Raw genomic sequence first — 53,395 nt, forward strand, 5'->3', positions numbered from 1 at the left:
TAGAAGAACTAATTCCAGAAGACGAGCTGATTGCTAAATTAAAAGAAGGTCGTCCTTTACGCATTAAACTGGGTGCCGATCCAACGGCTCCAGATATCCACCTAGGCCATACGGTTATCTTTAACAAGCTTCGTGCTTTCCAAGAGCTTGGTCATGAAGTGACATTCCTGATTGGTGATTTCACTGCAATGGTTGGTGACCCATCAGGTAAAAACTCAACGCGTCCACCACTAAGCCGTGAAGACGTATTGAAGAATGCTGAAACTTACAAAGAGCAAGTATTCAAAATTCTAGATCCTGCGAAAACACAAATTCGCTTTAACTCTGAGTGGCTATCTGACCTTGGTGCAGAAGGCATGATTCGTCTTGCTTCTAACCAAACTGTTGCTCGTATGCTTGAGCGTGATGACTTCAAAAAGCGTTACGCTGGTGGTCAACCGATCGCTATCCACGAGTTCATGTACCCACTTCTACAAGGTCACGACTCTGTTGCACTAGAGAGTGACGTTGAGCTTGGCGGTACTGACCAGAAGTTCAACCTGCTAATGGGGCGTGAATTGCAAAAAGCGGCAGGTCAAAAACCACAAGCGGTACTGATGATGCCACTACTTGTTGGTCTAGACGGCGTTAAGAAGATGTCTAAGTCTGCACACAACTACATCGGTATTAGCGAAGCACCAAGCGAGATGTTTGGTAAGATCATGTCTATCTCTGATGACCTAATGTGGAGCTACTACGAGCTTCTGTCTTTCCGTCCGCTTGAAGAAGTAGCTGAGTTGAAAGCTAGCGTTGAAGCGGGTAAAAACCCACGTGACGTTAAAGTACTTCTGGCTAAAGAGATCATTGCTCGTTTCCACAGTGAAGCAGATGCTGATGCAGCAGAGCAAGAGTTCGTTAACCGCTTTGCTAAAAACCAAGTGCCAGATGATATGCCTGAGTTCGAATTCGAAGCAGGCCTACCAATCGCTAACGTTCTAAAAGAAGCGGGCCTAGTAAACTCGACTTCTGATGCGATGCGTATGATCAAGCAGGGTGCTGCTAAGATCGAAGGCGAGAAAGTTGAAGACAACAAACTGGTACCTGAAGCTGGTACTGCAGTTTACCAAGTTGGTAAGCGTAAGTTTGCTCGTATTACTATTAAGTAATAACGCACATCAATGATTGAATAAAAGGCATCTACGGATGTCTTTTTTATTGACACAAAGTTGACGAAGAATTTTTTACAGGGTTGCTACACTATGCGCGCTGTCGAGCTGACAGTAATTTTGGAGACTTTTATGAACAATACCGACCATCCTCCTAGTTTGAATGGAGAAGAATAACCTGTCTCGGTATTGATCTATTGTCCTGCCGTTCAGGTAGGGTATCTTTGCTTTCCCTCATTCTTTTCCACACTCTAGATTCTAACAAGTAGACACATCAGTACTTTAAGCTCTTGGTGCGCTTAGATATATGCTGAGCTATAGAATTATACGCTCTTGGTATGCACCGTTTTATGCTCTTGAAGTATTCGCTATAGGCTACTTGTTTTGATGGTCGTTACCTTTGCCAATCGGGAGATTCGCCATGACGGTAATGAACAACACTTTTTTATCTATTGAAGCTCTGTACTCAGAGCAAGACATCCAAGCTGTATCGAATGCATTTCAGCAATATGGGCGTGAACAGCAGGTCAGGCTTCTGAACTGTATGCCGCTTGAAGATGCAGTAATTGTATTAGGGCAATGCTCTCTAAGTACTATTCAAGCTCTACTGAGTGAGTTAGAGGAGCAAGGCTTTGAAAAGCGCTCGCGACATCTAGCTCACCAACTAGGGCTAATCTATTCAGAGGTTGAGCCTCAACAGGGTTACCTTTCTACTGGTGTATTAAGCCATGTTAGACAGCGCATTGGTTGGATTATTGCGCTAGCACTGCTAGGTATCGTTTCTGGACTTATCATCGCTCAGTACGAAGATATCCTTAGCCAATTAGTACTTCTGGCTATCTATATGCCAGTCATCGCTGCAGCTGGTGGTAACACGGGAACACAAGCTGCCACTCTGGTGATTAGAGCCTTAGCCACTGGTGAATTGAAGAAGAGCCAGTGGGCCAATGTTCTATGGAAAGAGTTTAGAGTAGCTATTTGCTTAGCACTGGCGATTGCCGCGGTAATGATTGGACGTATTTTGCTGTTCAGTGAAAATCAATCCACCGGTGGTTATGACATCAATATGATTGCCTTTGCTATCGCTGTTGCTCTGTTTATTCAGGTGACAATATCGACGGTTCTTGGTGGCGGGTTGCCTATCGTAGCTCGTTTGTTCAAGTTGGACCCCGCGGTGTTGGTGAGCCCGGTATTAGCGTCAATAGTCGACATCTCAGGGATGTGGATCTATTTCACCGTCGTAAATGCGTTTTTAGGCATAGCCTAGTGCTTGTTAAATAGTAACAGCACTTCGAAAATAAAAATGGCGCTGAAGATTTAAGATCTTCAGCGCCATTTTTTATTGCGTCATAAACCGCTTACAACAAACGGTTCGTTATTTGGACTGGCTCTGTGTTTGACCGTATTCAACCACATCTTTATAAAAAGCACGTTCAAACTGCGTAATCGGTGCTTCCACTGGTTTGTCTGGGTCTTGCTCTTCAGGGAAGTAGTCACGAACAAATTGTACGAACAGAGAACTTGGCTTCCCTGACTCATCTAAACCATATCCCGCCATATTGTAGGTTCCGTACAAAGAACCACTCTTAGCTATGATGTTGCCCTGAATCGGTGCCTTCCTCATGCTTTGTCGGTACTTAAGCGTTCCATTTATACCTGATGTTGGCATGGCATTGATTAGGTTGAGCTGTGAATCGTTTTCCCAGATATAACGAAGCACTTTAGCCATGGTCTGAGATCTCATTCGGTTGTTTCTAGATAAACCAGAACCATCAACGAGCTGCGCTTTGCTGAGGTCGATATTCGCGTTGGTCAGCAGTATCTGTTTTATTGCTTCAGTGCCGTTATTGAAACTGCCCGGCTGCACATAAAACCTTGCTCCCAAGGTTTTGGTTAGGTTGTCTGCGATCAGGTTATCTGATTTCTTGAGCATGGTATTTAGCAGTTCTGGAAGTTTAGCTGAGTGATGACTAGCCACTAATGTCGTTTTGTTTGTGCCTTCTTTAGCCCCAATGATCACATCACCCTTTACTTGCATTTTTAGCTCTTTAAGTAGTGAGTTAACCACTTGAGAGGTGTAAAGTTCAGGATTTTGAATGGCGAACTTTAGTGGCAGTGGCTTTTTGCGTTCTACCAAGCAGCCAGATAGCTTGTAAGCGTTATTTGGCGTGGTAATGAGCTCTAAGTCGCATTGGGTGGCTTTTTGCCCTGAACGCGTCACGGTGGTTGCATTGGTCGTCACGTCTATTGGGTAATGGGCTGGAATATAGACGCGGGTGCTGCCGTTATCCTTTGTATAAATAGAGGCTTGTGCGCAGTTGCTGTCTAAGGTCATTGCACTAGAAGGCGCGCTGTAACAAACGCCTAGAATGTCCCAAGGCCACCCCACCGCTCTTTGATAGCCTGTATAAGCCGTGTTATCCAGGTATAAGTTACCCTTGATGGTTCTGGATTGAGACTTAGCGTACTGAGCTAACAGGCTTTTTAGTTGTTCACGTTGTAGTGTTGGGTCACCGCTAAATGAAACGATCGAATCATTGCCAGAACGGACAATGCTAGTGGTGTAATCAAAGTTGTCTCCCAGCTCTAATTTAGCCGCTAAAGCCGTCACCAGTTTTAACGTGCTGGCTGGTGGATAAAAATCATCGCTATGGGCATTAAGCTCGCTCGAATCATCACTCAACGATTTGAGGAGCACACTCGTACTACTACCATCGGGCAGTGTATCAAGAGGGGCGTATGAGAAAGCGTTAATAGAGAAAGCGCTAATGGAAAAACTACATAGCAGTAGTGTGGATAGAAGGCGCATAGAAGGTTGTCTTGGATGGCTGATGTTTTCAGTATACAGATATAAAAAACGCCCGCTAGGGAGCGGGCGTTTTGATTCTCAATTAACTAATTAATCAATTAGATAATCAGAATTAGAAGTCGTAACGTAGACCGATAGCTAGCTCGTCTTCAGCATCAGCTTTAGATGCAGTACCAGTAACTAGCTTATCTGTATCACCAAACTTGTCGCCTTCAGAGATTAGGTTGAAGTTGTACGAGATGTACGTACGGAAGTTCGGTTTGAAGTAGTAAGTTGCATCGATAGCAACGTTATCAGCAGCTGTCTCGTTGTCGAACTCAGCATTGTTGTACGTTAGCGTGAATGCAGTCTTGTCTAGTGTGTATGCTGTTGCGAATTCGTAACCAGTGTAGTCACCGTTCTTCTTCGCTAGCTCACCGTCTGTGAACGTACCAGCAAAGTATAGAGCGTCAGTGCGGTAAGAAGCTGCTAGCATGTATTCGTTTTGCTCGTCTTGATCAGCGTAACCAGCACCTAGCTTAAAGCCAGAGTCGCCGATTGAGTAGATACCAGATAGAGAGTAGCCATCTTTGTTGTTGTCAGCGTAACCGCCATCAACTGCGTCAGTACGATCTGCGAAGCGGTAGCTTGCTTTTACTGCTAGATCTTGGAACTCACCTTTGTATGAAAGCATGTTGTCAGTACGGTCAGCTGCTTTAATTTTGTATGCCGCTGAGTTACCGTGGTAAGACATGATATCGGTGAAGTCTGTGATTACGCCTAGCGCGCCGTCGTTTTTACCGTAAGTTACTTCACCGAAGTTACCGCCGATACCAGCATAAGTGTAACGGTGATCAATATCAGAACCGTTATCTGTAGCTGTAGCTGCAGAATCAGCTGTAGTGTATTCACCTTCGTAGAAACCAACGCCGTATAGGCCATCTTGGATTTCAACTTTGCCTAAGAAGTTTAGACGTACACGAGAGTTGTCTTGTGCTGCGCCATCTTTTAGAGATAGACGAGCTTCCGCACGACCACCGATCTCTAGAGAAGTGCCGTTTGAGCTGTATACAGAAGTACCGTCGATACCACCAGCTTGTTTACCGTCGGCTGCCACTGCGTTAGTAGCAAGAGCTGCAGCAGATACAGCAAGCGCGATCATAGTCTTGTTCATGTTATTATTTCCTAATTACTGTCCATAGAAGTTTTATTAAGGATTTGAATCCTTTTGTGTATTGCCTGTATTAATCGAGCTTCACAACCGTAATTAGAACGAAGCCTGATAAATGCCAATGCAATCCATGGGTTACTTTTTACCTCCAAAGTTCCATAGCTGGTTAGTAAAATGATATAAAACTAAAAAGTGAACACTGTTTTATTATGTTTATTTTTAAATAAGTAATTGTTTTAATTGTGCTTTTATAAAAGTGTGATCCGTGTTTGTTTTGTTTGTTTTTTTGTTTTTTTAGATGTTTGCTCTTTGACTTATAGGTGGGGAGATTATTATTCATTTTTGTAATGTCTGTAATTTAGACCTAGATATAGCTTTTATAACGTAAAGTCGAATAAAGATGATTTAGCCATAAAGTTTGTTTACACTAAGCTAAATTGTTTTGTTTTTATCACCCAATAAGTACTTTGGGTGGATTTATGTTGGTCAAAGAAAGCTTTGGCATAGAGGTAAAAAATGGAAAAGGTTCCAATGACAGTACGTGGCGCTCAGCAGCTACGTGACGAATTAGATCGCCTACTTAAGCTACGTCCTATTATTTCAGCAGCTATTGGTGAAGCACGTGAACTCGGTGACTTGAAAGAGAATGCAGAGTACCACGCTGCTCGTGAAGAGCAGGGTATCTGTGAAGCACAGATTCGCGATATTGAGTACAAGCTATCGTTAGCTCAGATCATCGATGTAACTCAGATGGATAACACGGGTAAGATTATCTTCGGTACGACAGTGACTTTGATCGATGTAGATACGGATGAAGAATTCCGCTATCAGATCGTTTCTGAAGATGAAGCTGACATCAAAACGGGTCGCATTTCTGTGAAATCACCCATTGCTCGCGGTCTTATAGGTAAGATGGAAGGCGACGAGGTTCTTATCTCTACACCTGGTGGCGATAAAGATTTCGAAATCGACAAAGTAGAATATATCTAATTAAATTTTCTTTGTTTCTGATAAGTAAAAAGGTCGCTTAATGCGACCTTTTTGTTTCTCACGCTACACAAAAAGATAAGTACTTAGGCTTTATCTTAGTCAAGTTAGCTTATATTAAGCTAACTTATTTACGTGGAATCTCGACTTTACGTGCTTCTGACTGACGGAATAGTACTAGAACTTTACCGATAGTCTGTACTTTCTCTGCTTTAGTTTCACGTACAATTGCATCGATAATCAGTTGCTTAGTCTCACGGTCTTCTGATGCCACTTTAATTTTGATCAGTTCGTGGTGGTCTAGAGCTAATTCGATTTCCGCTAGAACAGCTTCAGTAAGTCCATTTGCGCCCATTAGCACAACAGGTTTTAAACTGTGGGCTAGGCCCTTTAGATGCTGCTTTTGTTTGGTACTTAGGTTCATTACGCGGCCAATTTTCTTTACTATTAGGGTTGAAAAAACCTATTTTAACGCCATCTAAAGCTGAAGACTATAATTTATTCAGCAATTTGTACTTTCCTCCAATTTAGGTATCCAATGAGCAAACAGAAACACTCGGCCAGTTCAGGCCGTTGGTTGAAGGAACACTTCGACGACAAGTACGCAAATGAAGCAAGAAAGAAAGGCTATCGTTCGCGTGCTTATTTCAAAATGGAAGAGATTCAAACAAAAGACAAATTGCTGTCTCCAGGGATGACCGTTGTGGATTTAGGTGCAGCGCCTGGTGGTTGGTCTCAATATGCTGCTAAGATTGTTGGAGACAACGGACAAATCATTGCGTGTGACTTGTTACCAATGGATCCGATTGCTGGTGTTAGCTTTTTACAAGGCGATTTTCGTGAAGACGCTGTTCTTGAAGCCTTGTTGGAGCGTATACAACCAGACATGGTTGACGTTGTGATGTCAGATATGGCACCTAATATAGCAGGCAACAATTCTGTGGATCAGCCAAGAGCTATGTATTTAGTTGAATTAGCTTTGGATATGTGTCGACAAGTTCTAGCTACCAATGGTAGTTTTGTTGTAAAAGTATTCCAAGGCGAAGGGTTTGACCAATACGTTAAGGACGTCCGTGAGATGTTTAAAACAGTAAAAGTTAGAAAACCCGACTCTTCACGAGCTCGGTCTCGTGAAGTGTTTATCGTAGCCACTGGTTACAAAGGTTAACGATTCTCTTCCAAGAGTGAGAGTTAACAACATGGCTACAGGTTACAAACTGTAGTACCCTACCTTTAATTACAATTAGTTATCGAGAGGCTTACACCTTGAGTGACATGGCAAAAAATTTAATTCTGTGGCTTGTTATCGCGGTAGTGTTGATGTCGGTTTTCCAGAGCTTTGGCCCTGGGGAAAGTAACGGCAGAGCAGTAGATTACACCACGTTTGTACAGGAAGTTGGCCAAGGCCAGATTCAAGACGCACAGTTCAATAACAGCGAAATCACTTTCACTCGTCGTGGTGGTGGTTCTAAGTATGTAACTTACATGCCTGTTTATGATCAAAAGCTACTTGATGACTTAATTAATCAAAATGTAAAAGTTCAGGGTACACCACCTGAAGAGCAGAGCCTGCTTGGCACTATCTTCATCTCTTGGTTCCCAATGATCTTACTGATTGGTGTATGGATTTTCTTCATGCGTCAAATGCAAGGCGGCGGCGGCGGTAAAGGCGCGATGTCTTTCGGTAAGAGCAAAGCTCGCATGATGAGCGAAGAACAAATCAAAACGATGTTTGCTGATGTTGCTGGTTGTGACGAAGCAAAAGAAGACGTGAAAGAGCTTGTGGATTATCTTCGTGACCCAAGCCGCTTCCAGAAATTAGGTGGTAAGATCCCTACAGGTATCCTGTTGGTTGGTCCTCCTGGTACGGGTAAAACATTGCTTGCAAAAGCGATTGCCGGTGAAGCGAAAGTACCGTTCTTTACTATCTCTGGTTCTGACTTCGTTGAAATGTTTGTTGGTGTTGGTGCATCTCGTGTGCGTGACATGTTCGAACAAGCGAAGAAAGCTGCACCTTGTATCATCTTTATCGATGAGATCGATGCGGTAGGTCGCCAACGTGGCGCCGGTGTTGGTGGTGGTCACGATGAACGTGAACAAACACTTAACCAAATGCTAGTTGAGATGGATGGTTTCGAAGGTAACGAAGGTATTATTGTTATCGCTGCGACTAACCGTCCAGACGTACTAGACCCTGCATTACTTCGTCCTGGTCGTTTTGACCGTCAAGTTGTAGTTGGTTTACCAGATGTACGTGGTCGTGAACAGATTCTTAAAGTGCACATGCGTAAAGTGCCACTATCAGGCGATGTCGAACCATCTCTGATCGCTCGTGGTACACCAGGCTTCTCTGGTGCAGATCTTGCGAACCTTGTGAACGAAGCGGCTCTATTTGCTGCTCGTGGTAACAAGCGCAATGTATCTATGGTTGAGTTTGAACTTGCTAAAGATAAAATCATGATGGGTGCTGAGCGCCGTTCAATGGTGATGTCTGAAGAAGTGAAAGAGTCAACGGCTTACCACGAAGCAGGTCACGCGATTGTTGGTCGCTTGGTACCTGAACACGATCCCGTGTACAAGGTGTCAATCATTCCACGTGGTCGTGCGCTTGGTGTGACGATGTACTTACCTGAGCAAGACCGCGTAAGCATGTCTCGTCAGCATCTAGAATCAATGATCTCTAGTTTGTACGGTGGTCGTCTTGCTGAAGAACTTATCTATGGTAAAGACAAAGTGTCAACTGGTGCGTCTAACGATATTGAACGTGCAACTGATATTGCTCGCAAGATGGTAACGCAGTGGGGCTTCTCTGAGAAACTTGGTCCTCTTCTTTACGCAGAAGAAGAAGGTGAAGTTTTCTTAGGTCGCGGCATGAGCCAAGCGAAACATGTTTCTGACGATACTACTAAGCTGATCGATGAAGAAATTCGTATTCTAATCGACCGCAACTATGCTCGTGCGAAGCAAATTCTTGAAGAGAACATGGATATCATGCACTCGATGAAAGATGCGCTAATGAAGTTTGAAACGATCGATGCGGGTCAGATTGATGACTTGATGGAACGTAAAGACGACATTCGTGAGCCAGCCGGTTGGGGTGACCAGTCGAAAGCAGAACCTGCAAAGGAAGAAGCTAAACCTGAAGCTAAATCAGAAGAAGCTGTCGCTGAACCAAAAGCTGAAGAGTCGAAAGTTGAAGAAGTTAAATCTGAAACAGATGATGCTCAAAACAAAGATTCTTAATCGCTAAGTTATAAATTAAAACCCTGAGCACGCTCAGGGTTTTTCTGTTTATAGCCCAAGATGTTTTTACCTTTTAAGACCTGCCTTTCATGATATTAAAAGCACACAACAAAACACTCGTTTTAGACCGCCCACATGTGATGGGTATTCTCAATGTCACGCCTGACTCTTTCTCTGATGGCGGAAAATTTAACTCATTAGATAATGCCTTACTGCAAGCAGAGCGAATGATTCAAGCTGGTGTTAGCATTATTGATATAGGTGGTGAATCAACTCGCCCGGGAGCACCTGATGTATCTTTAGAAGAAGAACTCGCTCGCGTTATCCCTGCCATTAAAGCGATTCGTGCCAAGTTTGATGTGTGGATCTCTATTGATACCAGTAAAGCTGAAGTGATGCGCCAAGCCGTTGAAGCGGGCGCTGATTTGATCAATGATGTGCGCGCTTTGCAAGAGCCGGGAGCTCTAGAAGCCGCTGCCGATGCTAATGTACCAGTTTGTCTGATGCACATGAAAGGTCAGCCGAGAACCATGCAAACTAACCCAAGTTATGATGATGTTCTTCAGGATGTAGAGGCATTCTTGCAAGAAAGGGTAGAAGCTTGTGAGGCGGTTGGTATTTCAAAAGTGCAGTTGATTCTTGATCCAGGCTTCGGTTTTGGTAAAACCATCGAACACAATTACCACCTATTAGCGCATCTTGAAAAGTTTCATTCGTTAGGCTTACCTGTTTTAGCTGGGATGTCGAGAAAATCGATGATCTTTAAGCTATTAGACAAAGCCCCAGCTGACTGCATGGTCGCTAGCGTCACTTGCGCCACTATCGCAGCAATGAAAGGTGCACAAATTATTCGCGTTCACGATGTGGAAGATACATTGGAAGCGATGAAGATAATTGAAGTGATGAATAACAATCACTAATCATAATTAAGGAAAATCAATATGTCTGATAAAAGACGTTACTTCGGCACAGATGGTGTGCGTGGCAAAGTTGGCCAGTACCCGATTACACCTGATTTTGTTCTGAAGCTTGGTTGGGCTGCGGGGCGTGTTCTTGCGAAACAAGGCACAAAGAAAGTCATCATTGGTAAAGATACTCGTATCTCTGGCTACATGCTTGAGTCTGCGTTAGAGGCTGGCCTCGCTGCTGCGGGTCTTCAGGCTACTTTTACTGGCCCAATGCCAACACCAGCTGTGGCTTATCTTACACAAACATTCCGTGCTGAAGCGGGCATTGTTATCTCTGCATCGCACAACCCATACTACGATAACGGTATCAAGTTCTTCTCTTCTGAGGGAACAAAACTACCGGACGATATCGAGTTGGCGATTGAAGTTGAACTGGATAAAGACATTGAATGTGTTGATTCTTCTGATCTAGGCAAAGCAGTACGTTTAAGCGATGCCGCTGGCCGTTACATCGAGTTCTGTAAAAGTACGTTCCCACATAAAATGACACTAGCTGGCATGAAGATCGTTATCGATTGTGCCCATGGTGCCACTTACCACATTGCGCCTGCTGTATTTAAAGAGCTAGGAGCAGAGGTTGTTGCGATTGGTGTTGAGCCAAACGGTACTAACATCAATCACGAAGTCGGTGCGACGGATGTGCGTGCTCTGCAAGCAAAAGTGCTTGAAGAAAAAGCGGCATTAGGTCTTGGCTTTGATGGTGACGGCGACCGTATCATCATGGTTGACGAGCTAGGCAACAAAGTTGATGGTGACCAAATCGCTTACATCATTGCACGCGATGCACTGCGTCGTGGTGAGTTGAAAGGTGGTGTTGTTGGTACACTAATGACCAACCTTGGTATGGAAAATGGCCTTAAGCAGCTAGGTATTCCGTTTGTTCGTGCTGCAGTTGGTGACCGTTACGTAATGGAGCAACTTCTTGCTAAAGGCTGGAAGATTGGTGCAGAGAACTCGGGTCACGTTATCCTATTAGATAAAGTAACGACGGGTGATGCAATTGTTGCTGCTCTGCAAGTCTTGGCTTCAGTTGTTGATAGCGAAATGACTCTGAATGAGCTGTCTCAAGGCATGACGTTGTACCCTCAAATTCTAGAAAACGTTCGTTTCAGTGGAGACTCAAACCCACTAGAAGCAGAAGCGGTAAAAGCAGCGGTTGTTGAAGTAGAAGCTGAGCTTGGCGAGAAAGGTCGTGTGCTATTACGTAAGTCTGGTACCGAGCCATTGCTGCGTGTGATGGTTGAAGGCGAAGATGCTGAACTTGTTCAAGCGTCTGCACTTAAGATTGCTGATGCAGTAAAAGCAAACTGCTAATTTAACCTTTAACTTAACCGGCGCAATGAATAGCGCCTGTGATTAGAAGTGACTGACCTATATAACGGTCAAGAGATATAATGGTAAAAAGAGACATAAATGAGTTTTGTGTCGCTTTTGACCTTTTTTTGACCATTCACTTGGTAAAGGCTTATTTTTTAGCAAATTCTCCTTGTCAGTCATCGTCGCATTCGCTAGTATTGCTCGGCCTTCAGTTAGGAGGTCGCTAGCCTTGTTCTTAAAAATAGTTTTTTGAACGGCGCTGGCTCAACAATTAGGAACATAGGTGGAAAAATGTTTACAGTTCTACTTGTGATTTACCTGTTGGCAGCGCTTGGTGTAATTGGCCTAGTGTTGATTCAACAAGGTAAAGGCGCAGATATGGGAGCCTCTTTCGGTGCTGGCGCTTCAAACACTGTGTTTGGTGCTGGTGGCTCAGGAAATTTCCTTACCCGAATGACTGCAATTTTTGCAACTACATTTTTTATCCTTAGCTTAGTGCTTGGTAATATGTCTACACATAAAACTGAGTCACAATGGATTGACCCGACTCAAGGTCAGGTAATTCAACAAGCTGACGATGCAGTGAGTGAAGTTCCGGCGCAAGGCGACGAAATTCCGCAATAATCTGTAAAGATTTGATGCCGAGATGGTGAAATTGGTAGACACGCTAGCATGAGGTGCTAGTGCCTTAGGGTGTGAGGGTTCGAGTCCCTCTCTCGGCACCATGTTTACAAACTTGTAAAACATCTTGTTGGGCGTATAATGCTCACAAGTCGGACGCGGGATGGAGCAGTTTGGTAGCTCGTCGGGCTCATAACCCGAAGGTCGTCGGTTCAAATCCGGCTCCCGCAACCAATTCCAATGCTATTATATAGCTTGTATTGGTAGCAAGTTTGCACAGTGTGAACCTCACTGTGAGTTAAGTGCGATATCGAATGTGATGGCACTTAACATATAAGGGTCCAGCAACAAAAACCCCGGCTTATACGGGGTTTTTTGTTATCTAAGCATTTATAAATGCGTTTAGATAATGTTTGCTTGGAATTTAAATTGGGCTTTGAGCCCTTTTTTTGTTTCTGGAGTGGTTAAATGACTGGTTTAGAAAGACAACTTACTGAAATGCTTGACGCTCCAGTAGCAGCATCAGGTTATGAGTTAGTTGGATTAGAATTTATTCGTGCTGGTGAGCACTCAACGCTACGTATTTACATCGATTCACCAAATGGTATCAATGTAGATGATTGCGCTGAAGTTAGTCACCAAGTAAGTGCCGTAATGGACGTTGAAGATCCAATTTCAGTGGCTTATAACCTTGAAGTTTCTTCACCAGGTTTAGAGAGACCACTGTTCAAAGCAGAGCATTACCAACAATTTATTGGTCACGAGGTAAGCATCGTTTTGAAAATGGCTGTCGGCAACCGTCGTAAGTGGAAAGGTGATATCCAATCTATCGAAGGCGAGACAGTGAAAGTATTGGTTGAAGGACAAGAAGAAGAATTCGTCCTGAGCAATATTGCGAAAGCTAACCTGATCCCTAAATTTTAGTTCTCCTAGAGAGAAGAGCTTAAGAGGCTAGATTAATGAACAAAGAAATTTTGGCGGTAGTAGAAGCTGTTTCTAATGAGAAAGCAGTTCCTCGTGAGCGTATTTTTGAAGCGCTTGAAATCGCGCTTGCAACGGCAACAAAAAAGAAAAGCGAACTAGAAATTGAAGTTCGTGTTGAAATCGACCGTAAAACGGGTGATTTCGAAACTTTCCGTCGTTGGGAAGCTGTTGAGGAAGTTGAATTCCCAACAAAAGAAATCTCTATTGAAGCTGCAAAGTACGATGATCCAGAGATCGAACTTGGTGGTTTCATCGAAGATGATATCGAATCAGTGACGTTTGACCGTATTACGACTCAAACGGCTAAGCAAGTTATCGTACAGAAAGTACGTGAAGCAGAACGCGCTCAAATCGTTGAACAGTTTATTGACAACGAAGGCGAGCTAGTAACTGGCGCAGTTAAGAAAGTTAACCGTGACACTATTATCCTAGACCTAGGTAATAACGCTGAAGCAGTAATCCTTCGTGATGACCAACTTCCTCGTGAAAACTTCCGTCCAGGTGACCGTGTTCGTGGTCTTCTTTACGCAGTTAAACCAGAAGCTCGCGGTTTCCAGCTTTTCGTTACTCGTTCGAAGCCAGAAATGCTAGCTGAACTATTCCGTGTAGAAGTACCTGAGATTGGCGAAGAACTAATTGAACTTAAAGGTGCTGCACGTGACGCTGGTTCTCGTGCTAAAATCGCTGTGAAAACAAACGACAAACGTATTGACCCAGTTGGTGCGTGTGTTGGTATGCGTGGTGCACGTGTACAAGCTGTTTCTAACGACCTTGGCGGCGAGCGTATCGATATCGTTCTTTGGGATGATAACCCGGCGCAATTCGTAATCAACGCAATGGCTCCTGCTGATGTTGCTTCAATCATCGTTGATGAAGATGCACACTCTATGGATATCGCTGTTGAAGCGGATAACCTAGCACAAGCGATTGGCCGTAGCGGTCAAAACGTACGTCTAGCTTCTCAACTAACTGGTTGGGAACTGAACGTAATGACTGTTGCTGATCTTGAGAAGAAGCACCAAGAAGAAGCTGTTGCTTCTATTGAAAACTTCATGAAGCACCTAGACATCGAAGAAGACTTTGCTCAAATGCTTGTTGAAGAAGGCTTCTCAACACTTGAAGAAGTAGCTTACGTTCCTGTGAACGAGCTTCTTGAAGTTGATGGTCTAGACGAAGGTATCGTTGAAGAACTACGTAACCGCGCAAAAGACGCACTGACCACTCTAGCGCTAGCGAAAGAAGAGACTTTCGACGGTGTTGAGCCTGCTGAAGACTTACTTGCACTTGAAGGTCTTGAGCGCGAAATGGCTTACAAGCTAGCAGCAAAAGGCGTTGCGACATTGGAAGACCTAGCTGACCAAGGCGTTGATGAACTAGAAGGCATCGAAGACCTAACTGCAGAGCGTGCAGGCGAGCTAATTATGGCTGCGCGTAACATCTGTTGGTTCGGCGACGAAGAATAATTCAGCAAGGAGAGAAAGCGGTATGACACAATTAACAGTTAAAGCACTGAGTGAAGAGATTGGTACGCCAGTTGACCGCTTAATTGAACAACTTGCTGATGCAGGCATGAAGAAATCAGGGTCGGATCAAGTAACTGATTCAGAGAAGCAAACATTGCTAACGCACCTTAAAAAGGAGCACGGTGATACTTCTGGTGAAACAGAGCCGACTCGTTTAACTCTTCAACGCAAGACCCGCAGCACGCTAAGTGTTGCCGCTGGAGGCGGTAAGAGTAAGGATGTTCAAGTAGAGGTACGTAAAAAACGTACTTACGTGAAGCGCAGCACTATTGAAGATGAAGCGAAACGTGAAGCTGAGGAAGCGGCTAATCGTGAAGCGGAAGAGAAAGCACAACGCGATGCTGAAGAGCAAGCGAAACGTGATGCTGCAGAGAAAGCACAGCGCGAAGCCGAAGAAAAAGTAACACGTGAAGCGGATGCAAAACGTGAAGCTGAAGAGAAGGCTCAACGCGCACAAGCTGAAAAGGCTAAAAAAGAAATGAATTCAAAAAATGCAGACGCTAACGCAAAAGCGAAAAAAGAAGCGGATGAACTTAAAGCTCGTCAAGAGCAAGAAGCAACTCGTAAAGCAGAAGCTGAAGCAGCTAAGCTTGTTGAGGAAGCTCGTAAGTTAGCAGAGGAGAACCAAGAACGTTGGTCTGAAGAAGAGAAGAAGAAGAAAGAGCAAGAGAAATCTGCGGATTACCATGTGACTACTTCTACTTACGCTCGTGAAGCTGAAGATGCGGCAGATAAGAAAGATGAGAAAGCACCTCGTCGTCGCAAGAAGAAAGCAGCTCCTGCTAACCAACCTGCAAACAACCGTGGTGGTCGTAACCAACGTGGTCGTGGCGGTAAAGGTAAGCTTGCTAAACCAACTTCAATGCAGCAAGGCTTCGATAAGTCAGCGACTGTTGCTAAATCTGATGTTGCTATCGGCGAGACTATCGTTGTTTCTGAACTGGCTAGCAAAATGTCAGTTAAAGCAACTGAAGTTATCAAAGTAATGATGAAGATGGGCGCTATGGCGACTATCAACCAAGTGATCGACCAAGAAACAGCACAACTTGTTGCTGAAGAAATGGGTCACAAGGTAATCCTACGTAAAGAAAACGAACTCGAAGAAGCAGTACTAGCTGACCGTGATAGCGATGCTATCGCTGAAGGTCGTGCTCCTGTTGTTACTATCATGGGTCACGTTGACCACGGTAAAACTTCAACACTTGACTACATTCGTAAAGCACACGTTGCTTCTGGCGAAGCTGGCGGTATCACGCAGCACATTGGTGCTTACCACGTAGATACTGACAACGGTATGATCACTTTCCTTGATACTCCTGGACACGCGGCATTTACTGCTATGCGTGCTCGTGGTGCTCAAGCGACAGATATCGTTGTACTTGTAGTTGCAGCAGACGATGGCGTAATGCCACAAACAATCGAAGCAATCCAGCACGCGAAAGCGGCAGGCGTTCCTCTGATTGTTGCTGTGAACAAGATCGATAAAGAGGGTGCAAACCCAGACAACGTTAAGAATGAGCTAGCTCAATACGACGTTATCCCTGAAGAATGGGGCGGCGAGAACATCTTCGTTCACATCTCTGCAAAACAGGGTACAAACATCGATGGTCTTCTAGAAGCAATCCTTCTTCAGTCTGAAGTTCTTGAGCTTACAGCGGTTAAACAAGGCATGGCGTCTGGTGTTGTTGTTGAATCTCGTCTTGATAAAGGCCGCGGTCCAGTTGCAACTGTACTAGTACAGTCTGGTACTCTAAACAAAGGCGACATCGTTCTTTGTGGTCAAGAGTACGGCCGTGTTCGTGCTATGCGCGATGAGAACGGCAGAGACATCGAAACTGCAGGTCCATCTATTCCTGTAGAAATTCTAGGTCTTTCTGGTGTACCTGCATCAGGTGACGAAGCGACTGTTGTACGTGATGAGCGTAAAGCACGTGAAGTTGCGAACTACCGTCAAGGTAAATTCCGTGATGTTAAACTAGCTCGCCAACAAAAAGCGAAACTAGAGAACATGTTCGCGAACATGACGGCTGGTGAAGTTGCTGAACTTAACGTTGTACTTAAAGCTGACGTTCAAGGTTCTGTAGAAGCGATTGCTGACTCTCTACTGAAACTGTCAACTGACGAAGTTAAAGTGAACATCGTAGGTTCTGGTGTTGGTGGTATTACTGAAACTGATGCAACTCTTGCAGCAGCTTCTAACGCTATCATCCTTGGTTTCAACGTTCGTGCTGACGCAACTGCGCGTAACACGGTTCAGAACGAAAACCTAGATCTACGTTACTACTCAATCATTTACCAATTGATTGACGAAGTTAAACAGGCGATGGGCGGTATGCTTGCTCCTGAATTCCGTCAAGAGATCATTGGTCTTGCACAAGTTCGTGACGTATTTAAGTCGCCTAAACTTGGTGCAATCGCTGGTTGTATCGTTACTGAAGGTACGATTAAGCGTAGCAACCCAATCCGTGTACTTCGTGAAAACGTTGTTATCTACGAAGGTGAACTAGAGTCACTTCGTCGCTTTAAAGATGACGTTCAAGAAGTTAAGAACGGTTACGAGTGTGGTGTCGGCGTTAAGAACTACAACGACGTTCGCGTTGGTGACCAGATCGAAGTATTCGAAATCGTTGAGGTTAAACGTACTCTAGACTAATCAGTCTGTACGACTCGACATATTGACTAAGGTTACTAACATTACTAGTGAAGGTAATAAGTAATCGGTTGTTGAATACACCATGGGGGGCTGGTAATTACCAAGCCCCCCATCTTTCTAAGTGAGAAAAGAAAATGTCAAAAGAATTTAGCCGCACACAACGTGTGTCTCAGCAGCTTCAAAAAGAGCTTGCTCTTATCCTACAACGTGAGGTTCGTGACTCACGTATTGGTATGGTAACTATCTCAGACGTAGAAGTGTCTCGTGACCTTGCATACGCAAAAGTGTTCGTGACTTTTCTATGTGTTGGTGAGCAAACACCTGAATCATGTCTTAAAGCTCTTAAAGAGCATGAAGTGCCAGTTCGTATGGCTCTTGGTAAGCGTATTCGCCACCGCCTAACGCCTGAAGTTCGTTTTACTTATGACAACACATTAGTAGAAGGCATGCGTATGTCTAACCTAGTAAGTGAAGTTCTGAATGATGACAAGCGTAAGCAAGAAGAAGCTGGCCGCACTGACGAAACTCATTCTAAGGGCGAAGAGTAATGGCTCGCCGTCGTAAAGGTCGCCCTATCAACGGGGTAATTCTATTAGATAAGCCGACTGGCATTTCATCTAATGATGCACTGCAAAAAGTAAAGCGTATTTACTTTGCAGAGAAGGCAGGGCACACCGGTGCTCTGGATCCTCTTGCGACTGGCATGCTGCCAATTTGTCTTGGTGAAGCAACGAAGTTCTCTCAGTTTCTTTTAGATTCTGATAAGCGCTACGTTGTTATTGCTAAGCTTGGTGAGCGTACCAATACTTCTGACTCTGATGGTGAAGTGGTTGAGACACGTGATGTTAACGTGACTCAAGAACAGCTTGAGCGTTGCATTGCGAGCTTCAAGGGTGAAACCGATCAGATACCATCAATGTTTTCGGCATTGAAGTATCAAGGTAAGCCTTTGTACGAATACGCACGTGCCGGTATCGAGGTTCCTCGTGAGTCTCGTAAGATCACTGTGTACTCTATTGAACTGCTTCGCTTTGAAGGCGATGAAGTTGAAATGGAAGTGCATTGTTCGAAAGGCACATACATCCGCACAATTACCGACGATCTTGGTGAAATGCTCGGTTGTGGTGCTCATGTAACCATGCTTCGTCGTACAGGTGTAGCGAAGTACCCATACGAGCGTATGGTGACGTTGGAGCAGTTAAACGAGATCCTAGAGCAAGCACAGGCGCAAGAAATTGCACCGAAAGAGCTGCTTGATCCACTGCTGATGCCAATGGACACTGCCGTTGAAGATTTACCAGAAGTAAACCTGAACGCGGAACTGACTGACCTAGTTCAGCACGGTATGCCAGTTCAGGTTTCTGGTGCGCCAACTGAAGGCACTGTTCGCATGACTAGTGGCGAAGAGAAGCTGTTTGTCGGCGTTGCTCAGATTGCTGAAGATGGCCGAGTTGCACCGAAGCGTTTGGTTGTTTTCAGAGATGAAGAGCCACAAGCGTAGTGCTGAAACCGAATTAGGTATTAGTGTTTAGCCTTGAAAAGCGAATCAATAAAATAGAAAGCGAACGCCTAATATAGGTGGTTCGCTTTTTTCGTTTTCAATGGGTTCGATTGTTATTGCACCAATTGACAAACTTCCCTATAATCCTCGGCTCGCGTAGCGGCTGAATCAGAGATTGGCTGCTACAAATATAAACTTACTCTTATCAGGAGAGAATTATGTCTCTGAATGCAGAAACTAAAGCAGCAATCGTTGCAGAATACGCACAATCTGAAGGCGACACAGGTTCACCAGAAGTACAAGTAGCACTACTTACTGCTTCTATCAACCACCTACAAGGTCACTTCAAAGCGCACAAACACGATCACCACAGCCGTCGTGGTCTACTACGTATGGTTTCTAGCCGTCGTAAGCTTCTTGATTACTTGAAAGGTAAAAACCTTGCTCGTTACCAAGACCTAATCAAGCGTCTAGGCCTACGTCGCTAATAGCGATGTCTGCAAAGACAGTTTGAAGAAAAGGAGCATTTATGCTCCTTTTTTTGTGCCTGTAAGAAAATGCTAGGCCGGATGCTCAGAATATCATCTGGCTTTTTCTGATAGGAAATATCTCTCCTAATAAAAATAGTTTATACTACGCCCGCCTATAGCGTTTTCAACGTTTGGCAATCAACCTCTCAAGAGATTACAGTCACAGATGTCGGCCAATAGGTCGCGACTATTCAAAGGCGGATTTGGTCTTAATTCGGCGTATGAACTCATACAAAGAACATTGTCCTGAGTCCCTTTTCACTAGTCGCGATTGGTAATATCTTGAGTCATTATTCACTTAATCTAAAGTCTGACTTTAGAGCTAAGGATATACAATGTTTGAAAAACCAGTTGTAAAATCGTTCCAGTACGGTAACCACACCGTTACTCTAGAAACGGGCGTAATTGCACGTCAAGCTACTGCTGCTGTAATGGCGACTATGGACGATACATCAGTATTCGTTTCTGTTGTTGCTAAGAAAGAAGCAGTTGCAGGTCAAGACTTCTTCCCTCTAACAGTAAACTACCAAGAGCGTACATACGCTGCGGGTAAAATCCCTGGTGGTTTCTTCAAGCGTGAAGGTCGTCCTTCTGAAGGCGAAACACTAACAGCTCGTCTGATTGACCGTCCAATTCGTCCACTTTTCCCAAGTGCGTTTAAAAACGAAGTTCAAGTTATCGCTACGGTTGTTTCTATCAACCCTGACGTAAACCCAGACATGATCACTATGATCGCAACGTCTGCTGCACTTGCTATCTCTGGTGCTCCATTCAATGGTCCTATCGGTGCTGCACGTGTTGGTCACATCGACGGCGAACTTGTTCTTAACCCATCAAATACTGAGCTTGAAAACTCTAAACTAGACCTAGTTGTGTCTGGTACAGAAGGCGCAGTACTAATGGTTGAATCTGAAGCAGATAACCTGTCTGAAGAAGAAATGCTTTCAGCTGTTGTTTACGGTCACGACCAACAACAAGTTGTAATCAAAGCAATCAACGAGTTTGCTGCTGAAGTAGCAACTCCAGCTTGGAACTGGGAAGCGCCAGCAGTTAACACTGAGCTTAAAGCTCAAGTTGCTGAGCTTGCTGAAACACGTCTATCTGATGCGTACCAGATCACTGAGAAAATGGCTCGTTACGAGCAAGTTGGCGCAATCAAGAACGACGTTGTTGAAGCTCTAATTGCACAAGACGAAAACCTAGATGAGCGCGAAATCCGCGGCATGCTTGGTTCTCTAGAGAAAAACGTAGTACGTAGCCGCATCATCGCTGGCAACCCACGTATCGACGGTCGTGAAAAAGACATGGTTCGTGCGCTAGACGTACGTACTGGTGTTCTTCCACGTACACACGGTTCTTCTCTATTCACTCGTGGTGAAACTCAAGCTCTTGTTACTGCAACGCTTGGTACACAACGTGATGCTCAAATCATCGACAGCCTAATGGGTGAGAAGAAAGACAACTTCCTTCTACACTACAACTTCCCTCCATACTGTGTAGGTGAAACTGGTTTCGTTGGTTCTCCTAAGCGTCGTGAAATTGGTCACGGTAAGCTTGCTAAACGTGGTATCCAAGCAGTAATGCCTTCTGTTGAAGAATTCCCATACACAGTTCGTGTTGTATCGGAAATCACTGAATCTAACGGTTCTTCTTCAATGGCTTCTGTATGTGGTACATCTCTAGCGCTTATGGATGCTGGTGTTCCAATCAAAGCTTCTGTTGCGGGTATCGCAATGGGTCTTGTTAAAGAAGGCGATGATTTCGTTGTTCTTTCTGACATCCTTGGCGACGAAGATCACCTAGGTGACATGGACTTTAAAGTAGCAGGTACTAACGCTGGTATCACTGCACTTCAAATGGACATCAAGATCGAAGGCATCACTAAAGAGATCATGCAAATTGCTCTTAACCAAGCGCAAGGTGCACGTAAGCACATCCTTTCTGTAATGGATGAAGCTATCTCTGGTGCTCGTGAAGATATCTCTGAATTCGCTCCACGTATCCACACAATGAAAATCAGCTCTGATAAGATCAAAGATGTTATCGGTAAAGGCGGCGCAGTTATCCGTGCTCTTTGTGAAGAAACAGGTACTACAATCGAAATCGAAGACGATGGCACAATCAAGATTGCTGCTACTGAAGGCGCAGCTGCTAAAGAAGCTATCCGTCGTATCGAAGAGATCACAGCTGAAGTTGAAGTTGGCCGCATTTACCAAGGTAAAGTTGCTCGTCTAGCTGACTTCGGTGCATTCGTAACTATCCTTCCAGGTAAAGATGGTCTAGTACACATCTCTCAAATCGCTGACAAGCGCGTTGAAAAAGTGTCTGACTACCTAACTGAAGGTCAAGAAGTACCAGTTAAGGTTCTTGAAATTGACCGTCAAGGCCGTGTACGTCTAAGCATAAAAGAAGCAGTTGAAACGCCAGTTGAAGGCGAAGCACCTGCTGCTGAGTAATTCTCTGTGTGTCGATGGTGATATCGCTTTTTAGTGATTTCTAACCTATCGTCAACAAAGCATGTTATAAAGGGGAGCATATCGCTCCCCTTTTTTATTGCGGTCATAACAGGAGTAATTATTTGTGAAATGGTTTCAAACCGCGAGTATGTGTTTACTGCTTGTACTAACAGGTTGTGCGACAACATCAGATAACGCCTCACGTTGGGTTTATCCACCGATGGCTGTGCCACTGCAACCAAGTGTTCAGCAAGAAGTTCAAATTGCACGTCTTAGTCAGTTATTACAGCGCCCAGATTTGAACGATGAAGTTCGAGCTAAGATGCTGTTTGAACGCGGTAACTACTACGACAGTGTTGGCCTGCGTGATTTAGCACGTCTTGATTTCAACCAATCTCTTTCATTGAACCCTGCTCAGCCTGATATCTTCAATCTTTTGGGTGTTTATTTTACGCAGGTAGGGGAGTTTGATGCGGCTTATGAATCTTTTGATTCTACGTTAGAGCTTGATCCTGCAAACTCTTACGCAGAAAGAAACCGCTCTATCGCGCTTTACTATGGCGAACGTTACGACTTAGCCAATGAAGAGATGATGAAGCACTATGCCGATGATCCTAGCGATCCGTTTCGTGCTCTGTGGTTGTACATCATTCAACATGAATTAACGCCAGAACAAGCCAAGCTTGATTTGCAAAAGCGTTACGAGAGCCGTGATGAGCAGTGGGGCTGGGTATTAGTCGCGATTATGCTTGATGACATTACTGAAGAGCAGGCTTTCAAGGCGATCTTAACCGGTACTCGTGATAACACGTTACTTGCGCAGCGCCTAACAGAGACGTACTTCTATCTTGCTAAGCGTTACCACATGAATGGTGACTACGCGAATGCGATCTCTTTGTACAAGTTGTCAGTGTCTTTCAATGTGTATGAATATGTAGAACACCGCTACTCTTTCCTAGAGCTAAGTCGCATCTTTAGCACGCTTAAAGCCGAACATCTGGCACAGTCTAAATTAGCATCCGCTAAACTGGCAGAAGCTGAAGAAGAAGCCAAAGCTAAGTAAACGACATATTATAAACTTAAGAAACCGCTGCCTGTCAGCGGTTTTTTTATGGCCTTTTTTATGCTTCTTTTTTATAAACTGTCCCGTTTTTGATTGCTTTTTATTTAAATAATACTAAAATAGTTAGCTTTGCTAACTAAATATTAATTCTGTGGTTGGAAATCTATGCTGGACCAAAATCTAGAAAAAATTGAACGCTTTGCCTCTAAGATATGGCGAACTCAGGTAAATGAAGAGCCTATTTGTCAATTGAGCTTCAATGAGTATGACTATTTGAAGGTTATTCAAGCATCTCCTGAACCGATACGATTAACTGATCTTGCGATTGAGATGCAAGTCACCAAGCCTTCAGCGACCACTATGGTTCAGAGGCTTGAGAGAAAGGGCCTTGTTGAACGTAAAGCTTCGCTCGAAGATGCGAGGTCTAAGCTAGTAGTACTGACTAATAAAGCAGAAGTGGGGTTGGAAGAAGAAAGTAAGATCTATCAAGTGATGGCACAGATACTGGAAAGTCGTTTGTCTGAGCAAGAGTCTCAACAACTAAACCTATTATTAAGTAAGGCTTTGAAGTAATTAATTTAGATGTTTAGTTAGCTTTGTTAACTAATTTTCGAGTCATATCGTGTTGATATGCGACTCACAAATGAAAGTAGAGTAAGAAATGAGTAACTCAATTAGTCGTCAATTTTGGCGCTACACAATCCCAACCGTGGCGGCGATGCTGGTTAATGGCCTGTACCAAGTAGTGGATGGCATTTTCATTGGCCGGTATGTTGGTGCTGATGGACTCGCGGGGATTAACGTCGCGTGGCCTGTGATTGGTTCGATTCTCGGTATTGGTATGCTAGTGGGCGTAGGTACGGGTGCGCTTGTCTCGATTCGACAGGGTGAAAAAGACACTCAGGGTGCTAAACAGATCCTAGCAACCGGTCTAACCTTGCTACTGGCGATAACGCCGATTGTTTCGGCGTTACTGTATCTGTTTGCCGACAACTTTTTGCTTTGGCAGGGTGCAGAAGGGCGAGTGTATGAGCTTGGTCTGCAATACTTATACATTCTGATTGGTGCCGGTGTCTTCACGCTAGGTTCGATCGCGATGCCGTTTTTACTGCGCAATGATGACAGCCCTAATCTCGCCACCATACTGATGATCGTTGGTGCGGTGATTAATATCGTACTCGATTACCTGTTTATCGCCCTCTATGGTTGGGAGTTGATGGGCGCGGCCTTAGCAACAGCGCTTGCTCAGTTTGTGGTAACGGGTCTTGGCTTGGCTTACTTCTTCTCACATCGAGCAAACCTGCGTTTACGTTGGAGTGAGTTGAGACTGAAGCTCGATGTGATTCCACAAATTTTCGCCATTGGTACATCAAGCTTCTTTATGTACGCTTATGGTTCGATGATGGTGGCGCTGCACAATGCGTTGTTCTCCCAATATGGCGACCAGTTGATGATTGGCTCTTACGCGATTTTGGGCTACATCGTGACGGTTTATTACCTGACTGCGGAAGGTATCGCTAATGGTATGCAACCATTGGTGAGCTACAACCATGGCGCGCGCAACCAAGCGAATATTCGCAAGTTGCTTAAGATTGCGATGTCGAGTTCTGTCTTAATTGGTGTCGCGTTTGTGTTGCTATTGAACGCGTTCCCACGTGAGTTTGTATCAGTATTTAACTCAGACGAACCTCAGCTAGTCGAGTACACAGTGTTGGGTATTCGACTTCACATGTTTGCATTGGCGCTGGATGGCTTCTTGGTAGTAGCAGGAGCTTACTATCAAGCAGTGAACAAGGGCAGCAAGGCGATGTTTGTGACGATAGGTAATATGCTGATCCAACTGCCTTTCTTGTACATTATGCCGAAGTTGTACGGTGTGCCGGGGATCTGGATTGCGTACCCACTGTCTAACATCGCGCTAAGTGTGGTGGTGATGGTAATGCTCTACAAAGATCTAAAGAAGATCGATGCCTCACCGATGGAAACAGCGACAGTATAGGCAGTGTTTCTGAAGGCGAATTAAAAAGGTCTAGCGAATGCTAGACCTTTTTCGTATTTGTGGCTGATTGGCTGAATTCGAAGAACTAGATGTTCTTTACGTCTAAACCTGAAAGTTGATGCCAGTAACCATTACATTGACGGCTTTCAATCTTCATCGGGTGTTGACCTTGCTCGTTAGCTCTGAAGTTATTCATTTCAGAGAAGGTATCGATGCCGAGTGGGCTTAAACGAACCACATCAACCAAGTCGTGCATGTTGGGTAAATCATTCACTAGATTGTAGCAGTAGCCAGATTGGGTCTGGATACCATTAAGGTTGAATACTGATTGGCCTTCTTGGCTTTCTACTTGCAGCCCTGTTGGGTACTTGATACAGCAAGTTTCACAATCGTCTTTAGCTTTGTTCTCTGCGCGAGCGGTAAAGCAGCGTGCTGAGTACGCTAGCGGTAAATAGCCGTGGCTGAACACTTCGACTTCAAACTTGTTACGAATATTGAACTCTTCGCACTGTGTCATTACGTTGCTTAGCCATTCACGAGAAAGCTCAACCGGCATACACCAACGTGTCATACCTTGTTTTAAGAACAGGTTCAGCGTGCGCGCGTTGTAGGTGTTTACTGCAGGGCCAACAACGAATGGTACTTTGCTTTCGCTGGCCAGTTGAATGGCAGACACATCGTTCGCTTCAATGGCAAAGTCACCGTTATCGATGTACTTTTTCATGATGTTGACTTCGCTTGGTGCTTCGAGCAATGCCATAGTCGAGAGTACAACTTGCTTACCGGAAGCAGACAGCTCTTTGGCAATGTCCATCCAGTGTTTCGCTTTCATCTCACGACGCTTTGAACATACGGCTTCACCTAGGTAGATGATGTCGGCAGAGCTTGATTTCGCTTGCTCATAGAAGCTTTCAACGTCTTGTTTTGGCCAAAAATAAAGTAGAGGGCCTAATGCGTATTTCATTGAGTTCTCCATTTGGCTCTATTGCCATTTACGGTGATAAGCGCCAAGCGTGGTTTGTGTTCCTTCAGATACATTCGCCAGTGTCGCATTCCAAGCTTGTTCCACTTGGTATTGTTCAGGGTTCGCTAAATAGCGATCGATAGCAGCGCGCCACGTACGAGTCACTTGTTCTACATAAGCAGGGCTGCGTTGGCGACCTTCAATCTTCACTGAGGCAACATTCGCCGCGAAAAGATCAGGTAACATGGATAGCGTGTTTAGACTGGTTGGCTCTTCAAGTGCGTGGTAGCGCTTACGGTCACCATTGATTTCTGCTTCAAAGCGCCCTTTACACAGCGTTGGGTAACCAGCGTTTTCACCTGCTTCATATTTATCGATAAGGATCTCGTTCAAGCGAGACTCTAGGCCGGTTTCTGTCTCTTGCCAGCGAACGTATTTCGCAGGAGAACAAGCGCCAACGGTATTTGGTGATTCGCCAGTCATGTATGAAGAGAGATAGCAACGACCTTCTGCCATGATACATAAGCTACCAAAAGCGAATACTTCAAGGTCAACGTCAGAAGTGATATTGCGAGAAAGCTGTTTGACCTGATGAATTGACAACACACGCGGCAGTACGACACGCTTAACGTTGAAGTTTTTATGGTAGAAGTCGATCGCAGCGGCATTGGTCGCAGACGCTTGTACTGAAAGATGCAGTTCTAGATCTGGATACTTATTTGCTGCGTACTCAAGCACCGCGATGTCTGCGATGATCAGTGCATCCACACCCAGTGCAGCAGCGTTGTCTACGGCATTAGTCCAACGGTCGAAGCCATTTGGGTGAGCAAATGTGTTTAGGGCAACATGAATTTTCTTGTTGTGGTCATGCACATACTGCACAGCACGATCGAGCTTTTTACCCGCAAAGTTAAGGCCTGCAAAGTGTCGGGCATTGGTATCGTCTTTGAATCCGATATAGACAGCATCCGCACCGCAATCAATGGCGGTTTTCAAAGCAGGTAAGTTACCCGCTGGGCATAAGAGTTCCATTTGCTCACTACCAGTAGAATGTAAGTTGAAGCGAGCATTTTATGAAGAATTGTGAATGACGGAATTGATGTAAGGCAGGTTTAGATGGATAAATCTGCTTTTACTCCGTTTGAGGTACTGACGAGTGGTGGTTTTGTGTATTGCTCTGGCTTTGAAGGAGGCGCGTATTCGAATCGTCTGATCAGTTCTTATGACGACGATTTTGTGCGAACAGCTCTTCAACATCTTGTTTTGGTTGTGGGCGATAGAAGTGGAAGCCTTGAATCGAGCTGCAGTTGAGGTTAGACAGCAGAGTCGCTTGTTCACTGGTTTCGACCCCTTCCGCAACTACGGTTAAATCGAGAGACTTACCAAGATTGATGATGTTTTCAATTACGGTAATTTGCTTTGGTAGGGTATCGATATCAGAGATGAAAGCACGGTCTATCTTAAGCTCATCAATTGGGAATCGAGCAAGGTAGGACAGTGAAGAGTAACCCGTACCGAAATCATCAATCGAGAGGGCAAAACCGAGCTTCTTGATGGCGTTCAGCATTTGAAGTGTGTGTTCACTATCACTCATCACCGCGCTTTCTGTTAGCTCAAACGTAATCGTACTTGGGTCAAGCTCTGTCGAACGCAGCAGCTTTTCCATGTAATCAATCAGTTTTGGATTACCAAATTGTTCTGGAGATAGGTTGATCGCGACGCGGCCAGGGAGAATTCCCTGCATTTTCCAGCGTTTAACCGTAGCAAATACTTCACGCATGACCACTCGGCCAAGTTGCTCAATAAGGCCAGCTCGTTCCGCTACAGGGATAAATGCTGCAGGGCTAATATAACCTTCTACAGGATGTTTCCAACGAACCAGAGCTTCAGCACCGTTGATGGTGAAATCTCGTGCATTCACCTTAGGTTGATACCAAACCTCAAGTCCATTCTGTTGTAGCGCTTTTTGTAGCTCTATTTCAAGCCACAGTCGCATACGCGCTTCTTTGTTCATCTGTTCGTTGAATTTGATCAGCCGGTTGCGACCACGATTTTTGGCTTCATACATAGCGGTATCAGCATTTTGCAGCAAGATACAAGCATCAGTCCCATCTTGAGGAAAGCTTACGCTACCAATAGAGCAGGCTAAACGCTTGCTAAAATGGTGAAGATCGAAGGGTTGATTGATCAGAGATATGATCTGTTCAGCGATTATTTCAGGTGTTTGTTGATGCTCTGGTTCTGGCAGGGTAATACCAAACTCATCCCCGCCTAAATGCCCAATGACGGCTTTACGAGGCAGTAAGCGTTTAAGGCGTGAAGCGACCTCTTTAATCACCTTGTCACCGATGTGATGACCAAGTGAGTCATTGATATTCTTAAAGTTATCAATGTCTAAGTATAGCATCATAACCGGCGTATCGTTGTGAATGAATTGCTCAAGACGCTTAGTAAACCCAACTCGGTTGTAGAGCTTGGTCAGTGCATCAATGTAGGCATCTTCACTGTTTGCTGGTGTATATTGTTTTTCGGTTTCTTGTGCGTCTTGGATAAGCACAAGCTGAGTGTTACTTCCAAGAACGGTCGTGGAGTCGATGTTGAGTTGAACCTTACGTTCAAAGCCGCATCGTGCACCCGTTAAGCAAACCAAACCAGACTCAGAAATAATAGAGCTGAGATTATTATTGAAGACTGTTTTGGTTTGTTCATCGATAAATAGGCGTCCCAACTCTTCACCAATTAACTCTGTGGTTGAGTTAAAGCCAAGCAAGCGTGCTGCTGCTGGGTTGGATGACAGGATGTAGTCACTTTCAACTAGCAGTAATCCGTCTGGGAGTAGATGAGATAGCTTGTGGAATTTGGCTTCGGACTCTTCCAAAGAACGGACAAGTACTTGGTTTTCTGATGTGTCGAAGGCGTGAAAGACTATGTAGTCGGTTTTGTTGCCATTGGTAAGCGGAGATAGGCTGAAATGAAGGCTGGTATCGAGGGCAGTTTCGTTGAGGGTGACTTCAGCCTCAATCGTTTCGCCATTGAATGTACGCTCATAGTAAGGCTTAAGGTGCTGGTAGAATTTCTCGCCCAATGTTTGACGGTCATTCATGCCTACAAGCTCTGTTTGACTCAAACCAGCAATGTCACAGTAACGCTCATTAACCATAAAATAGTTATGGTGAGCATCAAGTATTGCAAAAAAGAACGGACTGTTTGCAGTTAGCTGGGTAAACCAATGTTGTAGTTGCTGGGGAGGCATCAAAGTACTACCAATTCTCCAAGAGCTTGAATATTCACTATCGATAAATATTTATTTATTACGTTTTGTGGCTATCGATATTTACCTGTGAGTGCAGCGATCCGCTGTAATTCTCATTACCTGAGTTACTATAACTGTGATTTTCAGGATATTAAAGGTCGAGCATCAAACAGAAGTTAATTTGATACATAACAGTAACTGAGGCCTTAACATCATCTATGATGCATTCCATATTATTGACAAAGTTACGGATAAGTCACGTGATAAACAAGATTCGCACTCAACTAGTTCAAAATGCCGCATCAATTTTGCGATCTCCAGTCCAGTTATTGCCTAAAACAGTACAAAAAAGAGCCTTGTTGGAGGCGCTTAAGAATGTCTTCAAGGAAGCTTTAGAGGACGGTGACTTTGAGTTTTTAGAAGACAAATGGCTGAAAGTCTCAATAAAAGACATGGGGTTAAGTTGGTGTATTAGCTACAAAAATGAGCAACTGGTTGTAGCTGATAAAGAGGTGGCTGAAGATGTAAGCTTTAGCGGGAATCTTAACGATCTTGTGTTGATTGCGGGGCGTAAAGAAGACCCAGATACGCTTTTCTTCCAACGTAGACTGTCTATTGAAGGCGATACCGAGCTCGGTTTAGAAGTCAAAAACTTGATGGATAGCGTAGATTTGGACTTATTGCCGACTCCTATGAAAACTTTGTTAAATCAATTAGCTGATTTTGTGCAGAAGGGAGTACAATCCCCAGATACACAAAGTGAGGTAATGAATGCTTATTCGAACTGAAGCACCGGCAGATATACTTGTCATTGATCGTTTATTGAAATCTGTTTTTGAAACAGATGCAGAAGCTAACTTGGTTATGAGCTTGCGTGAGAATAGCCATTTAACGCTATCGCTGGTGGCTTGTTCTGATGAAGGCGAGGTGGTTGGTCACCTGATGTTTAGCCCTATTACTCTTGGTGGTGACGATCATAACTGGCAAGGGCTTGCTCCGCTTGCAGTAAAAGAAGAGTTTCGCAATCAAGGCATTGCTAAATCTCTAGTTGAAGATGCATTTTCCACTTTGGTTGATTTTGGTTACCCAGCGTGTGTCGTGCTTGGTGATCCTGCTTATTACAGTCGCTTTGGTTTCAAGGCTGCGAGTGAATTTGGCCTGAGTTGTGTTTGGGATGTACCTGAAGGTGCTTTCCAAGCGATTGAGTTGGTAGACGGTGCGCTTGCTGGTCATTATGGTGAGATTGCTTACAGCCCTGAGTTCAACAACTTATAAGCTGATTCACTACGCAAAAACCGATTTAGTCTAAATAAAGGAGCTTGATGCTCCTTTATTTTTTGTTAGTATCAGCCCAGTACTAATAAGCTTAGACTCTAATTAACTTTGGCTCTAATAAACTTAAGGTTACTACCGCTAGATATGTCACAAATACACGCGCAATACCTACAAGAGATGGGCATTAGCCAATGGGAGCTTAGCCACCCAGAGCGTTTAGCAGGTTATGAATCTGAATGGACTCCGCTCTCGAACGATTGCAAGTTACTATTGGTTTCGCCTGAAAAACCTCAGGAAGATCTCGCCGTGATGTTTGAGCGAGTGCTCAAAAGTATCAAGCTCGACTTATCTCAGGCATTACACATTCAGCCTCAGCACCTATCTTCTGTGGATTTAGAGGCGGTTGAGTGGGTGTGGTTTGCTGGGTGTGAGTCGGTTAAAGAACTGAAGGTTAAAACACTTCAATCCCCTTTATTATCTCAGATTGATGGCAACAATCATCAACGCCGCGCTCTGTGGCAGCAAATTTGTTCTTATGAATAGTCAATTTATTAGCATGTCAGATACGCACCTCGATGCGATCTGGCAGATTGAGCAGCAAGCTCATACTCACCCTTGGTCACAAAACATGATTCGCGACCTCGGCAGCCGAGGTGGTTGCCATCATGTGATGTTAGTCGATGACGATGTGGTTGGGTATTTCTATGCGCAAAACATTGTTGGTGAAGTAACACTCCTGAATATCGCTGTTACCCCTAATCATCAAAGCAAGGGATACGGCAAGGCGTTGATTGAACATTTTCTAGTGGTGTGCGAACAAGAAAAAGCCGAAAGCGCATGGCTTGAAGTGCGTGAAAGTAATACTAACGCATTTGGCCTGTATGAGTGGGTTGGCTTCAACGAGGTGGATCGTCGCCGTAACTATTACCCAACGGCCACAGGCAAAGAAGATGCCATTATCATGAGTTACATCTTCTTTTAACTTTCCCTCGCTCACATCGATATTGGTAAAGCTCAACTTAGGTTGGACTTTTTTAAAAAAAACCGAAGCTCAGGCAGCGACGGGGCTTTTATGTATCTGCCGATCTATCTAAGTCGATAAAGCCTTACGCCTCTTGGTCACCAAGAAGCACAGAGTCTAAGGCAATTACCATCATGTCATTGAAGGTCGTTTGACGCTCGTCTGATGTAGTTTGCTCACCGGTTTTGATATGGTCTGAGACAGTACAAATCGTTAGTGCTTTCGCGCCGTACTCAGCACAAACGCCGTAGATACCAGCCGCTTCCATCTCTACACCAACAATGCCGTATTTATCCATCACTTCAAACATTTCAGGATCTGGCGTGTAGAAAAGCTCTGCTGAGAACAAGTTACCTACTTTCACGTCTACACCGCGTGCTTTAGCTGCGTCTTCTGCCGCGCGCACCATTTTGTAGTCTGCAATTGCAGCAAAGTCATGGCCCTTGAAGCGAATACGGTTCACTTTAGAGTCGGTACATGCACCCATGCCGATCACGACATCACGTACTTTGATATCTTCGCTCACTGCACCACAGCTGCCGACACGAATGATTTTTTTCACACCAAAGTCTTTAATAAGCTCAGTCGCGTAAATAGAACATGATGGAATGCCCATACCGTGCCCCATTACCGAAACCTTACGACCTTTATAAGTACCTGTGTAACCAAACATATTGCGCACGTCACACACCTGGACCACCTCTTCTAAGAAGGTTTCAGCGATGTATTTAGCACGTAGCGGATCGCCTGGCATTAATACAACATCAGCGAACGCACCCATTTCAGCATTAATATGTGGAGTAGCCATTGAAAATATCCTTAATCTCAAAACAAAAAAAGAAAAGAGAGGTTTCCCTCTCTTTTATTCATTACCAATTATAGAAAGCTTGCACCGTATTCCATTGGCGATGTGCCAAAGTAAGACGCTAAGCTTTGACCGATGTCAGCGAACGTATCGCGACGGCCTAAAGAACCTGCTGGAACATTTTTACCGTAAACAATCACTGGGATATGCTCTCGAGTATGGTCTGTACCTGGCCATGTTGGATCACAACCATGGTCAGCAGTAAGGATAAGTACATCATCCTCTTTCATCATATCGATGATTTCATTGATACGACCATCGAAGTACTCAAGCGCTGCAGCGTAGCCCGCAACATCACGGCGGTGGCCGTAAGCTGAGTCAAAATCAACGAAGTTAGTGAATACGATGGTATTGTCACCGGCTTCATTGATCGCTTCTTTGGTTGCTTCAAATAGCGCAGGGATACCCGTTGCTTTTGTTTTCTGAGTAATACCACAACCAGCGTAAATATCAGAGATCTTACCGATTGAGTGAACGTTACCGCCCTTCTCATCAACAAGCTTCTGAAGAATCGTTGCCGCTGGTGGCTCAACTGAAAGATCACGACGGTTACCCGTACGTTCGAATTGACCTTTACCTGGGCCAATGAACGGACGCGCGATGACACGACCGATGTTGTACTCTTCAAGCTCTTCACGAGCAATCTGACAAAGATCTAGCAAGTTTTGTAGGCCGAATGTCTCTTCATGACAAGCGATCTGGAAAACAGAGTCAGCAGAAGTGTAGAAGATTGGCAGGCCAGTCTTCATGTGTTCTTCACCTAGATTGTCTAGGATTTCTGTACCCGATGAGTGACAGTTACCTAAGAAGTCAGATAAACCAGCACGCTCAAGGATTCGGTCAGTCAGTTCTTTTGGGAAGCTGTTCTCTTTGTCGGTGAAGTAGCCCCAGTCAAACAGTACAGGAACACCTGCGATTTCCCAGTGACCTGATGGCGTGTCTTTACCAGAAGACAGCTCAGCAGCGTGGCCGTAAGCGCCAATGATCTCAGCGTCTGCATCCATACCAGGAGCAAAGCGACCTGTAGACTCTTTGTGAGCCATCGCTAAACCTAGCTTAGACAGGTTTGGCAGCGTTAGTGGACCTTTACGATCCGCGTTATCTGCAAGACCTTGATCACAATGGTCAGCAATGTGACCCATAGTATCCGAACCTACATCGCCGAATGTGTCAGCATCCGCTGTTTCACCGATACCGAATGAATCTAAAACTAAAATAAATGCTCTTTTCATTTTCTTCACCAACTTATTGCTCTTTGCACCAGAACTCTGTTTATCGGTATACACGAGGTATACCGATACCTGTTATTTACACGTCTTCAGAACGAATCTGACAGTAAACGTCTGGCGTTGCTGTATATTCTCCGCCCACAGTGATTGCATTTTGCAATGCTGTTGCAGCTTCTTGCCACTGTTGTTCATTGCGAGCATGAATCATTGCTAATGGTTTATCGTCACTTGCTACTTCGCCAAGGCGAATGAAGCTATCGAAACCGACTGCGTAATCAATGCTGTCCGTTGCTACGCGGCGACCACCGCCCATACCAACCACAGCCATACCAATTGCACGAGTATCCATTGCTGATACCACACCGCTTTCTAGCGCGTACACTGGTTTAACAATTTCTGCTTTTTCTAGGTAGTTATCGTAGTTCGTTACGAAATCTGCTGGACCACCAAGGCCCGCTACCATCTTACCGAAGCACTCTGCTGCTTTACCGTTATCCAGTACTGCCATCAGTTTTTCGCGCGCTTCGTCTGAATCTTTAGCCAGGTTACCCAACACTAACATTTCAGCACACGATGCTAGAGTGATCTCTAACAAACGTGGGTTACGGTATTCACCCGTTAGGAACTGAACCGCTTCACGAACTTCTACTGCGTTACCCGCTGAAGAAGCTAGAACTTGGTTCATGTCCGTTAGGATTGCTGTTGCCTTAGTACCGGCACCGTTTGCTACTGCAACGATAGATTTCGCTAGCTCTTCAGATGCTTCGTAAGTCGGCATGAATGCACCTGAACCTACTTTTACGTCCATTACTAGAGAATCTAGGCCAGCAGCTAATTTCTTAGATAGGATTGAAGCCGTGATTAGCGAGATATTGTCAACTGTTGCTGTGATATCGCGAGTCGCGTAAACACGCTTATCAGCAGGCGCTAAGTCACCTGTTTGACCGATGATCGCAACACCTGCATCTTTAGTTACTTCACCGAACACATCGTTGGTTGGCGTAATGTTGTAACCAGGGATAGATTCAAGCTTGTCTAGCGTACCACCAGTGTGGCCTAAACCACGACCTGAGATCATTGGAACGAAACCACCACATGCTGCTACCATAGGGCCAAGCATCAGAGAAGTTACGTCACCAACACCACCAGTAGAGTGTTTATCAACGATTGGGCCATCAAAGTTCATGTGGCTCCAGTCGATCACCATGCCTGAGTCACGCATTGCACACGTTAGTGCGATACGTTCTGGCATTGTCATTTCGTTGAAGAAAATAGCCATTGCAAATGCTGCAATTTGGCCTTCAGAAACCGTGTTTTTAGCTACGCCTTGAATAAAGAAGTTAATTTCTTCAGCTGTTAGAACTTCACCGTCACGTTTTCTGCGAATAATTTCTTGAGGTAGATACATTAGTGCCTCCCAAACTCTAGTGAGTATGGTTTGTAGGGAAAAGAGGTAATATGGAGTGACTTAACGTCACTCCATCAAACAGACTTTTAAAGGATTAGTATGCTGCTGGATCAGCAGTTTCGTCTGTCACTTCTAATGTATTAAGAAGGTTAGTTAGTAGGCTTGAAGCACCAAAGCGGTAGTGCATGTTGTCTGCCCACTCAGCACCTAGTAGCTCATCAGCCATTGCTAGGTATTGTGCTGCATCTTCAGCGGTACGTACGCCCCCTGCAGGTTTGAAACCAACAGTTTTAGCAACGCCCATGTCACGAATAACTTCTAGCATCATGCGCGCGTACTCTGGAGTCGCATTTACTGGCACTTTACCTGTTGAAGTTTTGATGAAGTCAGCGCCTGCTTTGATACAAATCTCAGATGCTTTCTTGATCAGTGCTTCTTCTTTAAGCTCACCAGTTTCAATGATTACTTTCAGTGTGATGTCGCCACATGCTTCTTTACACTGTTTAACTAGCTCGAAACCTACTTCTTCGTTGCCAGCGATTAGAGCGCGGTATGGGAATACTACGTCTACTTCGTCTGCACCGTATGCTACTGCTGCTTTTGTTTCAGCAACGGCGATTTCGATGTCATCATTACCATGAGGGAAGTTAGTTACAGTCGCAATACGTACTTCTGGAGTACCTTGCTCACGCAACGCTTTCTTAGCTGCTGGGATAAAGCGAGGGTAAATACAGATTGCAGCAGTGTTACCTACTGCAGTCTTCGCGTCGTGACAAAGTGCTACAACTTTTTCACTTGTGTCGTCGTCATTTAGCGTAGTTAGGTCCATAAGTTTAAGTGCACGTAGAGCTGCTGCTTTTAAATCGCTCATTTCTATCTCCGATCAATATATTCAAATAGTTAACTACTTAGCCCTCCACCCTGTATAGACGGATATTTTAGTAATGCTCAGTAGTCACAAATGAACGGACTTGGTTCCCTGAAGACTTGATAACTTTCGCTATCAATTGCAATCCTTGTCACCGCACAGTACCAGTTTGGTCTATGGCACAACAAATCAGTCATGTTGTGTCTAACATCTATAGCGTATCGCTAAGTTTGGCTTAATCCCAGAAGAATAACTGCGGACGAATCCAAGCGGTTACTTTCTTGCCAACAAGAGACATCCTATCCCTTGAGCCTATACATTATAGGTATCCATTAATAAATTGTAGTGCTCCTTAGAGCGCAAACGGTTTGTATCTCAAAAAAACATTCTAGGACCACCATCAAATCAAACTCATATTCAGGTTCGACAGGCCTAAAAACAAAAAAGCCCCGCAGCAATTTCTTGCTACGGGGCGATATTAAAGTGGCGTCTATATAATCTAATCTACTTAATTAGAAAGATAGGAAGAAGCCTGCAATTGTTGCTGCCATCAGGTTAGATAGAGTACCAGCAATAACCGCTTTAACACCCATACGTGCGATGTCTTGGCGACGGCTTGGTGCAATACCACCTAGGCCACCTAGTAGAATCGCAATAGAAGAAAGGTTTGCGAAGCCACATAGTGCGAATGCGATAATAGCTTGAGTCTTCTCAGACATCACTTGACCAGTCGCTGCAACAACTTGAGCGTTTTCACCAACGTATGGTACGAAGTTTAGGTATGCAACGAATTCGTTAACAACTGTCTTCTGACCAATGAAAGAACCAGCAATAGTTGCTTCTTCCCATGGAACACCAATGATGAATGCTAGAGGTGCGAAGATCCAACCTAGAAGAAGTTCTAGAGTTAGGTTTTCCATACCGAACCAACCACCAATGCCACCTAGGATACCGTTGATTAGAGCAATTAGACCAATGAATGCTAGTAGCATTGCACCAACGTTTAGAGCTAGTTGTAGACCAACTGATGCGCCGCCTGCTGCTGCGTCGATAACGTTAGCCGGCTTGTCGTCGCCGCCGTCGATATCGTCAGAGATGTTGTCGTCTGGCGTATCTGTTTCAGGTTTGATGATTTTAGCGAATAGTAGACCACCAGGCGCTGCCATGAATGACGCTGCAACTAGGTACTCTAGAGGTACACCCATAGATGCGTAACCTGCTAGTACACCACCAGCTACAGAAGCTAAACCACCACACATTACTGCGAATAGTTCAGAGTTAGTCATTTTAGGAACAAATGGGCGAACAACTAGAGGTGCTTCTGTTTGACCAACGAAGATGTTTGCTGCTGCAGACATAGACTCGGCGCGAGAAGTACCTAGCGCCTTTTGAAGACCACCACCAAGAACTTTGATTACCATTTGCATTACACCAATGTAGTAAAGTACAGAGATAAGTGCAGAGAAGAAGATCAATGTTGGTAGAACTTGGAAAGCAAAGATGAAACCGATACCGTCAACAGAGAAGTTAACTAGGCTACCGAATAGGAAACCAGTACCGTCTTTACCATAGTCGATTACGTTTGCTACTCCAGCAGAGAAACCTGCAAGCAAATCACGACCCCAAGGGATGTAAAGTACGAATGCACCAAGTGCGAATTGGATAGCGAAAGCGCCACCCACCGTTCTAAAGTTAATAGCTTTGCGATTGTCAGATAGTAGTACTGCGATTGCAATCAGTGCAACCATACCGACTAGGCTCATAAACAGGCTCATAGTTTATGACTTCCTTATTAGTTATTTATTGGCGTGTTACAAAATGGGGCTATAAAGCGTGGGCAATTATACTCATGCGACCACTAATAAAGTAATGCCGTCCTCACATTTTCGTAGAAGAATCATGTACCATTCATGCGCAAGTGTGACCTAAATCACAATGAGGGTGCAATTTACGCAAACGATAAACAAAAACATTAGATTTTATTCACATATACCGAATGCGCGATGGCTATTTTGCCAAATTTGAGTCGCAATCGATTGCTTTGGCTCTTTTCTAAGCAAAAAAAGTTCGTTTGATATCGTAACTAAATGTTTGGAATGATTAACATTTCCTTGGTTTCCATAGGTTGGCATATCCGGAGCATCGGTCTCTAACACCAAGCTCTCAAGGGGCAATTTAGCGATGGTTGTGCGTGTTTTTTGCGCTCTTGGGTAAGTTATCGTTCCACCGACGCCAATATAGAAACCGAGCTTAATCCAAGCTAAAGCTTGCTGTTCACTTCCAGAAAAACCGTGAATTACCCCACCTAAAGTAAACTTGTGCTGCTTTATTAGCTGAATAAGACGGTTGTAAGACTTCCTTTCATGGATAATCAGAGGCAAATTAAACGTCTTGGCAAGCTCCATTTGTTGGATGAAAAAGCGCTCTTGTTTCTCCTGTTCCACATCCATAAAAAAGTCCAACCCACACTCGCCAATGGCCACACACTGAGTTGTTTTTGAAGCGAGTAATTGATGAAGTTCTTCAAATTGTACCGTATCCGCTTGCTCTAAAAAGTAAGGATGGAAGCCTAATGCGTAGTAAACATTGGGGTGAGATTGCGCGATCTTTTCAAGCTTATGCCAGTTATTTTGACCGATAGAAGGAATGAGTAACTTCTCAACTTGAGCCTGTTTTGCCTCTTTGATATACCCATCAATGCTCTGCGTATGGGTAAAACCTTGCTCAAACGCCTCAAAGTCCGCGTGGCAATGTGTATCAAATAGCGGAAAATCACTTGTTTGCTGTGTCATCTTTCCCACTCTCAAATTGCTGCCCTTGAGGATCTCTACGATAAGTTACACAGCTGCGCCTGTTTTCAGGCGTTAGTCCAAGCTCTTCACACCACTTATCGTATTTCCTGACCCAAGCTTTTATCCAACCGAACATATTTACCTCAAATTTACTGTCTCAAATAACACGCATTAAAAAACGCCTATTACAGAACAATAGACGTTTTTGTTTAACTCGAATAGAGCTTGAAGAAATTAGTGCTCGCGCGTCGCTCGGAACTTAACGTCAGGGAAACGTTCTGAAGCTAGGTTCAAGTTCACCATCGTAGGTGCGATGTAAGACAGGTTATCACCACCATCTAGCGCCAGGTTAGATTGGTTCTTACGTTTGAACTCTTCCAGTTTCTTAGTGTCATCACACTCAACCCACCGAGCTGTTGCAACGTTAACACCTTCGTAGATAGCTTCTACGTTGTATTCTGCTTTCAAGCGCGCTACAACCACATCGAACTGAAGTACACCAACCGCACCAACGATCAGGTCGTTGTTCTGCATAGGGCGGAATACTTGCACTGCGCCCTCTTCTGAAAGCTGAACCAAGCCTTTTAGAAGCTGCTTCTGTTTCAGAGGGTCGCGTAGGCGAATACGACGGAATAGCTCAGGCGCAAAGTTTGGAATACCAGAGAACTTCAGGTTCTCACCTTGAGTAAAGGTATCACCAATCTGAATTGTGCCGTGGTTGTGTAGACCGATAATGTCACCTGCATACGCTTTTTCAGCACGAGCACGGTCACCCGCCATGAAAGTTACCGCATCAGAAATGCTGACGTTCTTACCGGTACGAACATGGTTCATTTTCATACCTTGGCTGTAAGTGCCAGATACGATACGCATGAAAGCGATACGGTCACGGTGTTTAGGGTCCATGTTTGCTTGGATCTTAAATACGAAACCAGAGAACTTATCTTCTGTCGCAACAACATCACGCTCATTAGCTTGGCGAGTTTGCGGTGCAGGAGCCCACTTCGTTAGACCATCAAGCATGTGGTCAACACCAAAGTTACCCAATGCGGTACCGAAGTAAACTGGCGTTAGCTCACCAGCAAGGAACAGGTCGTGATCAAACTCAGGACAAGCACCAATAACAAGCTCTAGCTCTTCACGTACGCTTTCCGCTAGATCAGCACCTACCGCTTCATCTAGATCAGGGTTATCTAAACCTTTGATGATGCGAACTTCTTGGATCTCATGGCCGTGACCAGATTCATACAAGACCGTTTCGTCACGGTGGATGTGATAAACACCTTTAAACTCTTTACCACAACCGATTGGCCATGAAATTGGAGCACAAGCCATACCTAGCTCGCTTTCTACTTCATCAAGCACTTCCATTGGGTCACGAACGTCACGGTCAAGTTTGTTCATAAACGTTACGATTGGTGTATCACGTAGGCGCGTTACTTCCATTAGTTTACGAGTACGATCCTCGACACCTTTCGCAGCATCGATAACCATCAAACAAGAGTCAACTGCTGTTAGCGTTCGGTAAGTATCTTCCGAGAAATCTTCGTGTCCTGGAGTATCTAGTAGGTTTACTAGGCAATCATTGTATGGGAATTGCATTACCGACGTAGTTACCGAGATACCACGTTCTTTTTCCATCTCCATCCAGTCAGATTTAGCGTGTTGGTTAGATCCACGACCTTTTACGGTGCCCGCTTTTTGAATCGCGTTTCCGAATAGAAGAACTTTTTCAGTAATCGTGGTTTTACCCGCATCCGGGTGAGAGATAATCGCAAACGTTCTACGTTTGCTCACTTCTTGTTGGAAAGACATAGTCGCCCTTTGCTGATCTAAAGCGTAAAAAGGGCAAGTAGATAATACTTGCCCTTGAATTCTGTGTGAGGATTATACAGAAGTCGCTCAGCTTTCTAAAGCCTGAGCTAGAAAAAGTCAGAGAGTTAGAGTAACGACGGCTTACGCTAGCCTAAATTGCCAGACATAGGCACAACATTAAAAACAGAGTTCAACTGAAGATTTTCTATCAATCTCTCTGTTGTTTGAGGAGATGTAAGATAGAAACCCTGTCCGATTTCATACCCCATCGCAATTAAGTCTCGTTGTTTTTGTAAAGTCTCCACGCCCCCCGCTATAATAGGGACACCAAGCTCATGGCCTATCTGGGTCATACTCTTGAGCAACACTAGAGAGGTCGGATTGGTGATATAGTCCATCACAAAGCTACGATCGATCTTCAGCGTATTGAACTCAAATTCTTTTAGATAAGAGAGTGATGAAAAGCCAGTACCGAAGTCATCAAGTGCGATACGGACACCGAGTTGATGGAGCTCTTTAAAGATAACCTGTGCGAAATGGCCATTCTCTATCATTACGGTTTCTGTTATCTCCACTTCTATTTTATGCGTTGCCACACCACTCGAGATGATCATGCGCTTCAACGCATCAAAGAACTGAGGATGCTTCAAACTGCGAGCAGAAATGTTAAGACTCATCACGCCGATATCAATACCGCGAGTAAGCCAGTTTTTGTGTTGCGCCAACGCCAGTTCTGCCACCAGTAAATCTATCTGACGGATTTGCCCTGTCGCTTCCGCTACAGGAATAAAATCATTTGGGTACATCAAGCCTTTAATCGGATGGTTCCAGCGCACAAGTGCTTCAAAAACCTCCACATCACCCGATTTCAATGCCCATTTTGGTAAGTAGTGAATCTCGAACTGCTGTTTGTTGATAGCATGTCTTAAGTCGCGCTCCATCTCTTTCTGTGACATCGCAATGTAATTGAGCTCTTTTGAATAGAACTGAAAATTGTTTTTCCTAATGACTTAGCGTGATACATCGCATCGTCAGCGTAACGGATCAGTGAGTGCTGAGAGGTGCTATCATCTGGGTAAATCGAAATCTGATCGTATAACGAAGCGCCTAAAAGGCTATATAGAACAACTACTGCCTCTTCTTCCCATTAAGCATATTTCCCGGTTAACGAACGTTCATTGGCACACCATTAAAGAGATAGATAAACGCCGACTTATACAAGTGGTAGCGCCAGTGAAATGGGAGGAGCTAAGGCAATTCGTCATAGACGAGTTCGCTATCTTTAAAGGACATCGATATGCCACTGTAATCACTCATGCTAAGACTCACCAAGTCATTTGGATAGGACTAGGCCGTAGCCGCAAGCACATACGACCGTTTTTCGAATAGCTAAGCAAACATGGCAACAATATCGAAGCGGTCGCAATGGACATGAATACGGCTTTTGAGCTTGAAGTTCAAGCGCACTGCCCGAACACAAAAATCGTTTACGACTTATTCCATGATGTTGCTAAGTTCGGTCGAGAGGTGATGGATAGAGTCAGGGTCGACCAAGCCAATAAACTTAAGCAAGATAAAAAAGCGAGGCAATGGGTCAAGCGCTCACGCTGGGTGTTGTTGAAAAATAGAGGCAACTTAAATCCGCGGCAAGACAGCTATCTTACAGAAATATTCAATATCAATAAGGACTTAATGACCACTTATATACTCGGAGCACAACTCAAAGATCTTTGGTATTGTGAATCAGAAGTACATGCTAAAGGGTTCTGGGAGGCGTGGTGGGCACAAGTACAAGAAAGTGGAATTAAGCCATTGAACGAGTTCGCATGAAAACTGAGTCCTTATCTTCACGGTATTATCGCATCGGCAAGTTATCCGCTAAACACCTGCACATTGGAAGGGATAAACAACAAGATAAAGCTAATCAAGCAAATGGGGTATGGGTATCGAGATACAGACTACTTCTTCTTGAAGATAAAAGCGGCTTTCTCCGGAAAGCCGCGATGAACCTTTTTATTGGGTAACGTAAACGCGCCGTTTATGAATTTACGTTTTTCAGTAGTAAGTTCTCGCCTGACTTGGTCGGTCTTCTGCGAATTATCATAATAAACAGCACACCACTGACGAAGCCCATCAATACCATACCGATCATGTAGCGATCGCTTTTGCGGTAATGGTGATCCGATATTGCTGTCATTTTACCCGTCTCAAAGGTGACGCGGATAAAACCGATGATGGTGTTTTCTTTGGAGTAAATTGGCTCAACGAGTTGTTGCCTACCGATACTCGCGGTTGAAAGTGGTGTATCTAGGCCAAGCACCTCACGTACTGAAAGCGCCTTCTCGCTTGAAGCTAGGCGAATGCCTTCAGCATCATAGATGGTGGTATCGAATACCAGTCGATCTTGAGATAGCTGATTGGTCAGATCAAGCAGTCGTTCTTGGTCTTGTTGTGCGATCATTTTGCTCGCTGAAAGAGAAGCCTGAGAGATAAGCAGCTTGGTAAGTGTCTCGAGTTGTTTCGCTTGGATCTTCTCGTTACCCTTACTGATCACGACCGTGTTTTTAATCGTAACGACGAACATAGTAGCCAACAAAATGAGGGCTAACATTCGCAAAGCGTTACGTATTGAGAACAATGATTCATTCATGTTTCACGGGGCCTGAAATAAACAAATGTTATGATTAAGACATATTGAGACTTGCGTTTTCAAATTGCAATAGGTTAACGTTTAGCATAGTTAATTAGGAATCATACACATGGACGCTCAGAAATATCTGCCGATGAAAAGGCATACCACATTATTAACTCGACTCCCCGAGACTCGTTTCGCTTCTCAACTCGCAAAAGCTAAAGCCAACTGGATTGTATTCGGCGAGTACTTATCACCGCAATCTTTCGATGACATCGACTTTTTCACCGGCACTTACAACACCATTTTAGATACGTGGAAAGTTGGGCATTACGAAGTGGCATTGATGTCTGGCAACCTAACGCCAGCGCATGAAGAAATCCTACAAGCTTTGAAGCTTGATTATGCTTGCCTTAGCGAAGTACCAGACTTATCTAAGCCAGGTTTGATCGTGATGGATATGGATTCTACAGCGATTCAAATCGAGTGTATCGATGAAATAGCCAAGCTCGCTGGAGTAGGGGAATTAGTCTCTGAAATTACAGAGCGCGCTATGCAAGGTGAGTTAGATTTTGAACAAAGCCTACGCCAACGAGTTGGAGCACTGAAAGGTGCTGATGAGTCGATTCTAGAGCAAGTGCGCCAATCACTGCCTTTCATGCCTGACCTAGTAGAACTCGTGAATACACTGAATAAGCTAGGTTGGAAAACGGCGATTGCGTCTGGTGGTTTCACATACTTCTCTGATTATTTAAAAGATACGCTTGAGCTTGACCATGCTCAGTCAAATACTCTCGAAATCTTGAACGGCAAACTGACGGGCGAAGTTTTAGGCGATGTTGTTTCCTCGCAAACTAAAGCGGATATCTTGGTTGAATTGGCTGAAGAGTATGAATTAGAACTGCATAATACCGTTGCCGTTGGTGATGGTGCTAATGACTTGGTTATGATGGGCTCTGCAGGTTTAGGTATTGCCTATCACGCGAAACCGAAAGTAGAGCAACAAGCTCAAACCGCTGTGCGTTATGCCGGTTTAGGCGGAGTACTGTGTATCTTGTCGGGTGTATTAGCTAAGCAGCAGAAGATCAGCTGGCAAGCGAAACCTTAGGTTTTCTATTTAAGTGCTATTGGCTATATATCTTATTAGTAATAGTAACTAAGACACAAAAAAGCAGGTAATCAGCCTGCTTTTTCTATTTTCATGTTTAAGTCAAGACACCGCTGGAAGTTAGCGCGTAAGTTCCAATCGGATCAACACTTCATCGGTAATGTCTTCTATCTCACCATAACCAATAAAAGCAGTGACCTCATTCTCTAGCTTCTTGGCTTGATGCATGCTGATGTGTGAAAGCTGTTCTAAGTCCGATTGGAATAAACTCGTTAGCGGATTAAAGATAGGTGCAGTCGTTACCCGCAATACATACACGTCACCCAATTGCTGAGCTTTCTTAATAAATAAGATGCGTTCCTTTGCCGAGGCGAAGTCTTTGATTAGCTTAGTGTGCACAGATTGGATCTTGCCGCCAAACTTTACCGCAGCAATATAGACGTCATGGTGTTTAGGCTCAGCACCTTCAATTCTTTTCAGGGGTTCAGCCAACAGCGAGTTAGAGTGCCCTTTGAAAATAGGTTCGAGTGAGAACTTCTGGTTGTGCCCTAGCTTGGCGAGCAGTGCTAAGTGTTTATTCAGTGGGAAGTTCACGCCAATGATCTTACAACGGAGTGTTGAGCCTGGTTTATCAATGAATATTGGGTTACTGACCATCTTGCTCAGCAAAATGTTGTGCAGAGATTCGAGCAGAGAATGTGTTGGAAGTATCTCTTTTTTCTTAATTAACTTGCTTTGGTTCTGGTCGATAAGTCCATTGAGAAAGGCGATAGTACGCATCGTCTTAGTGTTCTCTGCGATAGCCAACTGTACGTTGCGACCGTTCGAGCTGACTCGAATCACGTGGTAAGGTACACTGCTTAGTGGCAGGTTCTTGTCATAGAGTTGCAGCTCGTTGAAGTTCACCAGTACCGGGTCATTAATCTTGAGAACCATTGGGTGCTCAAGATTAATGCTGAGTCCACGCTTTGAGATATCTAAGGTGTGACCGTTCGCCGCAGCGCCATCTTGTGAGGTGAGCTGTAACGGTGACTTAAATTGGTACCTCGGCTCTTTGCGACGAGTTTGAGAGTCAAAGTATATACTTTGAATCTTTCCCACCGCAGAGCGCGGGTGGCGGAAGTGATTCAGTTCGCTGCTTGGAATGCGTGGTTTTTCACTTAATAGGTAATCAGCAGCACTTTCGTGATCGCCAATCTCTTGCAATATTCCGCAATGTGTCAGTTGTGCTGAGCTTTGAGCTAGTGTATCTGAGTGCTTGGCTAAGGCTTGTCGTTCGGTGTTTGATAATTCGAACACAGAGAACTTGAACGCCTTCCAACTTTTACGTTTACCGCCGATGTGCCAAAACAGCTGTCTTTGTTCACGAGAGGCTTCAGGTAGCATCATTGAGTAGAACAAGGTCTTGTTTTGATGCTCATGGGTAAAAGAGTAGATAACGTTGTTGGTTCCCTTCACGCCTGGTTTAGCCAGCAGGTTCATACGTTGTTCGTTGAACAGGGTATCCAATGTTTGTTGATTTCGCTCGTCGTGCCAGTATTGCCATAACAGATGGTTGTTATCCGTAAGTAAGGCAAGTTTTAGTGCACTACCGCTGAAGAACAGAGGAAGGTTATACGTGTGCTTTAGATAAGTGTGTTCGATCCCTCTAGTTCGGGTTCGAATGATCCTATCTTGATTCTCGTGGCTGGTTTTTTTGCTCTTACTATTTAAAGACTCATTGAGCAAACGAGCCACAATATCGTTGTCGCTTACCTTGATGGTTCTTAGAAATTTGACCGCGTTGTTCTCGTATGATTCATCAATGCCCAGAACACGAAATTCAACCGCTTGACCAACATCGTTTTCTTGTGATTTTTCGACAAGCTCTGTGAACTTAACGCTGATGATTTCACCGAGGTTGTATTTAAAGACACTCGGTACTTTGAACTTTGCGCCCGACGGGGAAATATCAGCCGTTACACCGTATAGGCTTTGCCCTTTCGATGTGGTGATCTCAACCTGCGAGCTAATCTTTAGTCTGTTTTCTTGACGTTTTAAGTCGTAACCGAGGTTAATTGCTTCTGCCTCATAGGGGCTATTAGCATTAGTGAGATCTTGATCATTTTGAGACGACGTTTTAACGATATTACGAAGTGGCTGAGTTCGCGGAGTCATCACTAACTCCCATGCACCCTCGGTATAGCCTCTAAACTTTTTAGTACCACGTTGATACGCGTTCAAAGCAATATCATCGAGCCAGTGCTTACGGCCGTCTAGCGTGAATTGACGACATTCATTATCAACACGCCCGCGTAAATCAATGCTCTTTGTGCACGGAGCCATGATACGATTCAGTTCCATTTTAACAAGCAGCTTTAGAGACGGAGATTCGTCTTCTGTCATTTGAGAAAGAAGGTATTCAAAGTCCTCAGCGTGGTAGGCCGGGATAAGTCGTTCTGCTACAGATAGAATTTCAGTTTGCTGCATACTTTTCTTGTTAGAATGGACGGTGCATTATTGTTATCGACAAGTTGTATTTGATCTTTAGGTATTCGTGGCCCCACTGCAACTTTTATTTTCATCAGTACGGTCAACAGGGTCACAAAATAGCAACATTTCCAGTTACCAAGCAAATTATTGAGGTTTTATGGCTAAGGCAAAGCGAGCTTATGTGTGTAATGACTGTGGGGCTAATCTTGGTTATATTATTAGACGACACATCTGGTAAAAATGGTTGATCTAAAAGTTAGACAGGAGATGGATGGATCATATATGCTTGAAGTCGTGAAAAAGTGACCTTCATCAGAAGTATATAGGAATATCAAAGTGGTAAAAGCTAAGCGAAAAATGGCATACCTATGCAGTGAGTGTTCTTACGAGTCTAGTAAGTGGGTAGGTCAATGCCCGAACTGTATGTCGTGGAATACGATGGCTGAGGTCAATCTTGCTTCTGTATCTAAAACCACTTCAGCAATCAACAGGGCGACGGGTAGTAGTTATGGTGGCTATGCTGGCTCCAGTGGAAAGGGGGCTAGAAAGCTAGATGATGTATCTGTTGTAGAAGCCAACCGTGTATCAACAGGTCAGGCTGAGTTCGATAGGGTTTTAGGTGGGGGGCTAACACTTGGTTCTGTTGTTCTTGCCTCTGGTGATCCGGGAGCTGGTAAAACAACGTTGCTAACTCAAATTGTTGCGCACATGAGTCAGTCAATGCCGACTATGTACGTGACAGCGGAAGAGAGCTTGAGCCAATGGAAGAAGAGAGCGCAGGATCGCCTAGGTTTACCGTTTAACAATGATAACTTCTGGGTGGATGATTCTGACTGCGTTGAGGACATCGTTGTTGCTGTCAAAGAGCACGGTATTAAGCTACTCATCGCGGACTCAATTCAGGCGTTTGAGTCAACAAGTGTTGAGGGTAGTGCTGGCGGCGTTACGCAAGTCAAAACTTGTGCCCAAATACTTAACCGACTATGTAAAACAGAGGGTGTTACATTGATTTTGGTTGGGCAGGTGAACAAAGACTCTAAGATGGCTGGTCCGCAGACTCTAAAGCATATCATTGACACAACAGTTCATATCGACGTTACCGAAAGCAACGTTAGAATACTTCGCTCCGACAAAAACCGATTTGGTGATACTGACCAAGTTGGTATTTTCCAAATGACAGAGAAAGGCATGATTAGTGTTGATAACCCTAGCCGCCTATTTCTGAGTGGTGGGGATGAACGCTATGAAGGCTCCGCCGTAACGGTAATTAAGGATGGTGCTAGAAACCTCTTAATAGAAATCCAAGCATTGGTTACCGAGTTCGAGGGGGAAAAGCCTATTCGTAACTGTATCGGTATTAGCTACTCTAGGTTGGCACTGATCACAGCTGTTTTGAAAAAGCATGGTGGGATTAGCACCCACTATGACATCAATATTAGCCTTGTGGGTGGGCTTAAGATGGCAGATACAGAGACCTCTACGGATTTGGCTGTTATGGCTGCATTAATAAGCTCAATCAATTCTAGACCCACCCCTGAAGACTCTATTTTTATTGGGGAGGTAGCCTTAACAGGTGAAATTCGCCAAGTGCAAGGTGGGGTTGCCCGTGTTAAAGAAGCTGCTAAGCATGGTAAGAAGCAGATATACATTCCTAAATCAAATTACCATAACTCAATGCTCAAGGACTTAAATCCTGATCAGAAGATAATCCCTGTCGCTAAAATTCGCGAAGTGATTGAAGCTTTGAAATAAATGATGATTAGGTAGCAAGTTAAGGGGGGCTAATTATGAGCAGAAAAGTTCGGTTGGTAGCTCAGTCTTTTGGGGATGGGGATTATTCCATAGTCAGAACGACAGTAAACAAATACCCAAAGTGTTTGTTTGAGTCTGATGAATCTGCCAGTAACAAAGTAAGTACCGTTGTCATTCAGCAGGAAAAGCCAGTTCTGATTGATATCCCCCTTTTGTGTGATGGTAGAGGGAGAAATGTTATTCCGGTTAACCTATTCATCAGGAGCAAGGCTAGGTTCTCCCCAGATCCTAAAACACTGAAAGACTATGCTCAAGCTCTATTAGCCTTCTATAGATATATGTCTATACATGGGCTTAATATTTACGATGTGAGTTCTGAGAAAGAGAACGGTGTCGTTTACAAGTTTCGTGATTTCTTACTGGAAAATGTAAAACGTGAAGTGGATGGCGAGATCCAAGGTATCTATGCACCTAGTACTGCATCGAGTTACGTTTTAAAAGTGGTCGATTTTTATAACTTTTTGAACACTTCAAAAATTGTAGAGTTCAGTGATAGCTTTGTACCATTTGAATACAAAACCAAATCAATACAGAAACGTAACTCAGCACGTAGGAATAATCGCAAGCTCGGTCACTTAGATCGAGATATGGAGCAAATTGTTGTTAAAACCACTGAGCTGACCAAACCATTTGGGAAGAAACAAGCAGTAGCTCCTCACAAAAAACTGACACCTATGACCGAGGATGGTAAGGCAATTTTCATAGAGGCTTTAGGTGATGATTTTAGCGAACCTAAGAACCTTATGTTGAAACTTGCAGTTGAATCAGGTTTGAGGCTTGAAGAGTTCACGACCTTTCCTGAGAGTGAAGTAAAAGCCCCTCAGGCAGAGATTGTGAAATGCACCATAGGTGAAGTTCGTAACGGATGTAGAACCAAGTTCGATAAAGAGCGAACTATAGAAGTTCCTTATGAGACAATGAACGAATTGAACCAATATCGATTAAGCGTGGCTAGAAATAATGCGCGCAATAGATCTTTGGTGCCTCATAATTGCTTGTTCGTAAAGTCAGATGGCTATCCATATAGCACAAACACATTAGAGAAACACTTTGAAGGAATTCGGTTGAAAATCAGGGAAACACACCCTGATTGGTATTACACAGTGCATGACCTAAGGGCTACTTTTGCTACCCATTGGCTATACAACAAGCATTTAGAAACGGGGATGCTTTTTGACGCCTTAATGGAGGATTTAAAGGAGCTTATGGGGCATGCAGATACCTCCGCAACCGAAAAGTATGTTAAATACATAAATACACAAGAAAACTGGTTTAAGTTCGCCAGATTACAAAATAAGTTGGCAAGTAAACATCTCAATTCTTAAGAGGTTAAATAGTGGCTAAAAGTTCAATGGCAGCATTGTTGAAGCAGCCTCTGGTAAAAACAACTTCTAGCGAAAATGCAGACGTGACCGATATCTCTATGTCGTTATCATTTAAGTTGAAAAAGGATGAAGTACATAATTATAACCTTAGAGATTTTTGCCATTTAGAATGCGACTCGAATAATAGCTTAGCGACTCCTAGCCGGTTTGATTTAGTGCAGAAAATATACAAGAAACTTAGTTCAAGCAGCATAACTGATGAGTCGAAACTTAATCAGGTCAAAAACCTTAAACGATATTTTTTCCTGTGTGATCGTAAGTCGTTAAATCCTTTTGGACGGGATGGAATTGATGGGATCTTAGGGATGCAAGGAGAGCTGGCGCGTCAAGAAAAACTGGCTAATGAGCCAATGCCTTTTAGGTTTAATTACCCAGATGGCGCTGAGTTAGGAATAAAAACATCATCCGCCAATACTTTTGCATCGCATATTAAAGACCTATTAGCAATTGCAGGATGTTCAAGCTCTTTGATAGAAAAGTATGCGAGAAGACCGAATCAAAGAACCGATAAAGGTACAACTCAGCCACACACCGATGGCGAATTAGAAACCATTTTATCTAGGGTTCAACCATACTTTTTCTCACTAGCTGATGGGATATCTGATTATTTCAATAAACACGGTGAAATTCCTCAAAGGTTAAGTGATTTATCTATTGGTGTGTCAGGCTATGAGGGGGAAACTAATGAATTAAAAATTAGCCTAGGCAGTCGTGTGGATAACACTTGTATTAGCTCTCACTTGCCTTTTAACCAAATGATGATTTCTGGTTATGTGCTTTTTTGCTATTACACATCATTTAACGACACTCAAGTTAGGGATGTGCGACATCCATTGTCTGTAATAACTCAAAGAAAAGAAGGTCGAACAGAAAGATATATCAGGGTTAAGGGTTATAAAGCTAGAAAGGGTTCTGATGTTGAAGCATACTTCGTCGGGATTGATGAAGGGGAATTTGAAGATAGTGAGGCTAAAGGTAAGAATGCAGGATTTATCGTAGCCGACTTCCTTAAACGAGGACGCTATAAACACACAGATGGCTTGAAGTTTATTAATAAACTTTCTGAGGTATCAAGGAAGTGCAACCCTGATCAGTACGGAAATCTATTTTACAGTGTTGACAGTCATGGGAAAATAAAAAAGACATTCGATGTTGACAGACTTATGACTGCATTGACATTTAACCTTGGATTGCTTTCTGAAAATAGAAGTGTCTTATCTAGCTACTTGAGTGATGTTATTTGTAGGTACTTAGACAAAGGCGAGTGGGAGAGAATTACTACTACCACAGACAGCACTGGTTTCAAAACTATTTCACGCAAGTTGACGACTGAAAAAATGAAGTCAACGCGAGTTAGTTCTCTTGTTTATGTCTTTGTCAGGAGCTTAACGGATATACCGTTAAAAGGAGCGCTTATTCCCCTTACTTATAAAGAAAGTAAGTCAAAGGGGGATATTGAAGTGTTCATTAAATACGAAGATGGAGCTGAAAGGAAGTTTGTCACTTCTACACGTTTCAAGAATACGCTTAAGAAGATTGAAGCTAGATCGGAAACGTTGAACCCGCAGAAAGCGAAAGTAGGAGGTAGGGAAGTTACTCGACCTGCATATTTTCTTCCTATGGGAGTCAGATCTGAAACGTATCAATGGGAAGGTCATGAGATGCCTGTGAGACGTAAGCTCTTGGCAGATCTAGGAATCAATCATGGGGCATACATACTAAACATTAACTCTCGTAGAATTCGCACCAAAAATAGTGACAATCTCTATATAGATGAGGATGGTGGTAAGTTTGCGAGGGATATCCTACAGCATTCCAAGGAAACGCAGGGAGAAAAATACGTAGACGGACATCCTACAGGAAATATGAGGCAGATGAGTCAGGGGTTAAGTGCCATGGGGCACATAGCTGACGGTGACTCTGTTGAGGTAGCTAAGACTAAGGTTAGGAAGCAACTTGGAATAAAAGTTCTTGCTTACGATGAGTGGAAGAAGAGTAAAACACCTTCAAATCCAAATGGTGTAGCTTGTAACGGGAAGATTGACCTTAGAGAAGGTAAAAATGAGCATTACGCAGCCCAAAAGTTTGCGGAAGAAAATGGCATCATTAATGAAGGTGAAGATATCACCTGTTTTCAATATGACTTATGTATCTTTTGTAAGAACATGCAACTTATCGATGATGTTAATTCGGTCTATAAGCTAATTAGTTTTATAGATTCTTTATACGATCCTATAGAAAAAATGCCCGAGAGAGCAGATTATTTAGTCAGGCGAATAGAGAGGTTTGAGAGTTTACTTGAATTGTTACCTGAAGAAACCCTTGAAAAGGCAGATCTGCTATTTGAAGAGAATGGTCGTTACTTTTTGTTCAACTAATAAGATATAAAAGGACAAGCATGGTCCCAGCGGTAGTAATTGAATCAAATAAGTTTAAAAGCGTAGCACCACTTATATCTGATGATGAGACCTTTACTGATATCTTAGAGCGTAAGTTGGCAGGTGGTAACACTGATGAACTAGGTAACTTTGTAATCTATGAGGATGATAAGGTAACAATCCATTTTAAAAATGATGAGTGGCCTTTTTTAGACTCGGGGTTAGATTTTGACGGTGGTGGCACAAACCTCGTCTTTGATATTGACGATGGAACAAATGGTTATTCAAATGTTCTATTGATGAATGACCCTATCTCGGAGATTAAGTATCAGCTTAAGGCATTTGCTTTGGTGAGCATTTATTTATCTGAAAATCAAATTCAACTGTCGAATTTGAAGACTAAGTTAAATGAGCTGAAAAAACTGGTTCCCGTGTTCTTGGAGCATGGTGTTTATGATTTCACAATGCTCACCGATAAAAAGTTAGAGGAGATAACAACTTGTACCCCTTCTGTATTTAACACTAGAACACGACTGGAAGGGTTAAATGCACTTTATGATATTATTCCTTGGTTACCCTATAGTGTTCACTATTCAAAGCTAAAGGCCGCCATGTATTCATCAGGTTGGCGAGAGCCTGATCAATATGCAGTTATACCATTACGAATCTACTTCGACTTGATGAATTGGGGGAAGGAAAGAGTTCATTATTACAAAGGACTTTCATCAGAGATTGAATATGCAGTAGAAAAGCTACTCCAGTTTGAAGAAGAAGAATTGCAAAGAGCGATAAGGCAAATTCGAAATGGAGAAAGAACCCTGCAAATTGGTAAGGAAACTAAAGGCTCTAAGAAGTTTTCTCGTGAATTACAGGCTAATGGGGTAGAGCTTGTTGATTATGGAAAAAATCCTCTATGGATGGTATGCGCCCCATGAACCCACGGGGCGGTGTTGTTAATGTTTGAAGTTCCAAGGTAGGAGCGCATCGATATCAGGCTCAGCTTTCGCGAGCTCTTTCATGCACTTGACTATGTAGTCGTAGAGGATAAGGCCGTTGGCTTTCGCTGTCTCGACGATGCTGTAAAGCATCGCGCTCGCATCAGCACCATTTGGTGTATTTGAGAAGAGCCAATTTTTTCTTCCAATGACCAGCGGTTTAATGGCGCGTTC

Annotated in this window: 45 protein-coding genes, 2 tRNA genes and 1 pseudogene (1 of these 48 running past the window's edge); 30 read left to right on the forward strand and 18 right to left on the reverse strand. The window is 43.9% G+C overall.

All coding sequences use genetic code 11. The features are described from left to right. Positions 1-1,145, forward strand: the 3' portion of a protein-coding gene (gene tyrS, locus L1D11_RS11805; RefSeq protein WP_239832605.1) for a tyrosine--tRNA ligase. It extends 43 nt beyond the left edge of the window; the window shows 1,145 of its 1,188 coding nt (coding positions 44-1,188); the start codon falls outside the window, past its left edge; its stop codon occupies positions 1,143-1,145. 421 nt (positions 1,146-1,566) lie between these two features. Then, positions 1,567-2,412, forward strand: coding sequence for a magnesium transporter (locus tag L1D11_RS11810; protein ID WP_239832606.1), 846 nt, complete (start codon positions 1,567-1,569; stop codon positions 2,410-2,412). Between the two features lie 108 nt (positions 2,413-2,520). On the opposite strand, the gene dacB is transcribed toward L1D11_RS11810, so the two are convergent. After that, positions 2,521-3,954 (reverse strand): serine-type D-Ala-D-Ala carboxypeptidase, encoded by a 1,434-nt coding sequence (dacB, locus tag L1D11_RS11815; RefSeq protein ID WP_239832607.1) that lies wholly within the window; start codon positions 3,952-3,954, stop codon positions 2,521-2,523. A gap of 112 nt (positions 3,955-4,066) precedes the next feature. Continuing rightward, positions 4,067-5,107: a porin gene (locus tag L1D11_RS11820; RefSeq protein WP_239834824.1), complete on the reverse strand. Its 1,041-nt coding sequence runs from the start codon at positions 5,105-5,107 to the stop codon at positions 4,067-4,069. A 513-nt stretch (positions 5,108-5,620) separates the two neighbouring features. Here L1D11_RS11820 and greA point away from each other — a divergent pair. Next, entirely contained in the window at positions 5,621-6,094 is a 474-nt protein-coding gene (greA, locus tag L1D11_RS11825; RefSeq protein ID WP_009847549.1) for a transcription elongation factor GreA, read from the forward strand. A gap of 124 nt (positions 6,095-6,218) precedes the next feature. Here the strand turns inward: greA and yhbY are convergent, their stop codons facing one another. Then, positions 6,219-6,515 carry a ribosome assembly RNA-binding protein YhbY gene (gene yhbY / locus L1D11_RS11830; RefSeq protein ID WP_239833899.1) on the reverse strand — a complete coding sequence of 99 codons (297 nt, stop codon included), beginning with the start codon at positions 6,513-6,515 and terminating at the stop codon, positions 6,219-6,221. Positions 6,516-6,629: 114 nt separating this feature from the next. Between yhbY and rlmE the strand changes: the two genes are divergently transcribed. The 17 genes from rlmE (at position 6,630) to L1D11_RS11915 (ending at position 24,949) form a co-directional block, all read left to right on the forward strand. Then, positions 6,630-7,259 carry a 23S rRNA (uridine(2552)-2'-O)-methyltransferase RlmE gene (gene rlmE / locus L1D11_RS11835; RefSeq protein WP_239833898.1) on the forward strand — a complete coding sequence of 210 codons (630 nt, stop codon included), beginning with the start codon at positions 6,630-6,632 and terminating at the stop codon, positions 7,257-7,259. A 107-nt stretch (positions 7,260-7,366) separates the two neighbouring features. Beyond that, positions 7,367-9,334 carry an ATP-dependent zinc metalloprotease FtsH gene (ftsH, locus tag L1D11_RS11840; RefSeq protein WP_239833897.1) on the forward strand — a complete coding sequence of 656 codons (1,968 nt, stop codon included), beginning with the start codon at positions 7,367-7,369 and terminating at the stop codon, positions 9,332-9,334. Positions 9,335-9,423: 89 nt separating this feature from the next. Next, positions 9,424-10,254: a dihydropteroate synthase gene (folP, locus tag L1D11_RS11845; protein WP_239833896.1), complete on the forward strand. Its 831-nt coding sequence runs from the start codon at positions 9,424-9,426 to the stop codon at positions 10,252-10,254. A gap of 21 nt (positions 10,255-10,275) precedes the next feature. After that, positions 10,276-11,616 carry a phosphoglucosamine mutase gene (gene glmM, locus L1D11_RS11850; RefSeq protein ID WP_239833895.1) on the forward strand — a complete coding sequence of 447 codons (1,341 nt, stop codon included), beginning with the start codon at positions 10,276-10,278 and terminating at the stop codon, positions 11,614-11,616. Between the two features lie 294 nt (positions 11,617-11,910). Next, the gene (gene secG / locus L1D11_RS11855) at positions 11,911-12,243 is read left to right on the forward strand and encodes a preprotein translocase subunit SecG (protein ID WP_017059392.1); all 333 of its coding nucleotides are present in this window, start codon (positions 11,911-11,913) and stop codon (positions 12,241-12,243) included. 16 nt (positions 12,244-12,259) lie between these two features. Then, positions 12,260-12,344: transfer RNA gene (locus L1D11_RS11860), tRNA-Leu, on the forward strand. A gap of 53 nt (positions 12,345-12,397) precedes the next feature. After that, positions 12,398-12,474 (forward strand) — tRNA-Met (locus tag L1D11_RS11865). A gap of 234 nt (positions 12,475-12,708) precedes the next feature. Then, positions 12,709-13,164, forward strand: a complete 456-nt coding sequence (rimP, locus tag L1D11_RS11870) for a ribosome maturation factor RimP (RefSeq protein WP_004738265.1) — start codon at positions 12,709-12,711, stop codon at positions 13,162-13,164. Between the two features lie 35 nt (positions 13,165-13,199). After that, entirely contained in the window at positions 13,200-14,687 is a 1,488-nt protein-coding gene (gene nusA, locus L1D11_RS11875; RefSeq protein ID WP_017059230.1) for a transcription termination factor NusA, read from the forward strand. Between the two features lie 22 nt (positions 14,688-14,709). Then, complete coding sequence (gene infB, locus L1D11_RS11880) at positions 14,710-17,400, forward strand: translation initiation factor IF-2 (protein WP_239833894.1); 2,691 nt, start codon at positions 14,710-14,712, stop codon at positions 17,398-17,400. 134 nt (positions 17,401-17,534) lie between these two features. Then, on the forward strand, positions 17,535-17,948 hold the full coding sequence (rbfA, locus tag L1D11_RS11885; RefSeq protein WP_239833893.1) for a 30S ribosome-binding factor RbfA: 414 nt from the start codon (positions 17,535-17,537) through the stop codon (positions 17,946-17,948). Beyond that, entirely contained in the window at positions 17,948-18,901 is a 954-nt protein-coding gene (truB, locus tag L1D11_RS11890; RefSeq protein WP_086712039.1) for a tRNA pseudouridine(55) synthase TruB, read from the forward strand. Before rbfA ends, truB begins: the two co-directional genes overlap by 1 nt. 218 nt (positions 18,902-19,119) lie before the next feature. Continuing rightward, complete coding sequence (rpsO, locus tag L1D11_RS11895) at positions 19,120-19,389, forward strand: 30S ribosomal protein S15 (RefSeq protein WP_010436144.1); 270 nt, start codon at positions 19,120-19,122, stop codon at positions 19,387-19,389. Positions 19,390-19,766: 377 nt separating this feature from the next. Beyond that, complete coding sequence (pnp, locus tag L1D11_RS11900; RefSeq protein WP_239833892.1) at positions 19,767-21,887, forward strand: polyribonucleotide nucleotidyltransferase; 2,121 nt, start codon at positions 19,767-19,769, stop codon at positions 21,885-21,887. Between the two features lie 124 nt (positions 21,888-22,011). Continuing rightward, complete coding sequence (gene nlpI / locus L1D11_RS11905; RefSeq protein ID WP_239833891.1) at positions 22,012-22,950, forward strand: lipoprotein NlpI; 939 nt, start codon at positions 22,012-22,014, stop codon at positions 22,948-22,950. Positions 22,951-23,115: 165 nt separating this feature from the next. Beyond that, positions 23,116-23,523: a MarR family transcriptional regulator gene (locus L1D11_RS11910; RefSeq protein ID WP_239834128.1), complete on the forward strand. Its 408-nt coding sequence runs from the start codon at positions 23,116-23,118 to the stop codon at positions 23,521-23,523. Positions 23,524-23,611: 88 nt separating this feature from the next. Beyond that, complete coding sequence (locus L1D11_RS11915) at positions 23,612-24,949, forward strand: MATE family efflux transporter (RefSeq protein ID WP_239834127.1); 1,338 nt, start codon at positions 23,612-23,614, stop codon at positions 24,947-24,949. A gap of 85 nt (positions 24,950-25,034) precedes the next feature. Here L1D11_RS11915 and L1D11_RS11920 read toward each other — a convergent pair whose 3' ends face one another. The 3 genes from L1D11_RS11920 to L1D11_RS11930 all read right to left on the reverse strand — a co-directional run bounded on the left by L1D11_RS11920 (position 25,035) and on the right by L1D11_RS11930 (position 29,166). Further along, positions 25,035-25,913 carry a U32 family peptidase gene (locus L1D11_RS11920; RefSeq protein ID WP_239834126.1) on the reverse strand — a complete coding sequence of 293 codons (879 nt, stop codon included), beginning with the start codon at positions 25,911-25,913 and terminating at the stop codon, positions 25,035-25,037. 18 nt (positions 25,914-25,931) lie between these two features. Next, entirely contained in the window at positions 25,932-26,945 is a 1,014-nt protein-coding gene (locus tag L1D11_RS11925; RefSeq protein ID WP_239834125.1) for a peptidase U32 family protein, read from the reverse strand. A gap of 181 nt (positions 26,946-27,126) precedes the next feature. After that, entirely contained in the window at positions 27,127-29,166 is a 2,040-nt protein-coding gene (locus L1D11_RS11930; protein WP_239834124.1) for a bifunctional diguanylate cyclase/phosphodiesterase, read from the reverse strand. 218 nt (positions 29,167-29,384) lie between these two features. Here L1D11_RS11930 and L1D11_RS11935 point away from each other — a divergent pair, with 218 nt between their 5' ends. The 4 genes from L1D11_RS11935 to rimI all read left to right on the forward strand — a co-directional run bounded on the left by L1D11_RS11935 (position 29,385) and on the right by rimI (position 31,423). Next, entirely contained in the window at positions 29,385-29,954 is a 570-nt protein-coding gene (locus tag L1D11_RS11935) for an SCP2 domain-containing protein (RefSeq protein ID WP_086775327.1), read from the forward strand. Continuing rightward, complete coding sequence (locus L1D11_RS11940; RefSeq protein WP_239834123.1) at positions 29,938-30,441, forward strand: N-acetyltransferase; 504 nt, start codon at positions 29,938-29,940, stop codon at positions 30,439-30,441. The genes L1D11_RS11935 and L1D11_RS11940 overlap by 17 nt, the downstream gene beginning before the upstream one ends. A gap of 144 nt (positions 30,442-30,585) precedes the next feature. After that, positions 30,586-30,984, forward strand: coding sequence for a DNA polymerase III subunit psi (locus L1D11_RS11945; RefSeq protein WP_239834122.1), 399 nt, complete (start codon positions 30,586-30,588; stop codon positions 30,982-30,984). Further along, complete coding sequence (gene rimI, locus L1D11_RS11950) at positions 30,977-31,423, forward strand: ribosomal protein S18-alanine N-acetyltransferase (RefSeq protein WP_239834121.1); 447 nt, start codon at positions 30,977-30,979, stop codon at positions 31,421-31,423. The genes L1D11_RS11945 and rimI overlap by 8 nt, the downstream gene beginning before the upstream one ends. A 124-nt stretch (positions 31,424-31,547) precedes the next feature. On the opposite strand, the gene deoD is transcribed toward rimI, so the two are convergent. The 9 genes from deoD to L1D11_RS11995 all read right to left on the reverse strand — a co-directional run bounded on the left by deoD (position 31,548) and on the right by L1D11_RS11995 (position 41,395). Then, positions 31,548-32,270, reverse strand: a complete 723-nt coding sequence (deoD, locus tag L1D11_RS11955) for a purine-nucleoside phosphorylase (RefSeq protein WP_102423088.1) — start codon at positions 32,268-32,270, stop codon at positions 31,548-31,550. Between the two features lie 68 nt (positions 32,271-32,338). After that, entirely contained in the window at positions 32,339-33,559 is a 1,221-nt protein-coding gene (locus tag L1D11_RS11960; protein ID WP_239834120.1) for a phosphopentomutase, read from the reverse strand. Between the two features lie 76 nt (positions 33,560-33,635). Then, positions 33,636-34,964 (reverse strand): thymidine phosphorylase, encoded by a 1,329-nt coding sequence (deoA, locus tag L1D11_RS11965; protein WP_239834119.1) that lies wholly within the window; start codon positions 34,962-34,964, stop codon positions 33,636-33,638. Positions 34,965-35,058: 94 nt separating this feature from the next. Beyond that, positions 35,059-35,835, reverse strand: a complete 777-nt coding sequence (gene deoC, locus L1D11_RS11970) for a deoxyribose-phosphate aldolase (RefSeq protein WP_239834118.1) — start codon at positions 35,833-35,835, stop codon at positions 35,059-35,061. Positions 35,836-36,344: 509 nt separating this feature from the next. Then, positions 36,345-37,607, reverse strand: a complete 1,263-nt coding sequence (locus L1D11_RS11975) for a NupC/NupG family nucleoside CNT transporter (protein WP_239833870.1) — start codon at positions 37,605-37,607, stop codon at positions 36,345-36,347. A gap of 204 nt (positions 37,608-37,811) precedes the next feature. Then, positions 37,812-38,624, reverse strand: coding sequence for a TatD family hydrolase (locus tag L1D11_RS11980; RefSeq protein ID WP_239833871.1), 813 nt, complete (start codon positions 38,622-38,624; stop codon positions 37,812-37,814). Next, positions 38,605-38,760, reverse strand: coding sequence for a DUF5363 family protein (locus tag L1D11_RS11985; protein WP_239833872.1), 156 nt, complete (start codon positions 38,758-38,760; stop codon positions 38,605-38,607). Before L1D11_RS11985 ends, L1D11_RS11980 begins: the two co-directional genes overlap by 20 nt. A gap of 98 nt (positions 38,761-38,858) precedes the next feature. Then, positions 38,859-40,439 (reverse strand): peptide chain release factor 3, encoded by a 1,581-nt coding sequence (prfC, locus tag L1D11_RS11990; RefSeq protein WP_239833873.1) that lies wholly within the window; start codon positions 40,437-40,439, stop codon positions 38,859-38,861. A gap of 146 nt (positions 40,440-40,585) precedes the next feature. Continuing rightward, entirely contained in the window at positions 40,586-41,395 is an 810-nt protein-coding gene (locus tag L1D11_RS11995) for an EAL domain-containing protein (protein WP_239833874.1), read from the reverse strand. Positions 41,396-41,531: 136 nt separating this feature from the next. Here L1D11_RS11995 and L1D11_RS12000 point away from each other — a divergent pair. Then, a pseudogene (locus L1D11_RS12000) lies at positions 41,532-42,446 on the forward strand (ISL3 family transposase); the annotation flags it as partial. Positions 42,447-42,477: 31 nt separating this feature from the next. On the opposite strand, the gene L1D11_RS12005 reads toward L1D11_RS12000, so the two are convergent. After that, positions 42,478-43,089: a YtjB family periplasmic protein gene (locus tag L1D11_RS12005; RefSeq protein ID WP_239833875.1), complete on the reverse strand. Its 612-nt coding sequence runs from the start codon at positions 43,087-43,089 to the stop codon at positions 42,478-42,480. 109 nt (positions 43,090-43,198) lie between these two features. Here L1D11_RS12005 and serB point away from each other — a divergent pair, with 109 nt between their 5' ends. Then, a complete protein-coding gene (gene serB / locus L1D11_RS12010) occupies positions 43,199-44,179 on the forward strand; it encodes a phosphoserine phosphatase (protein WP_239833876.1) in 981 nt (326 codons plus the stop codon). A gap of 120 nt (positions 44,180-44,299) precedes the next feature. Here the strand turns inward: serB and L1D11_RS12015 are convergent, their stop codons facing one another. Continuing rightward, positions 44,300-46,648: a PilZ domain-containing protein gene (locus L1D11_RS12015; RefSeq protein WP_239833877.1), complete on the reverse strand. Its 2,349-nt coding sequence runs from the start codon at positions 46,646-46,648 to the stop codon at positions 44,300-44,302. 339 nt (positions 46,649-46,987) lie between these two features. Between L1D11_RS12015 and radA the strand changes: the two genes are divergently transcribed. From radA to L1D11_RS12035, 4 genes are read left to right on the forward strand one after another with little or no spacing between them, the layout of a single operon-like run. Next, positions 46,988-48,403, forward strand: a complete 1,416-nt coding sequence (gene radA / locus L1D11_RS12020; protein ID WP_239833878.1) for a DNA repair protein RadA — start codon at positions 46,988-46,990, stop codon at positions 48,401-48,403. Between the two features lie 35 nt (positions 48,404-48,438). Then, positions 48,439-49,788, forward strand: coding sequence for a site-specific integrase (locus tag L1D11_RS12025; protein WP_239833879.1), 1,350 nt, complete (start codon positions 48,439-48,441; stop codon positions 49,786-49,788). 11 nt (positions 49,789-49,799) lie between these two features. Next, positions 49,800-52,226 carry a hypothetical protein gene (locus tag L1D11_RS12030; protein ID WP_239833880.1) on the forward strand — a complete coding sequence of 809 codons (2,427 nt, stop codon included), beginning with the start codon at positions 49,800-49,802 and terminating at the stop codon, positions 52,224-52,226. 20 nt (positions 52,227-52,246) lie between these two features. After that, a complete protein-coding gene (locus L1D11_RS12035; protein WP_239833881.1) occupies positions 52,247-53,161 on the forward strand; it encodes a hypothetical protein in 915 nt (304 codons plus the stop codon). Positions 53,162-53,179: 18 nt separating this feature from the next. Here L1D11_RS12035 and L1D11_RS12040 read toward each other — a convergent pair. Next, a partial coding sequence (locus tag L1D11_RS12040) for a transposase domain-containing protein (protein ID WP_239862522.1) occupies positions 53,180-53,395 on the reverse strand: 216 nt, incomplete at its 5' end.

Source organism: Vibrio sp. Isolate32, from assembly GCF_022397955.1.
Lineage (GTDB): Bacteria > Pseudomonadota > Gammaproteobacteria > Enterobacterales > Vibrionaceae > Vibrio.

Coding starts and splice junctions, on each gene's coding strand:
- deoD (WP_102423088.1), bottom strand. CDS start 32,270: ATGGCTACTCCACATATTAATGCTGAAATGGGTGCGTTCGCTGATGTT.
- L1D11_RS11810 (WP_239832606.1), top strand. CDS start 1,567: ATGACGGTAATGAACAACACTTTTTTATCTATTGAAGCTCTGTACTCA.
- L1D11_RS11940 (WP_239834123.1), top strand. CDS start 29,938: ATGCTTATTCGAACTGAAGCACCGGCAGATATACTTGTCATTGATCGT.
- L1D11_RS11935 (WP_086775327.1), top strand. CDS start 29,385: ATGATGCATTCCATATTATTGACAAAGTTACGGATAAGTCACGTGATA.
- L1D11_RS12015 (WP_239833877.1), bottom strand. CDS start 46,648: ATGCAGCAAACTGAAATTCTATCTGTAGCAGAACGACTTATCCCGGCC.
- rbfA (WP_239833893.1), top strand. CDS start 17,535: ATGTCAAAAGAATTTAGCCGCACACAACGTGTGTCTCAGCAGCTTCAA.
- L1D11_RS11930 (WP_239834124.1), bottom strand. CDS start 29,166: ATGCCTCCCCAGCAACTACAACATTGGTTTACCCAGCTAACTGCAAAC.
- greA (WP_009847549.1), top strand. CDS start 5,621: ATGGAAAAGGTTCCAATGACAGTACGTGGCGCTCAGCAGCTACGTGAC.
- L1D11_RS11980 (WP_239833871.1), bottom strand. CDS start 38,624: ATGACACAGCAAACAAGTGATTTTCCGCTATTTGATACACATTGCCAC.
- L1D11_RS11920 (WP_239834126.1), bottom strand. CDS start 25,913: ATGAAATACGCATTAGGCCCTCTACTTTATTTTTGGCCAAAACAAGAC.
- serB (WP_239833876.1), top strand. CDS start 43,199: ATGGACGCTCAGAAATATCTGCCGATGAAAAGGCATACCACATTATTA.
- L1D11_RS11995 (WP_239833874.1), bottom strand. CDS start 41,395: ATGTCACAGAAAGAGATGGAGCGCGACTTAAGACATGCTATCAACAAA.
- folP (WP_239833896.1), top strand. CDS start 9,424: ATGATATTAAAAGCACACAACAAAACACTCGTTTTAGACCGCCCACAT.
- L1D11_RS11960 (WP_239834120.1), bottom strand. CDS start 33,559: ATGAAAAGAGCATTTATTTTAGTTTTAGATTCATTCGGTATCGGTGAA.
- L1D11_RS12025 (WP_239833879.1), top strand. CDS start 48,439: ATGAGCAGAAAAGTTCGGTTGGTAGCTCAGTCTTTTGGGGATGGGGAT.
- rimP (WP_004738265.1), top strand. CDS start 12,709: ATGACTGGTTTAGAAAGACAACTTACTGAAATGCTTGACGCTCCAGTA.
- yhbY (WP_239833899.1), bottom strand. CDS start 6,515: ATGAACCTAAGTACCAAACAAAAGCAGCATCTAAAGGGCCTAGCCCAC.
- secG (WP_017059392.1), top strand. CDS start 11,911: ATGTTTACAGTTCTACTTGTGATTTACCTGTTGGCAGCGCTTGGTGTA.
- ftsH (WP_239833897.1), top strand. CDS start 7,367: ATGGCAAAAAATTTAATTCTGTGGCTTGTTATCGCGGTAGTGTTGATG.
- L1D11_RS11945 (WP_239834122.1), top strand. CDS start 30,586: ATGTCACAAATACACGCGCAATACCTACAAGAGATGGGCATTAGCCAA.
- pnp (WP_239833892.1), top strand. CDS start 19,767: ATGTTTGAAAAACCAGTTGTAAAATCGTTCCAGTACGGTAACCACACC.
- infB (WP_239833894.1), top strand. CDS start 14,710: ATGACACAATTAACAGTTAAAGCACTGAGTGAAGAGATTGGTACGCCA.
- deoA (WP_239834119.1), bottom strand. CDS start 34,964: ATGTATCTACCTCAAGAAATTATTCGCAGAAAACGTGACGGTGAAGTT.
- rlmE (WP_239833898.1), top strand. CDS start 6,630: ATGAGCAAACAGAAACACTCGGCCAGTTCAGGCCGTTGGTTGAAGGAA.
- L1D11_RS11925 (WP_239834125.1), bottom strand. CDS start 26,945: ATGGAACTCTTATGCCCAGCGGGTAACTTACCTGCTTTGAAAACCGCC.
- L1D11_RS11985 (WP_239833872.1), bottom strand. CDS start 38,760: ATGTTCGGTTGGATAAAAGCTTGGGTCAGGAAATACGATAAGTGGTGT.
- dacB (WP_239832607.1), bottom strand. CDS start 3,954: ATGCGCCTTCTATCCACACTACTGCTATGTAGTTTTTCCATTAGCGCT.
- glmM (WP_239833895.1), top strand. CDS start 10,276: ATGTCTGATAAAAGACGTTACTTCGGCACAGATGGTGTGCGTGGCAAA.
- prfC (WP_239833873.1), bottom strand. CDS start 40,439: ATGTCTTTCCAACAAGAAGTGAGCAAACGTAGAACGTTTGCGATTATC.
- rpsO (WP_010436144.1), top strand. CDS start 19,120: ATGTCTCTGAATGCAGAAACTAAAGCAGCAATCGTTGCAGAATACGCA.
- L1D11_RS11910 (WP_239834128.1), top strand. CDS start 23,116: ATGCTGGACCAAAATCTAGAAAAAATTGAACGCTTTGCCTCTAAGATA.
- L1D11_RS12005 (WP_239833875.1), bottom strand. CDS start 43,089: ATGAATGAATCATTGTTCTCAATACGTAACGCTTTGCGAATGTTAGCC.
- nusA (WP_017059230.1), top strand. CDS start 13,200: ATGAACAAAGAAATTTTGGCGGTAGTAGAAGCTGTTTCTAATGAGAAA.
- deoC (WP_239834118.1), bottom strand. CDS start 35,835: ATGAGCGATTTAAAAGCAGCAGCTCTACGTGCACTTAAACTTATGGAC.
- L1D11_RS11915 (WP_239834127.1), top strand. CDS start 23,612: ATGAGTAACTCAATTAGTCGTCAATTTTGGCGCTACACAATCCCAACC.
- rimI (WP_239834121.1), top strand. CDS start 30,977: ATGAATAGTCAATTTATTAGCATGTCAGATACGCACCTCGATGCGATC.
- truB (WP_086712039.1), top strand. CDS start 17,948: ATGGCTCGCCGTCGTAAAGGTCGCCCTATCAACGGGGTAATTCTATTA.
- L1D11_RS12035 (WP_239833881.1), top strand. CDS start 52,247: ATGGTCCCAGCGGTAGTAATTGAATCAAATAAGTTTAAAAGCGTAGCA.
- L1D11_RS11975 (WP_239833870.1), bottom strand. CDS start 37,607: ATGAGCCTGTTTATGAGCCTAGTCGGTATGGTTGCACTGATTGCAATC.
- L1D11_RS11820 (WP_239834824.1), bottom strand. CDS start 5,107: ATGAACAAGACTATGATCGCGCTTGCTGTATCTGCTGCAGCTCTTGCT.